Source organism: Aureivirga sp. CE67, from assembly GCF_015767245.1.
Lineage (GTDB): Bacteria > Bacteroidota > Bacteroidia > Flavobacteriales > Flavobacteriaceae > Aureivirga.
The window spans coordinates 1-57214 of the sequence record NZ_JADOTV010000018.1 but is presented as its reverse complement, the minus strand read 5'-3'; the positions used below and the strand labels follow the sequence as shown (position 1 = coordinate 57214).

65 protein-coding genes (1 of these 65 cut by a window edge) are annotated in these 57214 nt (G+C 27.7%); 42 read left to right on the top strand and 23 right to left on the bottom strand.

Annotated elements, in window-relative coordinates; genetic code table 11:
• From I0K12_RS17115 to I0K12_RS17105, 3 genes are all read right to left on the bottom strand, one after another.
• A protein-coding gene (locus tag I0K12_RS17115; protein WP_196889364.1) for a tautomerase family protein crosses the window boundary here: on the bottom strand, positions 1-182 show its 5' portion. Its footprint begins 28 nt before the window's first position; 182 of the gene's 210 nt are visible here — the first part of the coding sequence; the start codon lies at positions 180-182; its stop codon lies beyond the left edge, outside the window.
• 89 nt (positions 183-271) lie between these two features.
• Complete coding sequence (locus I0K12_RS17110; RefSeq protein WP_196889363.1) at positions 272-835, bottom strand: Crp/Fnr family transcriptional regulator; 564 nt, start codon at positions 833-835, stop codon at positions 272-274.
• Between the two features lie 98 nt (positions 836-933).
• Positions 934-1176 (bottom strand): hypothetical protein, encoded by a 243-nt coding sequence (locus I0K12_RS17105; RefSeq protein WP_196889362.1) that lies wholly within the window; start codon positions 1174-1176, stop codon positions 934-936.
• Positions 1177-1284: 108 nt separating this feature from the next.
• Between I0K12_RS17105 and I0K12_RS17100 the strand changes: the two genes are divergently transcribed.
• From I0K12_RS17100 to I0K12_RS17075, 6 genes are all read left to right on the top strand, one after another.
• Entirely contained in the window at positions 1285-1740 is a 456-nt protein-coding gene (locus I0K12_RS17100; protein ID WP_196889361.1) for a hypothetical protein, read from the top strand.
• 117 nt (positions 1741-1857) lie between these two features.
• Entirely contained in the window at positions 1858-2424 is a 567-nt protein-coding gene (locus I0K12_RS17095; RefSeq protein ID WP_196889360.1) for a hypothetical protein, read from the top strand.
• Between the two features lie 24 nt (positions 2425-2448).
• Complete coding sequence (locus I0K12_RS17090) at positions 2449-2829, top strand: NTF2 fold immunity protein (RefSeq protein WP_196889359.1); 381 nt, start codon at positions 2449-2451, stop codon at positions 2827-2829.
• A gap of 78 nt (positions 2830-2907) precedes the next feature.
• Positions 2908-3657: a helix-turn-helix domain-containing protein gene (locus I0K12_RS17085; protein ID WP_196889358.1), complete on the top strand. Its 750-nt coding sequence runs from the start codon at positions 2908-2910 to the stop codon at positions 3655-3657.
• A gap of 77 nt (positions 3658-3734) precedes the next feature.
• Positions 3735-4274: a dihydrofolate reductase family protein gene (locus I0K12_RS17080; RefSeq protein WP_196889357.1), complete on the top strand. Its 540-nt coding sequence runs from the start codon at positions 3735-3737 to the stop codon at positions 4272-4274.
• Between the two features lie 143 nt (positions 4275-4417).
• Positions 4418-5461, top strand: a complete 1044-nt coding sequence (locus tag I0K12_RS17075; protein ID WP_196889356.1) for a hypothetical protein — start codon at positions 4418-4420, stop codon at positions 5459-5461.
• Between the two features lie 91 nt (positions 5462-5552).
• Here I0K12_RS17075 and I0K12_RS17070 read toward each other — a convergent pair whose 3' ends face one another.
• From I0K12_RS17070 to I0K12_RS17045, 6 genes are read right to left on the bottom strand one after another with little or no spacing between them, the layout of a single operon-like run.
• Positions 5553-6047, bottom strand: coding sequence for a MepB family protein (locus I0K12_RS17070; protein WP_196889355.1), 495 nt, complete (start codon positions 6045-6047; stop codon positions 5553-5555).
• A 51-nt stretch (positions 6048-6098) separates the two neighbouring features.
• Positions 6099-6659 carry a hypothetical protein gene (locus tag I0K12_RS17065; protein ID WP_196889354.1) on the bottom strand — a complete coding sequence of 187 codons (561 nt, stop codon included), beginning with the start codon at positions 6657-6659 and terminating at the stop codon, positions 6099-6101.
• A gap of 19 nt (positions 6660-6678) precedes the next feature.
• Positions 6679-7065, bottom strand: a complete 387-nt coding sequence (locus tag I0K12_RS17060; protein WP_196889353.1) for a VOC family protein — start codon at positions 7063-7065, stop codon at positions 6679-6681.
• A gap of 27 nt (positions 7066-7092) precedes the next feature.
• Positions 7093-7500 carry a hypothetical protein gene (locus I0K12_RS17055; protein ID WP_196889352.1) on the bottom strand — a complete coding sequence of 136 codons (408 nt, stop codon included), beginning with the start codon at positions 7498-7500 and terminating at the stop codon, positions 7093-7095.
• Positions 7493-7936: a hypothetical protein gene (locus I0K12_RS17050; RefSeq protein WP_196889351.1), complete on the bottom strand. Its 444-nt coding sequence runs from the start codon at positions 7934-7936 to the stop codon at positions 7493-7495. The genes I0K12_RS17055 and I0K12_RS17050 overlap by 8 nt, the downstream gene beginning before the upstream one ends.
• A 4-nt stretch (positions 7937-7940) precedes the next feature.
• Entirely contained in the window at positions 7941-8264 is a 324-nt protein-coding gene (locus I0K12_RS17045) for a hypothetical protein (protein ID WP_196889350.1), read from the bottom strand.
• 148 nt (positions 8265-8412) lie between these two features.
• Here I0K12_RS17045 and I0K12_RS17040 point away from each other — a divergent pair, with 148 nt between their 5' ends.
• The 19 genes from I0K12_RS17040 (at position 8413) to I0K12_RS16950 (ending at position 23458) form a co-directional block, all read left to right on the top strand.
• A complete protein-coding gene (locus I0K12_RS17040) occupies positions 8413-8673 on the top strand; it encodes a hypothetical protein (protein WP_196889349.1) in 261 nt (86 codons plus the stop codon).
• A 12-nt stretch (positions 8674-8685) separates the two neighbouring features.
• On the top strand, positions 8686-9084 hold the full coding sequence (locus tag I0K12_RS17035) for a hypothetical protein (protein WP_196889348.1): 399 nt from the start codon (positions 8686-8688) through the stop codon (positions 9082-9084).
• Entirely contained in the window at positions 9085-9546 is a 462-nt protein-coding gene (locus I0K12_RS17030; protein ID WP_196889347.1) for a hypothetical protein, read from the top strand.
• A 50-nt stretch (positions 9547-9596) separates the two neighbouring features.
• On the top strand, positions 9597-10451 hold the full coding sequence (locus tag I0K12_RS17025; protein WP_196889346.1) for a hypothetical protein: 855 nt from the start codon (positions 9597-9599) through the stop codon (positions 10449-10451).
• Between the two features lie 74 nt (positions 10452-10525).
• Entirely contained in the window at positions 10526-11230 is a 705-nt protein-coding gene (locus I0K12_RS17020; protein ID WP_196889345.1) for a hypothetical protein, read from the top strand.
• A 261-nt stretch (positions 11231-11491) separates the two neighbouring features.
• The gene (locus I0K12_RS17015; protein WP_196889344.1) at positions 11492-12109 is read left to right on the top strand and encodes a tetratricopeptide repeat protein; all 618 of its coding nucleotides are present in this window, start codon (positions 11492-11494) and stop codon (positions 12107-12109) included.
• A gap of 168 nt (positions 12110-12277) precedes the next feature.
• Entirely contained in the window at positions 12278-12433 is a 156-nt protein-coding gene (locus I0K12_RS17010) for a hypothetical protein (RefSeq protein ID WP_196889343.1), read from the top strand.
• Positions 12434-12517: 84 nt separating this feature from the next.
• Positions 12518-13444: an alpha/beta hydrolase gene (locus I0K12_RS17005; RefSeq protein WP_196889342.1), complete on the top strand. Its 927-nt coding sequence runs from the start codon at positions 12518-12520 to the stop codon at positions 13442-13444.
• Between the two features lie 456 nt (positions 13445-13900).
• Positions 13901-14752, top strand: coding sequence for a hypothetical protein (locus I0K12_RS17000; protein WP_196889341.1), 852 nt, complete (start codon positions 13901-13903; stop codon positions 14750-14752).
• 3 nt (positions 14753-14755) lie between these two features.
• Positions 14756-15607, top strand: a complete 852-nt coding sequence (locus tag I0K12_RS16995) for a hypothetical protein (RefSeq protein ID WP_196889340.1) — start codon at positions 14756-14758, stop codon at positions 15605-15607.
• A 3-nt stretch (positions 15608-15610) separates the two neighbouring features.
• Positions 15611-16000, top strand: coding sequence for a leucine-rich repeat domain-containing protein (locus I0K12_RS16990; protein WP_196889339.1), 390 nt, complete (start codon positions 15611-15613; stop codon positions 15998-16000).
• A 64-nt stretch (positions 16001-16064) separates the two neighbouring features.
• A complete protein-coding gene (locus I0K12_RS16985) occupies positions 16065-18320 on the top strand; it encodes a hypothetical protein (protein WP_196889338.1) in 2256 nt (751 codons plus the stop codon).
• A 6-nt stretch (positions 18321-18326) separates the two neighbouring features.
• Positions 18327-18677 (top strand): hypothetical protein, encoded by a 351-nt coding sequence (locus I0K12_RS16980; RefSeq protein ID WP_196889337.1) that lies wholly within the window; start codon positions 18327-18329, stop codon positions 18675-18677.
• Between the two features lie 5 nt (positions 18678-18682).
• Complete coding sequence (locus I0K12_RS16975; protein ID WP_196889336.1) at positions 18683-19534, top strand: hypothetical protein; 852 nt, start codon at positions 18683-18685, stop codon at positions 19532-19534.
• Positions 19535-19542: 8 nt separating this feature from the next.
• A complete protein-coding gene (locus I0K12_RS16970) occupies positions 19543-20106 on the top strand; it encodes a hypothetical protein (protein WP_196889335.1) in 564 nt (187 codons plus the stop codon).
• A gap of 165 nt (positions 20107-20271) precedes the next feature.
• The gene (locus I0K12_RS16965) at positions 20272-20976 is read left to right on the top strand and encodes an NADase-type glycan-binding domain-containing protein (protein WP_196889334.1); all 705 of its coding nucleotides are present in this window, start codon (positions 20272-20274) and stop codon (positions 20974-20976) included.
• Positions 20977-21006: 30 nt separating this feature from the next.
• The gene (locus I0K12_RS16960; RefSeq protein WP_196889333.1) at positions 21007-21645 is read left to right on the top strand and encodes a hypothetical protein; all 639 of its coding nucleotides are present in this window, start codon (positions 21007-21009) and stop codon (positions 21643-21645) included.
• A gap of 212 nt (positions 21646-21857) precedes the next feature.
• Positions 21858-22304 carry a GNAT family N-acetyltransferase gene (locus I0K12_RS16955; RefSeq protein WP_196889332.1) on the top strand — a complete coding sequence of 149 codons (447 nt, stop codon included), beginning with the start codon at positions 21858-21860 and terminating at the stop codon, positions 22302-22304.
• Positions 22305-22870: 566 nt separating this feature from the next.
• Positions 22871-23458, top strand: a complete 588-nt coding sequence (locus I0K12_RS16950) for a sigma-70 family RNA polymerase sigma factor (protein WP_196889331.1) — start codon at positions 22871-22873, stop codon at positions 23456-23458.
• Between the two features lie 348 nt (positions 23459-23806).
• Here I0K12_RS16950 and I0K12_RS16945 read toward each other — a convergent pair whose 3' ends face one another.
• On the bottom strand, positions 23807-24439 hold the full coding sequence (locus tag I0K12_RS16945) for an endonuclease III domain-containing protein (RefSeq protein WP_196889330.1): 633 nt from the start codon (positions 24437-24439) through the stop codon (positions 23807-23809).
• 35 nt (positions 24440-24474) lie between these two features.
• On the opposite strand from I0K12_RS16945, the gene bcp reads away from it, so the two are divergent.
• Positions 24475-24924 carry a thioredoxin-dependent thiol peroxidase gene (gene bcp / locus I0K12_RS16940; protein ID WP_196889329.1) on the top strand — a complete coding sequence of 150 codons (450 nt, stop codon included), beginning with the start codon at positions 24475-24477 and terminating at the stop codon, positions 24922-24924.
• 64 nt (positions 24925-24988) lie between these two features.
• Here bcp and I0K12_RS16935 read toward each other — a convergent pair whose 3' ends face one another.
• The 4 genes from I0K12_RS16935 to I0K12_RS16920 all read right to left on the bottom strand — a co-directional run bounded on the left by I0K12_RS16935 (position 24989) and on the right by I0K12_RS16920 (position 27093).
• Entirely contained in the window at positions 24989-25822 is an 834-nt protein-coding gene (locus I0K12_RS16935; RefSeq protein WP_196889328.1) for an MBL fold metallo-hydrolase, read from the bottom strand.
• A gap of 83 nt (positions 25823-25905) precedes the next feature.
• Entirely contained in the window at positions 25906-26424 is a 519-nt protein-coding gene (locus tag I0K12_RS16930) for a GNAT family N-acetyltransferase (protein WP_196889327.1), read from the bottom strand.
• Positions 26400-26612, bottom strand: a complete 213-nt coding sequence (locus tag I0K12_RS16925; protein WP_196889326.1) for a hypothetical protein — start codon at positions 26610-26612, stop codon at positions 26400-26402. The genes I0K12_RS16930 and I0K12_RS16925 overlap by 25 nt, the downstream gene beginning before the upstream one ends.
• 1 nt (position 26613) lies before the next feature.
• The gene (locus tag I0K12_RS16920; RefSeq protein ID WP_196889325.1) at positions 26614-27093 is read right to left on the bottom strand and encodes a MarR family winged helix-turn-helix transcriptional regulator; all 480 of its coding nucleotides are present in this window, start codon (positions 27091-27093) and stop codon (positions 26614-26616) included.
• A gap of 245 nt (positions 27094-27338) precedes the next feature.
• On the opposite strand from I0K12_RS16920, the gene I0K12_RS16915 reads away from it, so the two are divergent.
• The 5 genes from I0K12_RS16915 (at position 27339) to I0K12_RS16895 (ending at position 29879) form a co-directional block, all read left to right on the top strand.
• The gene (locus tag I0K12_RS16915) at positions 27339-27881 is read left to right on the top strand and encodes an RNA polymerase sigma factor (protein WP_196889324.1); all 543 of its coding nucleotides are present in this window, start codon (positions 27339-27341) and stop codon (positions 27879-27881) included.
• Positions 27874-28275 carry an alkaline shock response membrane anchor protein AmaP gene (locus I0K12_RS16910; protein WP_231372791.1) on the top strand — a complete coding sequence of 134 codons (402 nt, stop codon included), beginning with the start codon at positions 27874-27876 and terminating at the stop codon, positions 28273-28275. Before I0K12_RS16915 ends, I0K12_RS16910 begins: the two co-directional genes overlap by 8 nt.
• 16 nt (positions 28276-28291) lie before the next feature.
• Complete coding sequence (locus I0K12_RS16905; RefSeq protein WP_196889322.1) at positions 28292-28507, top strand: hypothetical protein; 216 nt, start codon at positions 28292-28294, stop codon at positions 28505-28507.
• Between the two features lie 60 nt (positions 28508-28567).
• Positions 28568-29149: a hypothetical protein gene (locus tag I0K12_RS16900; RefSeq protein WP_196889321.1), complete on the top strand. Its 582-nt coding sequence runs from the start codon at positions 28568-28570 to the stop codon at positions 29147-29149.
• A 67-nt stretch (positions 29150-29216) separates the two neighbouring features.
• A complete protein-coding gene (locus I0K12_RS16895; RefSeq protein ID WP_196889320.1) occupies positions 29217-29879 on the top strand; it encodes a hypothetical protein in 663 nt (220 codons plus the stop codon).
• A gap of 148 nt (positions 29880-30027) precedes the next feature.
• Here I0K12_RS16895 and I0K12_RS16890 read toward each other — a convergent pair whose 3' ends face one another.
• From I0K12_RS16890 to I0K12_RS16875, 4 genes are all read right to left on the bottom strand, one after another.
• Positions 30028-31137 (bottom strand): serine hydrolase domain-containing protein, encoded by a 1110-nt coding sequence (locus I0K12_RS16890; RefSeq protein WP_196889319.1) that lies wholly within the window; start codon positions 31135-31137, stop codon positions 30028-30030.
• A gap of 495 nt (positions 31138-31632) precedes the next feature.
• The gene (locus I0K12_RS16885; RefSeq protein ID WP_196889318.1) at positions 31633-33153 is read right to left on the bottom strand and encodes a T9SS type A sorting domain-containing protein; all 1521 of its coding nucleotides are present in this window, start codon (positions 33151-33153) and stop codon (positions 31633-31635) included.
• Positions 33154-33669: 516 nt separating this feature from the next.
• Positions 33670-34842, bottom strand: coding sequence for a C10 family peptidase (locus I0K12_RS16880; RefSeq protein WP_196889317.1), 1173 nt, complete (start codon positions 34840-34842; stop codon positions 33670-33672).
• A gap of 692 nt (positions 34843-35534) precedes the next feature.
• Positions 35535-36530 carry an XdhC family protein gene (locus I0K12_RS16875; protein ID WP_196889316.1) on the bottom strand — a complete coding sequence of 332 codons (996 nt, stop codon included), beginning with the start codon at positions 36528-36530 and terminating at the stop codon, positions 35535-35537.
• Positions 36531-36686: 156 nt separating this feature from the next.
• Between I0K12_RS16875 and cas6 the strand changes: the two genes are divergently transcribed.
• The 8 genes from cas6 to I0K12_RS16835 all read left to right on the top strand — a co-directional run bounded on the left by cas6 (position 36687) and on the right by I0K12_RS16835 (position 47051).
• On the top strand, positions 36687-37478 hold the full coding sequence (gene cas6 / locus I0K12_RS16870) for a CRISPR-associated endoribonuclease Cas6 (RefSeq protein WP_196889315.1): 792 nt from the start codon (positions 36687-36689) through the stop codon (positions 37476-37478).
• Positions 37479-37931: 453 nt separating this feature from the next.
• Positions 37932-39527, top strand: a complete 1596-nt coding sequence (locus I0K12_RS16865) for a Cas10/Cmr2 second palm domain-containing protein (RefSeq protein WP_196889314.1) — start codon at positions 37932-37934, stop codon at positions 39525-39527.
• A complete protein-coding gene (csm2, locus tag I0K12_RS16860) occupies positions 39496-39891 on the top strand; it encodes a type III-A CRISPR-associated protein Csm2 (RefSeq protein ID WP_196889313.1) in 396 nt (131 codons plus the stop codon). Before I0K12_RS16865 ends, csm2 begins: the two co-directional genes overlap by 32 nt.
• A gap of 4 nt (positions 39892-39895) precedes the next feature.
• Entirely contained in the window at positions 39896-40651 is a 756-nt protein-coding gene (csm3, locus tag I0K12_RS16855; protein ID WP_196889312.1) for a type III-A CRISPR-associated RAMP protein Csm3, read from the top strand.
• Position 40652: 1 nt separating this feature from the next.
• Positions 40653-41636, top strand: a complete 984-nt coding sequence (csm4, locus tag I0K12_RS16850) for a type III-A CRISPR-associated RAMP protein Csm4 (RefSeq protein ID WP_196889311.1) — start codon at positions 40653-40655, stop codon at positions 41634-41636.
• The gene (gene csm5 / locus I0K12_RS16845) at positions 41623-43179 is read left to right on the top strand and encodes a type III-A CRISPR-associated RAMP protein Csm5 (RefSeq protein ID WP_196889310.1); all 1557 of its coding nucleotides are present in this window, start codon (positions 41623-41625) and stop codon (positions 43177-43179) included. Before csm4 ends, csm5 begins: the two co-directional genes overlap by 14 nt.
• A complete protein-coding gene (locus tag I0K12_RS16840) occupies positions 43176-43973 on the top strand; it encodes a hypothetical protein (RefSeq protein WP_196889309.1) in 798 nt (265 codons plus the stop codon). Before csm5 ends, I0K12_RS16840 begins: the two co-directional genes overlap by 4 nt.
• Before the next feature lie 2421 nt (positions 43974-46394).
• The gene (locus I0K12_RS16835; protein ID WP_196889308.1) at positions 46395-47051 is read left to right on the top strand and encodes a hypothetical protein; all 657 of its coding nucleotides are present in this window, start codon (positions 46395-46397) and stop codon (positions 47049-47051) included.
• A gap of 451 nt (positions 47052-47502) precedes the next feature.
• On the opposite strand, the gene I0K12_RS16830 is transcribed toward I0K12_RS16835, so the two are convergent.
• Complete coding sequence (locus tag I0K12_RS16830; protein WP_196889307.1) at positions 47503-49962, bottom strand: carboxypeptidase-like regulatory domain-containing protein; 2460 nt, start codon at positions 49960-49962, stop codon at positions 47503-47505.
• A gap of 32 nt (positions 49963-49994) precedes the next feature.
• A complete protein-coding gene (locus I0K12_RS16825) occupies positions 49995-51692 on the bottom strand; it encodes a M23 family metallopeptidase (protein WP_196889306.1) in 1698 nt (565 codons plus the stop codon).
• Positions 51693-51973: 281 nt separating this feature from the next.
• Here I0K12_RS16825 and I0K12_RS16820 point away from each other — a divergent pair, with 281 nt between their 5' ends.
• The 3 genes from I0K12_RS16820 to aroQ all read left to right on the top strand — a co-directional run bounded on the left by I0K12_RS16820 (position 51974) and on the right by aroQ (position 53906).
• Complete coding sequence (locus I0K12_RS16820; protein ID WP_196889305.1) at positions 51974-52606, top strand: porin family protein; 633 nt, start codon at positions 51974-51976, stop codon at positions 52604-52606.
• 183 nt (positions 52607-52789) lie between these two features.
• The gene (locus tag I0K12_RS16815) at positions 52790-53419 is read left to right on the top strand and encodes a porin family protein (RefSeq protein ID WP_196889304.1); all 630 of its coding nucleotides are present in this window, start codon (positions 52790-52792) and stop codon (positions 53417-53419) included.
• A 67-nt stretch (positions 53420-53486) separates the two neighbouring features.
• On the top strand, positions 53487-53906 hold the full coding sequence (gene aroQ, locus I0K12_RS16810; RefSeq protein ID WP_196889303.1) for a type II 3-dehydroquinate dehydratase: 420 nt from the start codon (positions 53487-53489) through the stop codon (positions 53904-53906).
• Between the two features lie 50 nt (positions 53907-53956).
• On the opposite strand, the gene I0K12_RS16805 is transcribed toward aroQ, so the two are convergent.
• The 3 genes from I0K12_RS16805 to I0K12_RS16795 all read right to left on the bottom strand — a co-directional run bounded on the left by I0K12_RS16805 (position 53957) and on the right by I0K12_RS16795 (position 56956).
• Positions 53957-54406 carry a hypothetical protein gene (locus I0K12_RS16805; RefSeq protein WP_196889302.1) on the bottom strand — a complete coding sequence of 150 codons (450 nt, stop codon included), beginning with the start codon at positions 54404-54406 and terminating at the stop codon, positions 53957-53959.
• 162 nt (positions 54407-54568) lie between these two features.
• Positions 54569-55684 carry a helix-turn-helix domain-containing protein gene (locus I0K12_RS16800; RefSeq protein WP_196889301.1) on the bottom strand — a complete coding sequence of 372 codons (1116 nt, stop codon included), beginning with the start codon at positions 55682-55684 and terminating at the stop codon, positions 54569-54571.
• Positions 55685-56956, bottom strand: a complete 1272-nt coding sequence (locus I0K12_RS16795) for a mechanosensitive ion channel family protein (protein ID WP_196889300.1) — start codon at positions 56954-56956, stop codon at positions 55685-55687.
• Between the last annotated feature and the right edge of the window lie 258 nt (positions 56957-57214).

The following is a 57214-nucleotide window of genomic DNA, read 5'->3' as shown; positions in this document are numbered from 1 at the left end:
TGTGAATACTGTTTTCCATTAAAGCCCCAATTTGTAATAGGAACTTCATCAATAACGATATGTGTAGTTTCTGGTTTTTTGTGTAGAATCTCTACAAGTAAATTCGTAACACCTTTGATTAATTGTTGTTTTTGGTGATCTGTTACATTTTCATCTGTAACTTTAATGTTTACATATGGCATAATTCTTTTGTTAAATAATTATGCTACAAAGGTGTTTTGAAATGAAGATTTTGAGAAGGAGGAAAATCACTAATTTAAAGTGATGTATGTCACATTTTATTTAATCTACTAAGTGTTTCTCTGGAAACACCAAGATAAGCAGCAATCATTTTTTTAGGAACACGCTGAAAAAGAGTGGGGTATTGTTTTAATAATAAATCATATTTCTCTTGTGTAGAATTTTTTAATAAAGATAAAACTCTAGTTTGTAAAGCAATTCGACCAAATTTACTTTTTTTTGCCCAAAAACGCTCCATTTTATGCATTTCAGAAGTTAGTTTTTCTCGATCGTCATAAGTAATATATAAAAGTTCGCAATCTTCAATACAATCGATAGAAGTTTTAGATTCTGTTTTGTTGATGAACGATTCGTAATCTGTAATCCACCAATTTTCCATACCGAATTGTAGAATGTATTCTTTACCATTTTCATCTAAAAAATAACTTTTTAGACAACCCTTTACAACCCAAAATTCTTTTGTCGCAATTTCTCCTTCTTGTAAAATATATTGATGCTTCTTCCTTTTTAAAGTTTTAAAATGACTTAAAATAAAATCAAATTCTTCATCATTTATAGAAATAATTTCTTCAAGATGTTTTCGTAGTGGATGCATTATTTTTCTTTTTTGCAAAAGTATTGTTTCCTTCATGGGAAATCAAAAATCATAGTAGTTTTTATTATGCTTATAATAATATTTAATTTACAGGAATTCTAATGGATTCTACTTACAGAAACAACAAAAAATGCTATTAAAAATATAGGAATACAAGTAAGTAAAATTCCTACTCCAAATTTTTTGTGTTTTGAATTATAGGTGAAAAATCCGATAAAAGGAATTAAAATAAGACAAAGTAAAATCCAGATTTCAGAGTTAAAAAGTTTAGATAATAAAAGTCCGAATCCAACAAAAAGTAATGTGGATAGAGAACCTATGAATATCTTAAAATTTTGCATTTTATGTTTTTTGTGTAAATATATTTTAATTTTTAAGAAAGGAGATCATAATTTTTATAGTTTGGTAGAGAATTTGTTTTAATAATTTTGGTTTTAAAATAATGATAAATGAAAAAACTTTTTACTTTATTCTATTTCTTGAGTTTACAATTTGCTTTTAGTCAAGAAGAAATTTCAGAAAATAATATTCCTCAAGAATTAATTGGAAAATGGGAAGTTATAATTTTAGAAAAAGGAGCTAAATTATCCGAAGAAACATTAGAAGAATTAGACAATGAGAAAGTTGTTCCAAGAGGTGATCATCAAAGATCTTTGTATATTTTTGGAAAAGATGGAAAGTTTCGTTTGATTTCTATAAACGATTACGGGCAGACTTCTGAAGAAGGAACTTTTCAGTATTTGGGTGAAAAAAATGTTATTAAAAGAAATGTAAAAAGAGCAAATAAATGGGGACCGAAAAAATTGAAGAATTTTAAAATTAAAAAGTCAAAAATCCTTTATTTGAAAGATCGAAAATTAGTTTTGAAAACTAAAAGAAAAGTGATTTATTTGAAGAAAGCTTAAAATTTGAATGAAAAAGGGAATAAGAAAAGAAGAAGCTATTGAGAAAATTTATTACGAAATTAAATGAGAATATCGGGATAGATTTGTGGAAAAAATATAAAATAAAACAATAAAAAAATGGGATTAGATATTTCCGCACAATTAGATAATCAAGAGGAGTTATATGAAAATGAAGAATTTCTTGATATTTTAAGTGAACCAAAGTTGAGTAGAACTTTTTGCAATTTTATACATCGTCAGGGTGTTGTAGAGCATTCGGAGTTGAATCAATTAGGAGAATTGATAAAAATAGATATACAGTTTTTCTACGATATGAGTGAATATGCAAGCGAGGACGAAATGTATGAATCTATTGAACATCTTAAAGATGAGCCAGAAGAGTATGAGGAGAGAAAACAAAATTATTTAGATTTAAATAAAAAAGTTGAAAATAATATTTTTGAAGTACAAGAAAAACTAAAGCAATTTATTGAAAAATTGAGTGAAATTGAAAATCTTCCTTCAAAATTAAAAGAAACCGATTTTGATACTTTGGATAATGCTTTTTACTTTTCAGAATTTAATAAAAACTTAAGCGAAGGTTATATCGGAAATAATTTTGGTCATGATTTAAGAAATCTTCTAGATTTTATTGAGTTTGGGATTAAAAATAATTCAAAGACAGTTTATTTTGAATTTGGATAGAAAATGAAAATAAAATTTATAAAAATGAAAAAAACGATTTTAATGAGCTCTTTTATGTTGATTAGTTTTTTTGCTTTTAGCCAGAGTGCTGAGAGAGTTAATTTAACTAAAAAAGAAGCGGAGGTATTATTAAAAGAGAAATTATCTAATAAAAAGACACACAATTTAATAGGAAAGGAATCTATATTAAAAACAGAAAAGAAAGTAATTGAATTTGCCGAATTTGTTCTTTTTGATATATATGGAGAAGAGAAAATTGTCAAACAAAAACCATACAATACTTTTAAAATAGACGATTATTGGCTTGTAAAAGGAACTTTACCAAAAGGAAAAAGAGGAGGAACATTTCTAATTATTATGGATTCTAGAAATTTTGAAGTGTTATATGTTTCACATGGGAAATAAATTATAATTCGTTATGTAATCACTTTTAAAATCAAAACCAGAAATAAGACTTAATTTTGTAAAAGAATATTTTTAGAAATGATTTTCCAGAAAACATATCGTCCAAAATTTCCTTTAAATCAATTTGTTGATTTTATTTGGGTAGGGAAAGCTTCAAAAATTGATTTGAATGCGAGTCATCATGCACCTTTGTTTACAGAATTGATTTTTAATTATGGTGATGTTTTTCATGTAGAAGGTCAAAATGTAGAAAATATCTTGAATAAAAATGAGCATCAAATTATTTCAGGATTAAAGACAAGTCCTTTTCAAACGAAAGTTTCAGGCGATTATAGTTCGGTTGGATTAATCTTGAAACCGTATTGCTATGGAATGTTGATAGAGAAATTTGGTTCTAATACCATGGATCGATTGTCGGAAATTCTCTTTGAACATTTATTTTTGACTGAAAATTTTGAATTTGAAAAAGTAGAAAAATACTTGTTAGAATTATTTGATAAGGAACAATTGGATAGCGATTTGCTTAAATTTGAACACTATATTTCTACAAAATTATTAGAAAAAGGAGCTTTGAAAGATTTTAATTTGTCGATTTCTATTTCTCAAAAAAGTTTTATTCAAAAATTTAAAAAACATTATTTACTCACACCAGGTCAATACGTAAAATTGAAAAAAGTAAATACTGCTATTCAATTATTGCAAAATAAAAATTCAAAAAAACTGATAGAAATAGGTCTTGAGGCGGGTTTTTATGATCAATCACATTTTATCAAGATTTTTAAGAAATTTTGTGGAGCTACACCCAAAGATTTTTTAAGAGAAAAATAAAACAAAGGTAAATTTTATACAATTTTAAAATTAGAGCAGCTTGTAATTTTGTAACTTAAAATAAAAGAAAGAAAATTATGAGCGCAACGAATCAAGTTTATATAGCAACTAGTTTAGACGGTTATATTGCAGATAAAAATGGAGGAATCGATTGGTTAAATATGATCCCAAATCCAGATAATTTGGACCTAGGTTTTCATGACTTTACAAGTAAAATGGATGCTTTGGTGATGGGAAGAACAACTTTTGAAACAGTTTGTGGTTTTGATATAGAATGGCCATATCAGATTCCTGTTTTTGTGTTGAGTAATAGTTTGAAAGAAGTTCCTGCAAAATATAAAGGAAAGGTAGAAATTGTAAATGGTGATTTGAATAAAATTGTAGAAGATTTAAACAAAAGAGGTTATTTGAATCTTTATATTGATGGTGGAAGAACCATTCAAAGTTTTCTAGAAAGAGATTTGATTGATGATTTAATTATAACAACAATTCCTTGTTTACTAGGAGAGGGAATTCCGTTGTTTTCAAAGTTGTCACAAAGATTAGATTTTAAATGTGTAGAGTCTAAGATTTTTTTAAATGCATTGGTTCAAAATCATTTTGTACGAACGAGATAATTAATTTAAAAATAAAACTCTTCTTTGTTCTATGAAGAAGAGTTTTATTTTTTGAACTTATTTTAAGAAAATATTAATATTTATAGTCTTATTTGTGTGTTTTTTAAAATAATAATACTTTTCAATTTCAATTAACGAAAACCATGAATACTCAAAAAATCGATCTTTATAATATTTTTCTTGTAATTATTTCTCTAGTTATTGCTGTGATCTTACCTTTCGAATTGTTTTTAATTTCCTACGCTTTTCTTGGTCCACTTCATTATTTGACAGAAATAAACTGGTTGCACGAAAAGAAATATTTTGTTTCAACCAATAAAAAATGGATCAATTTATTTGTGGTGCTTACTGTTTTAATGTCTATTTATCCAGTTGTAAAGTTTTTTGATTTTGGAATTACACCAGAATTAAAACTTAAAATAGGAAAGATTTTTCAGCACGGTGGTTTTTATTTATTGACTGGGTTTTTGTTCGCTATTAGTCTTTTATTTATAAGAAAAACCAAATATTTATTAGTTTCATTATTGGTGATAATTCCGGTTTCTTATTTGGCTTTAACCTATCTTCCAGACCTTTATATTTTTGTTGCCATTTTCCTTCCAACTCTTATTCATGTGTATTTATTTACTTTATTATTTATCATTTATGGAGCGATAAAAAGCAAGAGTAAAAATGGATATTATTTGGCTTTAGTTTTATTTTCGGTACCGTTTATAATCTCTTTTTTGTCTTCAGATTTGATTCATACAAAACCGTCTAGAGAAGTTATGGATAAAGTTATTCAGAGTAATATTTTAAATGTAAGTGGTTTTGTAGCATCAAAATTCAACGAATTGCAAGCAGGAAAGTTTAATGTGTTTTCTGAGTTTGGTTTGAGAATGCAAATTTTTATTTCATTTGCTTACACTTATCATTATTTAAATTGGTTTTCGAAAACTTCTATTATCGGATGGGCGAAAGGATTTTCTAGAAAAAGATTGTTTGCAGTTTTAATAATTTGGCTTTTATCAATAGGTTTATATATCTATGATTTTAAAACAGGATTTACGGCATTATTTTTCTTGAGTATGTTACATGTTTTTTTAGAATTTCCACTAAATATACTTTCAATAAAAGAAATATTTTTACACTTTAAATCTTCTTCAAAACAAGTTTCTACTGAAAATGAAGAAGTAGAAACTGTTTGATATTATTTTTAGATTAAAAAAATCCCCTCTTGAGAGGTGCAAGGGGTGTGTTATAGTTCTAATTAAACATTCTAATTGATTTCAAATGAGATTATTTGTTAGTATATAATTCTTTAACTTTTTCAAAATCAATTTCATTATTGATTTCGTAAAAATATTTTGTTTGCCATTTCTGAGTTGAAATAGCTTGTTTGCTAGTTGGAATATCCCAATTTGGATAAACTCTAAATCCTCTTTTTCCTTCTTTTTTATCTGTAGAAATGATTCCTTTTTTAATTAAAACTGATTTTGGAAAAACGAATTGCCCGAAATTATTTTCAGTTTTTGCATTAATAATTAAAAAATCAAAAGAATTCATTTCATGATGAGGTTCTGTAATGCCTTCTTTATTTCTTCTCCAAAAGGTTACAAATTGTCCTACTTTTTTAGGTGTAATTTTTGAACTTCTAGAAAAAACTTTTGATTGATTTAGCTTAAAATTACAAGCATCATATTCTTTCCCTTCAGGTTCAATTTTTATATCGGAAAGTTTTAAATCACAAGTTTTAAAAACTTTTTGATTGATCAATTCTAAATTTTGGTTCATTTTAATGAGGTTGGTTTATTATTTTTCTGTGAAAGTCTATTATATAAATTCTCATTTACATTTGCTAACTAAATAATAAGCTTTATCATAGTAAATTGACTTTTTAAGTTCATCACAAGGACGTATTTTTTTGTCTTTATATGTAAGAAAATCATGAATTTCTAATTTGTTGAAAGAAATATTTTCAGAAATTCTATAATATTTGTTTGAAATTGGTTTTGTTTTTATTATATGAAATCTTGTAGAATCATTTACTGTATATTTTTGAATAATAATTTCAGATTTGTTATCCTCACTTTTATAAACTAGTAAATCCTGTTTTAATGATTCCGTCTCTTTCCAAAAAGAGAATGAAAAGTTTAAAGTGAAATAAACTAGAATTGAAAATAGAGAAAATAAAGTTATACCTAAAATCCATTTCTTTTTTCTTAAAAATTGAATGCCTAGAAACCAAAGTGTAAAAACGAATAAATTAATTGAAATGAAAAAGGAATAACCATCCATAACAAATTGAGAAAATATATTTAATGGTTCCGAGTTTTCTGGAATAAGAATTATTAAAATAATGTTTATTATAATTAAAATTAGTTCTAATAAAAGTATCTTTTTCATAGAGCTTATTGTTCTATTATTAATAATTCTGAACAAGTTCAATTTCCTCTAAGTCAGGACCTGTAATAAATGCTACGGAACGAATTGTATTTTGTAAATCTTTAGATTTGATATGAAAAGGACCACGTACTGGGAAAATATTTTTGGTAGATAAATAGTCCAAACTTTCTTCCAAAGATTCGATTGCGATAGCAAAATGAGGAATATTACCTCTTCCACCTGCCTTATATTGATCAAAAGGAAATAGTTCTATAAAAGTAAAATTGTCGATTGCAACTTTTACATTTAAATTACTATCATCTTCTCGAATTTGAAATCCTAGAGTTTTAGTATAAAAGTCAATTGATTCTTCAAGAGATTTACAGCTGATTGCTACATGATTTAGTTTAGCAGATTTTAAGCCCATTGAATTGGTTTTAAGTTTATTTTTTTACTATTTATCTTCAAAAGGATTATTTATTTTACCAGATATAAAAGGGAAATACAAATCCCTATCTTCTAAATAATCAAAACTATTGTTAAGGCCACTTTCATAAAAACGTTCCCATTTTCCGTTTTTGAATAAAAAATGAATAATAGATTCTTTTTCCCCTTTATTAAAGCTCAATTTTAATTTATCTTCTTCTTCAGGTTTATAATCAAAATCAAATAAATTTTTAGAGTTTAAATTATCCGTAATTTTCAAAATAGTCTTTTTATTTATATCAAAATCATCTGGGTAATGTATAAGTTGACCAAGAATAAAGCCTTTAGCCCTTCTTTTCAGTTCCCAATAATTTTCCTTAAGATTGATTTTTTCATTACAAGTACAAAACTTTAAATGTTCTGAAATTTTACACATGAGCTTCTCTTTTTAAAATATCAATAAATTGATCTGGATTTTTTAGTTTTAATTCTAAATTAGTATTCACATTCGCTTCAGAAACAAAATATATTGAAATCATTGAGCCATTTGTTCTTTCTACTTTTTTAATTTTAGAAAAAGGAATTTTATGGATTAAATCAAATTTTAGAGAAACAGCAGCTGTAATAATGTTCCCTCTGACCCAAAACTCTTGTGTTGTTAAAATGACTTCAAGAGTCTTCTTAGAGCCTCCTATTTTGGTTAAAAAAGAGTTGTTCGAACGACCTGAAGCATATTTTTCTCTAAAAAGAATCGTAACAGAATCTAAATCTGGGAAAATAGAGAGTGCTTTTTTACTTTTGATAAAAAACATTAAAACTATTAAAACAGAAATAAGTAAATAAATACCTATGAATAATTGTGTAGAAATCATAAAACTATTTAGGATCTAAGGTCATCACATAATCATAACTTTCATTCAATAATTCGATCATTTTTTCATGATTATCCAACATCTCGTTTTTAATTAAAACATATCCGCGCATAACAGCTCCGTGAGATTTAAAAAGACTAGAGTCAAGTTCCTCTATATATTTTTCTTGAATTTCTTTAGAGAAACGAATTCCGAATTCTCCATCTTTATTTAAAAGAGAAAACATGTAACCATTTGCCGAAGTATAAGGCATTGTTTTTCCTTTTCTTTCAAATCGTTCGCATTTGTCTACGATTTCATCATATTTTTTTAAATTTTCTTTCCACATGATTTTTAATTTTTTGATTAATTTTCTCGAAAGTAATGAAAAATAATAATAGATAAATATTTTAATAGAAATTTTGATAGTTTTTGATTTCTATGCGTTATATAATAAATATAATTTTAACTTGTGAAGATTTTAAAACTTAAAGGAAATGTTTCAACCAAAACACCAAATTACTTTATCGGATGGTGATAGTTACACACTTTATGGCGAAGATTATTTTTGTGATAAAAAGGTTTTTTGGGAAGCACATCAATCCATTTTAAAACATTTAGTAGAAGCTTTAGAAATATCAAAATTACCTATAAAAGTTTTAGAAATTTCGGAAAGAAAAGAATTAAAATTTGAAACTATAGTTGCTTTTCAGAATTGGCTAGAAAAGAAGCATCCTTGTAAACATTTTTTCCACTAAAAATTAAATATGATGAAAAATTTATTAAAAATTGTATTCGTATCAAGTCTAGTCTTTACATTAAACTCATGTAATGATGATGACGATGATCAAAGACAACAAGAAATGTTAGAAATTCAGAATTTGTTTTCTGAGATTGAAAATTTATCCAAAAGCGAAACTTGTGAAAACTCAGAAGATTGGTCATTTACAAGTTATGGAGATAAAGCTTGTGGTGGGCCAGAAGGGTTTATTGCTTATTCTAAAAATATAGATGTTTCTGCTTTTTTAGATAAAGTAGCAAAACATAAAGCACTTCAAGAAGCTTTTAATATGAAATGGGATGTTGTGAGTAATTGTATGGCGCCAGAAGAACCAGAAGGAGTAATTTGTGAAGATGGAGTTGCAAAATTTACTTATCGTTTTGATTAGATGAAATGTAGGTTTTTACTTATTGTTTTAAGTTTATTTTTTATTTCTTGTAAAGAAAATAAGAATAGAAAGATAGTTGCAAAATGGAATTTTTATAAGTCGAATGCGAATCATTGTGAAGATGATGAGTCAAATTCACCAACTTCTTGTGTTTTTCATTTTAAAGGAGAAAGGTTTCTTAGAAATGAATCTTATATTTTTGATGATAAAGGGAAAATAGATTCTGTTTATTCTTATAGAGTTCCTTTGGGAGTCAATATTTATAGCATGAATGAATATGGTAAATTGATGCTGAATTTAGATACTTTAGGTTTTAAAAAAATGAGAGAGTTTCAAGTGAGTTGGGATGCGGGAAATAAAACTTTAAAAGAAAAAGATATGACTATACGTTATAATATTTTTGAGGATGATAAAATAATTATTAAAAATGAAAAAGAGTTAATCATTTACGAATTGAAATAATACAAGATTGCATGAATTTTAAAATTATATTGCTATGTTTTTTAATCACAATGAATATAATAGCTCAAGAAAAATTAGGTCAAATTAATGATCCAGATGGATATACAAATGTACGAGAACAAAAAACCTCTAAGTCAAAAATAAAATTTAAAGTATATGAAGAAGAATATTTTTATTTTGAAGAATTAGCAAATGAAAATTGGTTTAAAATAACAAATATGGATGGAGATTCTGGATTTATGCATAAATCTAGAATTAAAGAAATTACGGAGTTTAAATTCAAAGGAAAAACTTACAAAGCTTCTGAGATTAAACTTAAAATCAGAGTGAAAAATATTGGAGAAACTTTCGTTCGTATAATTCAAATAAAAAATGAAAAGACTGTTTGTGACGCTTTTGTTGAAGTTTATAATGAAAAAACAGAAAAATTTGATTATGAATATATCGATCCGTTAGGTGGATCTGCAGGAATTTCTTTTTTAGAAGACGCTGTTCCAAATCATTTGATTTTAACAAAACATGGAAGTTATGATGGTAGAACAATAATTGTAAATAACAAAGGAAAAGTAACTGAAATGACAGGAGGTTCTATTTCAAAAATTATAAATAACAAATATTTATTGAATTTTGAAGAATGTGATTTAGGATACTGTGGAATGTCCGTTTATGATTTGCAAAAAGATGAGATTGTATTAACGTATTCTAATTTCATCGAAGGTTTGTTTTTCTATAAAAATAAAATTTATATTCACCTTCAAAATGTGGAAGGAAACTCAAAAGAATATGTAGGATTAGATTTAAAGAATTTAAAACTCAAAGAAAAAGAAATTTTAGAACTTAGCAGAGAACATTATTTTGAAGATTGGTTGCGTTTTGAATTAAAAGATGGTTGTTTATGTTATTGAGAAAGATTCACTGGTTCCCGTTATAGGATAAATCTTTAATTAATATTATTTTCGAGAGAACTAAAAATATGAATATGAAAACGAAATTTTTTCTTTTTTTCTTAGGACTATTGCTTAATATTCCATTTTGTCAAAGTCAACAAATAAATGACTCTTTTTTTGTGATAAATATAAAAGGAGCAAAGATTTATGAAAAGCCTACTTTTAAATCAAAAACTAATCATAATATTTCTTTAGGAAAGTCAATTTTGGTAGAGAAAATAATTCCTACAAAAGAAGTTTTTGAAATTTCAAAGAATTTCTCTTTAAAAGGAAGTTGGATAAAACCAAAAGGAGTTGATGGTTATGTTTTTAGCTCAGATTTTTCTATGAAGAAACCAAATGTTTTTTTGAAACATGAGCGTCTTAAAAGTATCAATTTTAGAGGGGAATCATTAAGAGAAACCAAAGAAAAAGGTGCGTATATTACTGCTGATTCAGAAAGTATTTCGATTGAGTATGAATATACATTTTATCCAAATGCGAAAGAAACATATTATTCTTTGGATGGTTGTTTTTATGAAATTGTAGAATACCGAAATTTGACTTTAAATGAAGTATATCATCAAATGATAAGTGATACACGAGAAGGCTTAGAAAGTAATAAGTTCTATCTTTTAGATTTTGTTTCAAGGAGTGAGAATGAAATAATTTTTCAAGGGCAACTAGGTGTTGATGAAGTATATTTAAGAATTAAAGAAAATGGTTTATTTGAAGTAGAAATTACAAGTTGTACTTAATGAACTCATTTAAACTTTTTAACTTAAAATTCGTTTCAAGCATGTTCATTACTGGCTTGTGAAAAATTTTAACCATAGCTATGGCTATGCTGAAATTTTTTCCCTTCACCATCAATAAACATCAGATAAAACTCTTAGTTTTAGCAAAAAAGTTTAAGTAAGTTCAATAATTCATTTTACTAAAAAATAAATCAAAAAACCTTTTGTAAATAGAAAAACAAAAGGTTTTTTTGAATTATAAATTATCGGAAATTTAAATCAATGAAAAGAATATTTTATTTCATAGCTGCAATTAGTCTATTTTCTTGTGGTTCAAAAGATAAACCTACTGAAAAAAAGTTGATAGTAGATTCTAAAGCCCAATTTTTAAACGACCATGCTGTTGTTTTGGCAACTACTCATCGTGAAAAAGATAGTATTTTGAAAGCTATAAAAATGTTGCATAAAGCCACAGAAATACAACCAGATTATTTTATTGCTTTTTCTAATAAAATGGCATTTCAAAATCAGGTAGGTTTAAGAGATGAAGCTTTTAAGACCTTGCAAAAGATGATTTCTTTAAGTCCAGAAAACCCAGATTTGTATATGGCTGAGGGATATTATTATGATGAAAAAGGAGAAACTGAAAATGCGATAGAAAAATATCAGAAAGCAGAGGAATTATATATTTCACTTTTGAAAAAGTTAGAAAAAGGAACAGAAAATTACGATATGAATAGAATGAATAGAGCTTTGAATCTGAAATTATTAGGTGAAAATGAAAAATCAAATAAAGTTTTAGATGAAATAATTCAAGATACTTCTAATGAAATTATTAAAGAGGAAGCGATGAAATATAAAAAAATGACAAAAGAAGATATTATTAAAATGGAAAATTAATTTTAGATCATTGATTTTTCTAATTACTAGAATTGTTAAAAATTAAAATTGTTTAAGAATTTTAAATAATTAATTGTTAAAAAAATAACGATATTTATGTTATCGTGTTAAAAAAATATCTTATATTGGTTTAAATTAGAATATTGAATAATAATTAAATTTTTTATCATGAAAAAACTTAAAAAACTTAAGAGTGCTAAAGTTTTGAGTAAATCAGCTCAGAAAACAATTAATGGTGGTAATGGTGCACTTTGTATTTTTCCTGCAATGCGTTGTGATGACGGAAGGTGTTCAGAATTTTGTAAAGAACCATTTTTAGACTAAAAAAAGAAAAGAAAAAGATTCTATCTGAAATACAATATTTCAGTAGAATCTTTTGTTGTTTATAGCAACAAATGAATACCAAAAATGAAAAAGAGAAAATTATTAAAAATAGCGATTACCTTAATTGCTATTTTGGCTTTGTTTATACACTTCTACGTACCAAGATTTATTACTGAAATTCGAAACCCACTCATAGAAATTGTAAGAGGGGGGAATTCTAAAACGATTTCTCCAAAATTTGAAATAGAAAATACTAATGGTAAATATCTCAATTTTGAAACTTTTGATGGATTAAAAATATCTAGTTACATAACTTATTCAGATCATGAAAATCCGAAAGGAACTGTAATTTTACTTCATGGAATTCGTTCCAAAAAAGAACATTTTATTTCCTTAAGTCAAAAATTAGCAAATCAAGGTTATAATTCTGTTGCTATAGATCATCGAGCTCATGGAGAGAGTGAAGGAACGCATTGTACTTTTGGTGTGAAAGAGAAAAAAGATATTTCAAAACTATTAGATGTTTTAGAAAAAGAAGAAAAAATCACTGAAAATATTGGGGTTTGGGGACAATCTTTAGGTGGAGCAATTGGTTTACAAGCTATGGGAAATGATCCAAGAATTAAGTTCGGAATTATAGAAAGTACTTTCACCGATTTTGAAACGATTGTTCATGATTATTTTCAATATCATTTAGGTTTTAAAGATGAATTATTGACTGATTATTTAGTTTCGAGAGCTGGAGATATTGCAGAATTTGATGAGGAAGATGCAAAACCAATGAAATATTGTAAAAATATAAATCAGCCGATTTTATTGATTCATGGGGATGAAGATAAGAGAATAAATATAAAATATGGAAAAGAAAATTTTTCTAATATAATCAGTTCTAAAAAAGAGTTTTTAAAAGTAGATGGTGCAAATCATTTAAATGTTTGGAAAGTTGGAGGAGAAGCATATTTTGAAAAGGTTTTTTCTTTTTTAGAATACAAGAAGTTTAAAGATGAATAAGAACGTGTAGAGAAAATGAGATATATAGTTCAAATTATAAATTACATTGCAATTAGTTTATTAGTTCTTCTAAATTTAACAACCATTTATTTTTATATTAATTTAGTTTATTATGGTTGCCATTATGGATTGAGATGGACTTATCTATGTTTGACTTTATTTGAATTAATACTTCTTGTTATGATGAGTCTGTTAAATCTTACTTTATTTTTTATTTTAAGAAAAAGAAAAATTCCATTAGTTATTAATGTTTCCATTAATTTATTGATAATTATTGGAATCTGTTTTTTTTGTATAAAAGTTTTAAATTAAAGGTGAAAAAATTTTAAACACGAGAATTAAATTAAAATCTAATTTATACTCATTTTCAAAATTAAATAGATTTAGTTTTTATATTTGCTCCGATTGCTATGAATAATCCTAGATTTTAGCAATTAAATAATCAAAATTATAAAAATGAAAAGAATCTACCTTTTATTTGCTTCACTTTTAGTTTTAAGTTGTAATACTTCAGAATCTAAAATTAATAACGAGAAAAAAGAAATTACTCCAAAAGAAATCAAAGATACTTTAATTGATAACAAGGAAAATGAAAAACTTGAAATTGAGAAAGAAAAAGAAAAACCTTCTGAAAATAATAGTATTTCACCAATATCTTTTTCATCTGAAAAAGGAACAGCTGTTTTAATTGGAGAGTCTATTAAACTGTTGAATGAAAATTTAGAAATAATAGATAGTTTAAATTTAAAACAAGGAAGTTTTGTCAATATTATCGCAAAGTCAGATAGTCTGTATAATAAAAAAGAATATTGTGATGCATTTAATTATTTGAAAGTGAATTTTATGTTGAAAAAAGGAGTACTAGATGGAAGATTTGTCTATAAGATTGATGAAAAAATAGTAGATACTATTGATTCAAAAAATAAAAAGCTAAAACTGTTTAGAACTAAATATTATGGAATTGGGTTTGTTGATGATGATGGTCTTACTTTATGTTTTAAATATAGACAACCTGTTGTTTTGAAAGATGAATCAAAAGGTTTTTTTGGTTTGGTTGAGGTTGAAGAAGATATTATTTCTGGAAAAGAATCTGAATTTAAAAGTGCTGGATTTCTTCAATTAAATCAAGATGATGTTGGGCAAGAAAAAGTGGAAAATGTAATTTTTACTGAAGATGGAATTATCTTAAAAATTAAAAGTTCTATGCATGATTCTTATATGTTTTTCGATTTGTTTTTGAGATATGAAAATGGAAAATACATTGCTAAATATTTGAATAAATCTGAATGGAAACGAATAGAATATTAAACTATGAAAAGAATCTACCTTTTATTTGCTTCACTTTTAGTTTTAAGTTGTAATACTTCAGAATCTAAAATTAATAACGAGAAAAAAGAAATTATTCAACAAGAAATCAAAGATACTTTAATTGATAACAAGGGAAATGAAAAACTTGAAATTGAGAAAGAAAAAGTAATAACTTCTGAAAATAATAGTATCTCACCAATATCTTTTTCACCGGAAAAGGGAACTGCTGTGTTAATTGGAGAGTCTATTAAACTGCTGAATGAAAATTTAGAAATAATAGATAGTTTAAATTTAAAACAAGGAAGTTTTGTCAATATTATCGCAAAGTCAGATAGTCTGTATAATAACAAAGAATATTGTGATGCATTTAATTATTTGAAAGTTAGAAATGTTTTTAAGAATGGAATAATGGATGGAAGAGATGTCTATAAAATAAGTGATGCGATGTTGGATACCCTTGACTCAAATCAGAAAAAAATAAAACTTTTTAGAACTGAATTTTATGGAATTGGAGTTTCTGATGAAGAAGGTCTAACTTTTTGTGCAAATTATAATGAACCTGTTGTTTTTAAAGATGAGTCAAAAAGTTTTTTTGGTTTGGTGGAAATTGTAAAAGATAGTGTTTTTGAAAAAGCAACTTGGAATAAAAAAGTTGATTTTCTTGAGTTAATGGCTAATGACGGAGCTTATGACAAAGTAAAAAATATAACTTTTACAGAAAATGGAATTATTTTAAAAATTAATAGAAGCTTTCAAGAAGGGTTTACCAATTTCGATTTGCTTTTAAAATATGAAAATGGAAAGTACAAAGCGAAATATTTGAATTACCCTGAAACGAAATATGAAGAATATTAAACTATGAAAAAAGAAATTTTAGAAAAAATAGCACAAGTAAAACTTAATAAATCAAGTTTGTTGAGTTTGCCAAAATGTGATTTAGAATCAATACCAAAAGAAGTTTTTGAACTGACACATTTGACTAATTTAAACTTAAGTGAAAATAATTTAAAAACAATTCCTTCAAAGATTTCGAAGTTGAAAAATCTTGCTGTTTTGTATTTAAATGGTAATCAAATTGATAATTTTCAGAAAGAATATTTTCAAGATTTTGAAACATATTTTAGAAAAACAAAAATTGGTGTGGTGGATTTAGTTCTAAAAACAATAACTATAGATTCGTTTAAACAAATTCCTTTGGAATTATCTGATAAATATAAATTGAAAAGATCTAAGACACGAAATGTTTAGAGAAAAAATGAAAAATAAAACTTGAAAAAAAGAGTTTTAAAATTGAAAGCTTAAACAAAATACTATGAAAAAAATACTACTTCTCTTTGTTTTATTTAATACTATGTTTTCTGTAGCGCAAGATCGGTTAAACGATTCGATAAATCAGAATCAAAAGAAAAAAAAGTTTTGGGGTGGAGAATATAAAAGAAATAAAAATAAAAATCACACATTACCTGAGTTCTCTTATGGGCATGAGATGTATGAGTTAGATGAGAAAATGAGAAAAGGGGATTTTGAAGCTCTTTATGAAATTTCAAAATATTTGGATAGTGAAAAAGAAATAGCAGAATTTATTTGTATGGTCATTTATTCTACAGAATCACAAATTGCAAAACGATTAATTAAAGAGAATTGTTTTTTTCTGAAGAATGAAATTAATTTAGAGGAGAATTCAATAAGTACAAAATCATTCCGAGCATTTTTGAATGAAAATAAAGATAAAATTGTTTTTTCTGAGGCTATAAATGGATTTGTTTTAACTCCTTTTGAAGAAAGAGAAGTTGTATATGAACTAACGGAATTGACAGATTTTAAATTTCATGAACTTTTAAATAAAAAAAAGGAGTTAATGGAATTAGATTGGGTTAAAGAAAATAATATTGATGTTCTGATTGAAAATAAAAATCCAAAAGCTTTATTAGAAATTGCTTTTATTTATCTTAAAAATAGATATAGAAGGTTTCAAAAACCATTGATTTATGGAAAACATGAGACTAAAGATTTATTTGATGAAAACAATATAAAAAAAGAAGATGTTATAGATTTAATGGAATTATTGACAAGAACAAACCTTGCAGTTATTGGAGATTATGGAAAATTAGAATATAATATTGAAGAAGCTTTTTATGAAGAAGTAAGAATAAATGTCGTTGCTTTTTTCTCTAAATATTATAAAGATAATAAATGGGATGAGAGAAGAAATATTTTTGTAAATCCTAAACTTTCAATAAATAATACAAATCATGTTGATGCTTTATTTGATAAAATGTTTTCTAAAAATGATTCAATTGCCATAAATGCTTTTATTGAATTAACGCAATCAGATTTAGTTTTAGTAAATGAAGGTATTAAAAAACAAAAAAGAACATTTTTAAGCGATTATAATTATGTGATTCCTTCTTTTGCTTATGATTTTTTAGAACAATTGGTACAACTCACAGATTATTGTAAAGAAAATCAAATTGATTTTTTAGGAAATGATGAATTAAGAAAAAATATTGAATTGTTGAAATCTAAATTAACTGTAAAAGAAAGAAGATTTTTAGAAAACGAAATAGTTGAAGAGCTTACCATTGAAAATATCACGGCTTTTGAATATTGGGCAATTATCTACGAGAAAAATTGGGAGTTAACATATTCTGCTGGGAAAATTATTGATAAGTTTTATTCTAAGAATTGGGAAACTTTATTGCAAAATCCAAAGCATTTGAAATGTTATGTAATAAAATCTTATTATTATGATCATTTAGGAATTATTGGGAATTGTAATAATTATTCAAATAAATTTGTGAATAGCTCCTTGGAAACAATATTATTATTGAAAAAACTTAAAAAGTTAAATCCTAAATATGAACTACAATTTAAGGAAGTAATTTCTAAGGCTAAAACTAAATTAAAATTCAAAGAAGAAAAAGAGAAATCATCAGAAGTAAATTATGATAATGTGAGATTTGATTTTTTAGCCGAATTAGAACAATTAGAACAATTAGAAAAGGAAGATACTTATGAATATGAGTCTAAATTTGATAAGATATTTTCAGAAATTTATTATGATCAAATTGAAGAAGCATTAAGTGTAGTAAATAAAACTCCATTTGAGGCTTATGATAAATATAATTTTTTAGAAAGAGATTTTGGTTTTGCAATTTTAGGAGATTTCGATGATGCTAATTTTCGTGAAGAGTTTTTGAAGAACTATCGAAAGTTTAGTAAAAAAGAATTTCATGAATATTATTTAGAAAAAATAGGAATAGATTATAAAAAATCTGATGGAACTTTTGATTTCGATAAAGTTTATGAGATTTTAAAATATGATCTGAAGATTGCATTTGTTGGTGGTGGCGGTGGAGTGGAAGATAATGGTGTTTATTTACTGATAAAATTATTGGAAATTCATTTTAATACAACTCTAGGTTTTCCTGAGAAATTATGTAATTCCCATAATGTGTATGGATGTACTTCTTTAGAAAGAGCAAATGCTTGGATGAATTATTTGCAAGTAAATAAATATGTAAAAGAAGATATAGAACCATTATCTTTTTCAAATTTTAGAAATTAAAATGAAATGAAAAAAATAGCTTTTGGTGAATTTGAAGATTATATAGTTTTTAAATCAATGAAAAAGAATAATGAGTTTATAATACACGAACCAATATTTTTTGAGTTGATGAATAAATTATATGATGTTTATTGGGTTGAAAAGAAAATTAATTATGTTCAGGTTTTGAAAGAATGGAATGAAGATATTGGATTTTATGGTTTGGATGAAAAACCTTCTGTAATTAATGATTTAGAAGAATTTATTGAAGCTTTGAAGTTTGTAGAATTAAAATATACTGAAAAAGAGAATTTAATCAATTTGATTGATTTTTTAAGTAAATATAAAAATGAAGGATTAAAGATTTTTAGAATATGATGAAAATGAAAAAAAACTTCAAACTATTAATTTACTTATTGCCAATTATTGTTTTTTCGCAAACGAAAAATTATTGTGAGAATCAAAATTGTTCATTAGGTAAAGAGGATTCAGCACATTTTGACCCTTATTTTAATGGGCATTTATGCGAAAATTTTAATCCCAACCAAAAAGATTTTAGTAAAGAATATTTAGATATTCAAATTGCCAATTACGAAGAAGATTCGTTTGATGTTACTGATTCTGTAAAAGGATTTAATTTCGATGTGAAATCTTTATTTCTTTCTGGAGAACAAGCTGAGAATGGTGTAATTGGTTTAGATTATAAAAGAATACAATTTTACATTTATAAAGCAAAACAGGATACTGAGAATCCACGGGTTTTTAAAATTTATGGAAAATCGAATGTAAAAGGGAATATTTGTGATTTTAAAGGGGAAATCAGAATTCAAAAAATAATTGAATTTAAAGAAAGTGATTTAGATTTAAAACAAGGAAATATTTTTGCTACTTATGAATTTTTTGAAGATAAAACACAAAATCATGTTGGTGTATTTAAAGGAAGTTTTGAAAGTCAAATTACTTTCGATTTCTCTAAAAAGTTAATTGCTTTGGATGACTCTTTTGATTCTGCAGATAGTTATTTTAACAGAACTTATGTAGGAACTTGGCAAAGTTATAAAACAGGAAAAATCAAAAAATGTATTTGGGGAGATTACCGTTTACCATTCACTTTTGATTTTGATTGTGGAGATGGAGAAATGTTAGTTTGTCCAAAATATGTAAAAAATGGTTGGGAAACTTTTAATGATGGAAGTGAATATCTGAATGAAAATAAATGGTGGAAAAATAAATAAAACAAAAAATGTATAGAAATTCATTTCCAAAATGTGAGAAAGAAGGAGCATATAATTTGGTGCCGTTTTCGTATTTTATCAGCAAAGGAAAAATACCTTCAAAATGTAATTCTTGTGAAAATCTTTTGGAAGGGGAATGCATAAGAGATTTTAAAAAAACAAATTCTTATTTACAGTTAGATTATGGCTTTTGCGGAATTTCTGGAAATACAAATCCAGTTTTGAAAAATAAAGTAAACGATATTGAGATATTTGTTCCAGAAAAATGTTCTAGTTGTGATTATTTAGCTAATTATGCTGAAGGATTTTATTGTAAGAAAAATGAAGAAGAACATGGAGATTTTAAACGTGGGTTGGATTGGGGCGATTGGGAGCCAAAAGGTAGAATTCAGTCTATTGGTAAAGGGTCTGTAAATCATGGAGTTTCTATTTTTACTAATAAAAATATTTTAACCCAAGAAATCATAGAGCTTTTAGAAAATTCAGAGAAAATTAAAGCGATGAAGATTTATAGAAAATTAAATAAAATTGAAACTATAAAAGAAGCAAAAGAGGATATAGAATTATATTGAACTGATTTAAATTTTTAAACTCAAAATTCGTTTCAAGCATGTTCATCACTGATTTGTAAAAATTTTTAATCATAGCTTAGGCTATGTTGAAAATTTTTTACTTCATCATTAATAAACATCAGATGAAACTCCTAGTTTTGGAATAAAATTTTAAATCAGTTCATTATGAAAAATAAATATTTCGGTTTTTTGATATTGTTTCTAAGTTATTCTGCACAATCTCAAAATGTTTTAAAAACAGAAATTTATGCAGAATTAGATTTTAGTTTAAAAGTACAATCGGACTGGGAAAAGATTAATATACTTTTAAAAGATAAAGATTGGTCTGAAATGACAGAAGAAGAATCAGCTTTGATTTCAAAATATGACGCAATGGTTTTTGAAGATATGTGGGATATTGTAGGTGAAGGATGTAGTTGGTATTGTGGAGCAAATTTTACAGTAAAAACTTCTTCCGAGTTGAAAGCTTCAACAAAGTATAATTATAAAGCATCTAATATTTCAGATTCGAGTTATAAAACTGCTTGGGTAGAAGGGAAGGAGGGATCAGGAATTGGCGAAACAATTACTTTTGAATTTGCTGAAAACCATCCGATGATTGAGGAAATTATTTTTGTAAATGGTTATGTGAAAAGTAAAAAATCTTGGAAAGCTAATAATCGTGTAAAGAAAATGAAAATGTTTCTAGATGATGTGTTTTATGGAATTATTGATTTTCAGGATGTTTATGCAGAACAATCTTTAAAAATTACTTTAAAACAAAAAACAAATAAATGGCGATTAAAATTTGAGATTTTGGAAGTTTATCCTGGAGAAAAATACGATGATACAGCAATCACAGAAATTTATTTTGACGGACCTTCACATTAATAGTATCTTTGGAGAAATTAGAATAAATCAATGAAGAAAATATTAATCCCCCTGATAGCAATTTCTCTGATTGCTTGTAAGAATACTTTAAAAGAAAATATAGCGCAAGAAGTTGAACAAAAACAAACTACGCAAACTTCTGATGAAAAAGTGGAATTAAAAACTTCCGAAGCAAAGATAATAGAACCAAAAAAAGTTCTAATACAACAAGATTCTGTAGTTCCACAAACTAAGAAAAAAAGAGCTAGAGGGAAAGTTAGAAAATCTCGTCAGTTAGTAGATTGGGAACTGAATAGATATATTTTGAAATGTCCTAAAGATTATAGAAAAGAATTAGAAGCAGAAATTGAAAATATGCGAAATGAATGGAAAGATATTCCATTGACGCTTTATGTGACTTTTAAAAATGTAGAGCTTGCAGATTATTTACAGATTAATTTTGTAGATGAAAATGGAAAGGAATTCGATTTTGGTTTTGGAAATAATAATTTTGGAGATTTAAAATTGTATGATAAAGGAACATTAGCCGCCAATAAAGATTTAATCGGAAAAGAGTTTAAAATTAATTGGGGACTAAAACGCTCTGAGTTTTCTTGTTGTTCTGGAGAATATAAAAAAGTAGAAGCTTTTATGCCGTCTATTTATAAAATAGAATTGCTTGAAGATTAAAAATTAAAGAATGTAAAAAACGTTTGTCTTACGAAGAGCAGAAGAAATATTTAGAAAATAAATGTAGATACAAAATAATAAATGATTCGTTAATTTTTGAATTTGAAACAGCTAGTAAGCATAAAGTTTATTGTCTAGAAGATTTTTAAAAGCAGGTGTTTTTTCGTATTTTAAATAGAATTTAATTTATTTCTAAAGTCTATAATTTAAATATGAAAAATATTAAAAGGCAAGATATTGGATATTCTGTTTCTACAGATGCTGAAAAGCTAGATATTGAAATGATTCATAATTTTCTTTCTTCAGATTCTTCTTGGGGAAAAGGGATTACTTTTGAGAAAGTACAGAAATCCATTGAGAATTCATTAAATTTTGGTTTGTATAAAAATAATGAGCAGATTGGCTTTGCAAGAGTTATTTCAGATTATTCCACAATTGCTTATGTTGGAGATGTTTTTATTTTAAAAGATCATCGTGGGAAAGGTCTGAGTAATCTTTTGATGAAAGAAATTATGAATCATGAAGAATTGCAAAATTTGAGGCGTTGGATTTTAATGACTACAAGATCACCATGGCTCTATAAAAAATATGGCTTTACTCATGTTGAGAATCCAAAATTATATATGGAAAAATTCAATTCGAGTTCTAATATACATTGAAAAGGATTACAATAACTTTCATTTGTTTTCAAAATAAACTAACTACATAAGTAGAGTACTATTTTATTCTATCTAAAAAATACATTTTATTAATAATTCTGCTATTCATATTTTAAATGTATTCGATTTTAGAAACATATTTTTTTAAAACTTTAGCTATATCAAGAGTTTTGAACTAGAATTCGAATAATAATAATGATAAAATCACCTTCTGTAAACCTTAAATTAACATTAATGTTTCATTATTGCTTCCGATATCTATAATATATTTCGTATATTTATTATAAATATCTCAGTTTTGAGATTTTTAAATAAAATATTTTCAAATTATTGATTTATTTATTATATTTAATTAAATAAAAAATTCATTTTGTATTTTTTTTAACAAAAATTAGTGAATCTATTTGTTTTTAAGAAAAATTTAATTCATATTTGAAACATATTAACCAAACAATATTGCGTATAGCCAAAAATTACTTTTTTTAAAATTATAATAACATATTGATTTTTTATGACGCTTGCTTCATTGCAAGTGGTCCATTGTATAATTAAAAGTAATATTTGGTATGAGCAAATTAAAATTACAGGATAGCCTATTGGTTAGTAGCTACATCAAAGGAGACGAAAGAGCACTTGAAATTCTTATCAACCGACACAAACAAAAAATTTACAGCTTCATCATGTCTAAAGTATTAGACAGAGAAATTGCAGAAGATATTTTCCAAGATACCTTTATTAAAGTTATTCGTACACTTAAAAGAGGTGTTTATAATGAAGAAGGAAAATTCTTACCTTGGGTAATGCGAATTGCACACAACTTAGTAATCGATCATTTCAGAAAATCTAACAGAATGCAGATGTTTAATAACAAAACAGATGATTTTGATATTTTCTCAATCATTAGTGATGATGTATTAAACGTTGAAAAACAAATGATCAAGTCTCAAATCGAAAACGATGTTAGATCATTAATTGCTAAACTTCCAGATGATCAGAAAGAAGTTTTAAAAATGAGAGTTTATAAAGATATGAGCTTTAAAGAAATTTCAGAATCTACAGGTGTAAGTATTAATACTGCTTTAGGTAGAATGCGTTATGCTTTGATAAACTTGAGAAAATTAATTGATAAACACGAAATCGTTTTAGTTAACTAAACTTTTAGAATAAATCGGAACATTCTCTTAAATCGAATGCCTAATAATTAAATTAATCAAAAAACAAATATTAATATAACCAAGTACAATAAAATATTCGTATTTTCGTTTTAGATGTATAAATTAGCAGAAATGCTTAATTAAACAATATGAAATGAATACATACGTTAAAAAATCTTCAAAAGGCAGAGAGAAGGAACCGAAGAAGGAGACTATTCAATTTTTATTGAATTATTCTAAATCTTTAAAAGTTGTTAAAGATAAGAAAGACAGATGCATAGAAATGAACCTAAATTAACTTATACATAAAAAGCTTATATCGACGTGATATAAGCTTTTTTTTATGTTTTACTGTATTGATTTTCTACCTATCGTTTTTGTAATAATATCTTTTTCAATATCCCAACCCCTAGCAGGAGAATATTCTCTCCCATAAAAGATAATCTGTAAATGCAGTTTATTCCAAAGTTCTTTTGGAAAAAGTCGTTTCGCATCCTTTTCAGTAGTTTCTACATTTTTTCCAGTTGTCAGATTCCACCTGTACATCAATCTATGTATATGTGTATCTACAGGAAAAGCAGGAACTCCAAAACCTTGACTCATAACTACACTTGCAGTTTTATGTCCTACTGCAGGAAGTTTTTCTAGTGCCTCAAATGATTGTGGTACTTCTCCGTCATGCTCTTCAATCAAAATTTTAGACAAACCATGAATTCCTTTTGATTTCATCGGAGAAAGTCCAACAGGCTTAATAATTTCTCTGATTTCATCAACAGTCAACTTCACCATATCATACGGATTATCTGCTTTTTCAAACAATAAAGGTGTGATTTGATTAACTCGTTCATCTTTACTTTGGGCAGACATTAATACTGCAATTAGTAATGTATATGGGTCTTTATGATCTAAAGGAATTGGCGTCTCAGGATATAATTCTTCTAAAGTATCAATAACAAATTGTACTCGTTCTTTTTTGTTCATTTTTACTTATTTTTACGATAGTAAAATTAAACATTATGACGACATTACAAAAAGGAGATAAAGCACCTGATTTTAAAGTAAAAAACGAAAACGGAGAAATCGTTTCTTTAAGCGACTTTAAAGGAAAAAAACTTGTTTTATTCTTTTACCCAAAAGCTAGCACGCCAGGATGTACTGCAGAAGCTTGTAATTTGAGAGATAATTATGAAACTTTTAAAGAAAAAGGATATGATGTTTTAGGAGTAAGTGCGGATTCTGAAAAGAGACAAACGAATTTTAAAACTAAAAATGAATTACCTTATTCTTTATTAGCTGATGAAGAAAAAGAAGTAATCAATGCTTATGGAGTTTGGGGACCAAAAAAGTTCATGGGAAGAGAATATGATGGAATTCATAGAACTACTTTCATTATTGATGAAAATGGAATTATTGAAGATGTGATTTCTAAAGTAAAAACAAAAGATCATACTGCACAAATTCTTTAATTCAAAAAGAAAATATAAAAAAGCCAAGATTTTATACAATTTATAAAATCTTGGCTTTTTCAATTTATTCATTTTTTAAATGAAAATCTATACTAGGAGGTAGAAAGAAGTCACCATGTTTCCATTCGGGGTATTTACTTTTCATTTCTTCAAGTATCTTATCTTTATTTTTATATTGAGATATTAAGCTTTGAAAATCTTCCATGTATTTAATATTAATGTCAAAAATTGTATCATCTGTTTCTTCACCATGTCCAGGAAAGACTTGAATTCCTTTCGAATTATATTTTTCTTTAAATGAAATTAAATGATTTTTCCAATTTTTAATTTTATTCAAATCAATCGCTTGCCACATATGTACTTTGTTGTAGCATAAATCTGAAGAAAATAGAATATTTAAATCAGGAGAATAAACTGTAGAAATAAAATCTGCTTCTGATGGACTATAATTTGATGAAATTAAAAATTCACCACCATTTTTAAGTTTTAGAATATTTCCTTCGAATATTTTTATTTCTTTATGATAATCAAAACCATCTTTATTTTTTTCTGATTTCAATTTCATAGGAGATTCATTTTCAAATTGTCCATTCTTTTCCATGAATTTAGCCCAAAATATTATTTCATCTTTTATTCCTTGATTTGAAACAATAATTTTGACTTTTGGAAATTCCTTTTTTAAAATTCCAAGACCGACAAAATGATCTGGATGACCATGTGTTACTAAAATATATTCTAGATTTAAATCTTTATCTTTAATGGTTTTAAGTATATCTTTTGCTTCTGAAGATTTTCTCAAAGCATCTATCAATAAAGCATTTTTATTATTATAAATTAAATAACTTTTTTCACTTTCTGAGGAACCTGTATATTTTTCTATATTTAAATTTTTGCTCATTTTTGATGTGTTTTCTTTCATATCACACGAAATAAAAAAGAGTGATATTGAGAATAATATTCCTATAAATTTCAACCTATTTTTCATTTTAATTCTTTCAGCATTACATAATCTTCAATCACATATTTCTTTATATCTGTGTACTCAATTCCTTGATTTTTAAAACCTCGTTTTAGGTAAAAATCAATTGCTTTTTTGTTTTTGATATAAACTTTTAAGCGAAAGAATTTTTGTCCATTTTTCTTAGCTATTAATTCAAGATTTTCGAATATTTTTTTGCCAATCCCGTTTCCTTGTGCAGAAGGTGATATATAAATTTTATGAATCATCAGTTGATTAAGGTTTTGATAATTCAGTTCGTATGAAACAAATCCCACAGCTTTTTCATTTAAATAAGCCATTTTAAACTGATGCTTTAATTCAGTCATTTGGTTTTCTAAAGATTTGTCATTATAAAACAAGTCTAACATATAATCTATTTGTTCTTTAGACATGGTTTCTCCAAAAGTATTTGGCCAAGTTTCATGTGCAATAGATTGAATTTCGAGGATATCTTCTTTAGTTACTTTGATGATTTTTATAAGGTTTTTCTTAGTTTCCATAAGTGATATAGATGAATTGTCATAAATAATAGAGCTCCAATAATTATTGGAAAAGCAGAAATCATAAATCCGTATAAAACATAAACAATACTAGAAGCCAGATGTATGATTCTATATCTAACAATGTTTGTCATACTAACTGCAATTACGCTAATAATCAATGCTAAAAAGCCTATTATTTCTACCATATTATTTTTTGTTTATAAATTCATTTACTTTTTCTTCAATCGGTGTTTCTTCCAATTTGGATTCCAGTTTTTCTAATGCTTTTAGAAATTCTGAAACGAAATATTCTTTTTGAATTTCTTCGATTAATTTCCACTTTTCTTTATACTCGGGTAAAAGAGAAATCGCTTTTTCTGATAGAGAAAAAAGCTGTTTTCTCTGATCTTTTGGATCTTTCTCTCCAATTAAAAAATCTTTTTCTTGCATTTTTTTTAGAATCTTAATAACTGCCGGATGTGAAAATTTTAATGTGGAAGATATTTCAGTAACAGCCATTTTTTTATTTTGTTCTAATAATAAAAGAATTAAATGCCAATTTGGTTCTATATCTAGATTTAAAGCTTTATAGACATTTCTTCCTGTTGACATTAATCGATCATTCAGTCTTCTAACTCTTGCTGTAACCCCAATTAATCCTTGGCTTTTTATATAATCTTTCTCCATTTTATAGTTGTTTTTATGTAACTAGTTACGCAAATGTATAAAAAAATATGTAACCGGATACGTATATTTACTTGTTTAAGTAATTTTTAACTTAAAAATAGACTTGTTTTAAACGGAATTTTAATGGTTAAATATTTAATTTTATGAGGGTTATAATATTTTTAATAAAAAAATGAAAAAAAATGCAATAGAATCTGAAAGTTGCGTCTTTATAAGTGTAGAATGGTTTAAATAAAAGTTTATAAGTGTCTGTTGAATCTGAAAATAATAAAAAACTAAAAGCTTTTTTTGAGAAAGAATATCATGTTCTCAAATCTTTTATCAGATCAAGAATAAGCGAAAGTGTCCATCGAGATGCAGAAGATATTATTCAAGATGTGGCTTTAAAGTTATTTTCAGGTGTTGATAATTATTCTCCTATAAATAATGTTGGTGGTTTTGTCTATCAATCTGTGAAAAACAAAATTATTGACATTATGAGAAAAAATAAATCAGATCAATATGATATTGATTTGAATGAACAAAAGTTAAATGAGTTTATTGACATTTTTTACGGAAAACCCGATAATATATATCCAGATGAAATAAAAAAAGAATTGAAAAATAGCATTATGAACTTAAAACCAAACTACAGAGATATCATTTTAGCTATCGATTTTGAAGGATATAATTATAACGAAATATCAGAGGAATCAGGAGTTCCAATAGGAACTTTAATGTCAAGAAGACACAGAGCATTGTCTATTTTACACAAAAAAATAAATACAAAATTAAAAAATGATGATTAAGCATTTAAAAAAGAGATTTGAAACTGATTCCGTTGGTGTAATCATCGGAAAAGTAATATTAGGAATTATCGCTATTGCATGTTTTGCAGTTCTATTTGGATTTGTAATCATGTGGTTATGGAATTATTTGATGCCAACAATTTTCGAATTACCAAAAATCGATTATTGGCAAGCAGTAGGATTATTTGTTCTTGCTAGAATTCTTTTTGGTTCTGGTGGAAAAGGACATAAACACAAGCATCATAAGTATAGAAAGAAAAACCGTTTTTCTAAAGAAATTTACAAAAACTGTTGTTCGGGTGATTGGAAAGATTATGAGGATTTCTGGGAAACAGAAGGGAAAGAAGCTTATGAAAACTATAAAAATAGAAAAAGTACTAACGAAGAAAACTAACTTGAAGACTCATAAAATGAAACTATTTATTCTAAAAACAGACATCAAAACAGAGGAAAAAGTAAAAAAAGTAAACGACTTGTTTCAAAATGATTCGGAAATCTTGAAATGGACTTTCGATATGGAAGATATCGATAAGGTTTTGAGAATTGAGGCTAGTGATAATGCTAGTATGAATGCAGTTATAGGAAGAATTAAAACTCTAGGATTTAATTGTTCTGAATTAAATTAAAAACCAAAAGTAAAAATCCGTATAAAATAACGGGTTTTTACTTTAAATATGAAACTGAAAATGACGAACTCTAATTTTCTATATAATGAAAATGCGATTAAACTTTATTCTGAAAAAAAGATCTTGATTTATCATTGGGATAAGTTGAAAAATATCATCTATAAATATTATAAAACTGGCGAACTTAAAAGTATAAAATATATAAAGGAGAACATTTTTACTATTTACACTAAAAACGGAAAATCCATTAATGATAAGATTCATAAAACAAACAAACATGAATTTTTGAAAAATAATTATCTTGACTTAATTTCAGAGAATGATGAGGATATCCAAGAAATGATTTTTGATTGGTTTTGGGATCTGAATCGTAAAGATTTCAAGGTTTCTATGGAGATTTTGAATAATTTAATTGCCTCTGAAAATCATAAGATCAAAGTGAAAGCAATCGAAATTGCTGGAGCAAACTATTTTGAGAAATGTATCAAGCAAATTGAAAAAGAACTTTCTAATTATTCAAAAGTTTATATTGAAAAAGATTTTCATCAAGATGACTTTTCCACTTTTGATTCTTCTTTGACTGTTTCTGATTTGGCTTCTAAAAGTATTTCTAGAATTAGATCTAAAAAAGGAGGGTTTTAATCCCGAAATATTTTACTACGCAAAAACACTTCGCTTTACTTTTTTAGTTTTGCTTAAATTTGAAAAAATGTATGTAATTCCTGAAAATAGTAAAGCGTTTCTTTCTGAAAAATGGAAAGAAGAATATTCTGAAATTTTAAACGAGGAACATTGGAGTTTTTTGATTAAAGAACTTGAATATCTTTTAAAAAATCCAGTTTCAGAAAATCGTTTACCTTATTTTAATGAAGAAACAACTCCTTCGCTTTTAGAAGTGAAAAAATATTTTTTACAAAAAGTTGAAAATGAAAAACCGATTGCAAAAAATTGGGCAAAATGGATTGAGAATTCTCCTTTCTCTTATTTATTGATACTTCTAGGACAAAGATTTACTTCTGCAAGTTCTAAAGATGCTACTGCCATTCCTCCTTTAAAAGAAACTTTAATTCAAAGTTGCTTTGAGCTTTTTAATCCACAAATTTGTGTTGCAACAAGAGCTTGGGAAAAACATGTTGGGAGAACCAATGATGATTTTTGGGGAGAAATAAAAGGAAATCCGCAGCAGAAAAATGAATTTGTCCAAAATAAAATAAAGCAAATGATTGAAAATAAAACTTGGTGGAATATTTTCTTTCATTACAAACATGCGTTGGTTTACGAAATCCGTGTAGAAAGTGGACATGGAATTCGTTGGAACAAAGATGGAACTTCAATTATAGGTTTTCTAGAGCCTTTTATTAATGAGGATTAGTTCAATTATGACTAGTATATAAGTTTCCCTTTTGAGAGAGGTTAGGGGAGTGGCTTTCAATCAAAATCTCTTTATAAACAGAAAAAGCATACTTTAAAAAAAGTATGCTTCATTATCTTTTTAACGCAAAAGAGAAAATCTTTATTTATTATTTTTTCTCAGCTGTTTCAAATAAATGTTTTAAAATCATAAAATTTATCTGATCAACTAAACCAGTTCTTGGAGAAAGTCCTGAAATATTTGTCAGTAAAACCATTGCTTGATTATTTTCAACATCAAGAATCATCGAAGAACTGTATCCTCCAGTAGCTCCATTGTGCCAATACACTTTATGATTATCTTTTCTATTAATGATATGCCAACCTAAACCAACACTCATTCTTTCGCTAACTTTCGCTCTTTCTTCTCTAGTAATCGTTAAATTTTTATCTTTTCCAAGTAAATTTGCTTCCAAAAACTTAGCTAAATCCTCCGTAGAAGAAAGAATTGCTCCAGCTCCAGCTAAAGATTTAAAATCCCAATTAGAAGTTACATTTCCTCTATAATCTAAAGGAGCAACAAATCTGTTTGTAACTTTATCTCTTTGCGTAGTAGAATTCTCCATTTTATATTTCTGGAAAATTTTCTTTTGTAATAAATCTTCATAAGATTTCTTTTCAATTTTCTCAATAGCATAAGCTAAAATTCCTGCTCCAGCATTTGAGTAAGCATATTTTCCTTTGTTATATAGCGATACTGAATTTTTTAAATAATCTTCTAAAAACTCGTTTGTATATGCGGCATAAGGATTACTCATATCTACAGCGATTGTCATTAGATTTGTTGGAAGTCTAGGTAACCCTGAAGTATGTGAAGCTAATTCTTCATAAGTAAAACGAACCGTATCTTTCATTTTGAAAGGAAGTTTTTTATTTACCTCATCTGTTGCCTTAACTTTTTTTCTATTGATCAAATCTGCTAAAAGCGTTGAAGTAAAAACTTTAGATATTGATCCTATTTCAAATATTGCATCTTGATTCTGTACCGCAATTACGCTATCTTTTTCTTTTACAAATCCATAATATTTTACTTCACCATTTTTGATTAAAGCTAAAGAAAACTCTGTTTTATTAGGAAATTCATATGCCTTATCTTCCAAAAGTTTTTGGATATATTCCGGATCCGAATATTCCAGTTTTGCTTTTCGCTCTCCTTTCCTTTCTTGTGCAAAAGAAAAAACGGTTATTAAAAGAAGTAAAAAAGTAGTTATTTTTTTCATATTTTAATTCGAATATTTAACCGGCAAGATATAAAATATCTTAATAATTCTTAACGAAGAAAATTAAACTTTTCCATCATAAAACAAAGAATACTGTAATAATCATAATGAAATTTATTAAAAATATCAATCTTGCTTTCTTTTTGCTTATTGAATTATTAAAGAGTTTATAAACAGATTGAACGAAGTTAGATATAGAATAAACTATCGTTCTAATGATAACCCGATTTCGGCTCCGCTCAATCTCCGAGTTGTAAATCGGTGACTGAGGCACTCGAAGCCACATTTCTTTCGGCACAACTCCAAACCGATGGCTGAGCGAAGCCGAAGCCCCAATGTCTTGCCTTGATTTTCTTCTTCAAATGACAACCCGATTTCGACTCCGCTCAATCTCCGAGTTGTAAATCGGTGACTGAGGCTCTCGAAGCCACATTTCTTTCGGCACAACTCCAAACCGGTGGCTGAGCGGAGCCGAAGCCCACAATGACAATGATTCTAATGTATCAACATCTTATGACGATAAGTTCCCTTAGAAGTTTTTACAGTAATAAAATACATTCCTGGAGTTTTGATTTTCTCCAAATTACACAACATATTACTACTTACTTTTTCTACAGGTATTTCCATATGCATATTTAAACCATTTGAAATTGTAACACTTTCAATCATTTCGTTTCCTGGAAATTCGATGTTCATAAAACGTTTTGCTGGATTTGGATAAATTCGCATTCTATTTTCAATTACCTCTGCATCTGATTCACAAGTAGCTAATAATTCTGAAAAGTTGGAGCAATTCTCTTTATTATTTCCAAGCGTAATATGTCCTTCCATCTGATTATTCATACCGCATAAAATCTGGCAATCATCCAAGTTTTCATTATTTCGAATAATGATATCTCCTCCGATATTACACACATTGATTAAATTTGAAATATCCGAAATAGCAGTATGATCAATGACAAGATTTCCACTAATGGATTTTAGATTTTCAAATCCGTTTAAACTTGTAAGGTGGGAATTATCGTAAATATAAAGCGAACCTTGAATTGTAGTAATCTCTCCTAGATTTTGAATATTCTGGATATTATTTCCTCTCAAAACTACATCTCCTTGGATTATTTTACAATTGGAATTAAAATTACTTACTTGATTTTGTGTTTTAAAAAATAAATTCGTTGGACATTCTTCATTACAACCAGAACGAATCTGATTTAAATTATTACAATCTCTTTTGTTAGAATTAATCATCAATTGAATGTATCCACTAGTGTTTTCCGTAAGTCTACAAAAACCACTACAAACATCTAGTTTTGGATTATTTGTCAGATTAAAAACTTGTAAACCATGAGCATTTTGAAAACCTGTAACTTCTATCAAATTATTATTATGATGTACATGCAAAAACCGAGCATCTGAAAAAGCATTTGGAGAATTAAATTGTGAAATACTTACCAAAGAAGGATTGTAATAAATTCCTATTCCTGAAATTCTTCCAGCACCCAAATAATTTATATTTTCCAGTCCTGTAAGAAATAATAATTTATCATTATTAGCAATTTCTAAAGCACTATTCAAAGTAGTTAGGTTTTGCAAACCGTCCATATCAATTAGATTATCATTATGTGTAATTCGTAATGTTCCTTGAACGGAAGTTAAATTGTTCAAACCTTGCATGTCTTTAATTTTAGACAAATAAGAAATATGCACTTCGCTAAATCCTGTATCATCAGCTACAATTGTAGTCAAATTATTTAAACCTTGTAAAGAAGTAAGATTCGACATATTGGAAATAAAAAGCGTTCCTCGAATTTTTGTCAAAGAAGACAAGCCATTCAAATTTGTAATATTAGGATTATCTCCACGAATACTTCCAATTCTTAAATTATATGTAATTTCTGTACAATTAAAATTATCTACATCGGTCTGTGTTTGTAAAAAAACATTATGACAATCCTGCGAAAAAGCATGTAAACCCAAAAAAAGAAATCCAACAACATAAATAATTTTCCTAACCATAATTCATTTTTTTAAACGATACTATAATTTATCCTATTTAATCTTGTATCAAATTAAACAGATAATCAAACTCCTCTCTTGAGAGGTAGGAGGGGCAGGTTCTCCTAATTTTTTAATTGAAAACCTAGACCTGGCGCACTTTTGTAAAGTGTGCCCATTGTTTCTAGCATTTGTGTGATCACGTTTACAAATTCGCGCCAGCGATCATCAAAAATTAGACATTTGTTATGTTTTTTTCAAAAACTATTAAAACTTTCCAGTCTCCAATCCTAATCATTAAACGGTGACTGAGCGAAGTCGAAGTCAAAACAATCTGCTTGTATTTCATCAACTAAACAAAGCTAAAACCCTAATTAAAGTTACCTCATAAATCCATGATCCTCTCTTAAATAATTGATAATTCTAAAACTTATAAAAACAAAAAAGCTGTATTAAATGAATAATACAGCTTAGAAAAATTAACTTATCTTATGATATTGAAATTAGCGTAAAGTTTTACTTTACAAATAGAAAATATTATGGTCTGATGTTATACACCATTCCTCTCTTATAATTAAAAGTTTTACTTCCAGGGTTAAAATTATTAGAACTATACCATCCATCATAGCTTCCATTCCATCCCCAATTCATTCTTAGTTTTAGAGTATTTCCTTCACAAGGATCAATGGTATTCAAATAACCATCACAAACCCAAGCATGACCTCCAGAGTATACTCCAAAAATCCACCAACCAGTGTTTTTTCCTCCTTTTAAAATCATTGGCTTACTAACGTTTAACTCATTTGTTACTGTAGTAATATTGAAATCTGCAAAAGAAGCCGAACTATAGTTAAAATCTCCAGTAAAAGAAGGCGCAGCTTCACTATTTGTATTCGCAGAAGAACCATCACATCCATAATCCATATTTACAGCCTCTCCAATATCAGCCATTAAAATCGCTGTAGAAGTAGTTCCGTAATTATCTGGCATTCCAGCCCAGTTATAGTTTGAAGGATATTGGTGATATTTCATGATTTGTGCCATTGCTGTAGCTACACATCCTGTATAATAATGATCACATGGTCCACAATCATTAGCAGGTGTCATTGAGTTATAACCACAACTTTGTCCCCAAGTAGTAGAAATATAAGGCCCTCTTTGAACATTATATGGTGTACAATCAGAGCTAGATTTCATTTGTTTTGTAGAAAGCATATCTACATCTTCACTTTCAAATTTCTTCCATAATTTTTCTACCAAAGCACTTGGTCTTTCATCGTTTCTTCTCAGGATTTCAATGTCCGTTTTTGTTTCATAGATCCAACCTACTAAACCTCCTGGATAATACTTTTCTTCCGTATCAAATGTGTTTGTTTCAGAAAAAGCTAATACAGGCTCCATTCTTCGATCTCCAGAAATAATCACGAATCCTCCACCTTCATAATTCACGATATAAAAAGCTGGATTATTTTCCTGATCTGGTACAGTAAAAATAGTTTTTACTTTCTTTTTTCGTGTTACTCTAGCATTCGCGCTTCCTTCTCCAAATAAAATGTGATTTGCTAAGTTTCCTGCAGATACTTCACTAACGATGTTTTTATCTTGCTCACTTTGATTTGTTTCTGGATTATCTTCTTTACTACAAGAAAACATCACGATTCCTACAACTAGAGTTAAAAGTAATTTCTTAATTAGATTAAGTTTCTTCATTTGTTTGATTTTAGTTAATATTTATTTTAAATGTTGTTTTTGTTCTTTATTAAAATCAAACTCTTTCTTTTTTTGCGTAATATTTACACTTTCATAATAGCGGACACGAAATTATAAAAATATTCGTAATTTCAAAACTATTTTGTAATCATAAATAGAAAATAAAGCTCATAACTTTAACTGTATTATCTTATTTTAACAATATCTATAACTATTTTAAAATTAATAAAACTTAAATCAAACCAGTAAAAACAACGGTTTTTATGTAGAAGCTATAAAAAAGCACTAATACTATTTTATCAATAAATATTTTTAAAAAAGTTATTATTTATTTTATTAAAATGCTTTTTAGTTGTTATTTGTTAGTTTTTATTGGTGCTGAGTAGGGTAGAGGACTCTTGAACGGTGTCTGAGGCTCTCGAAGCCACATTACTCTCGGTACAACACCAAACCGGTGGCTGAGCGGAGCCGAAGCCCTAATGTCTTACCTTGATTTTTTCCATCAAAAGAGAACCCGATTTCGACTCCGCTCAATCTGCGAAGTATCAACCGATGGCTGAGGCTCTCGAAGCCACATTACTCTCGGTACAACACCAAACCGGTGGCTGAGCGGAGCCGAAGCCCCAATGTCTTGCCTTGATTTTCTTCTTCAAATGACAACCCGATTTCGACTCCGCTCAATCTCCGAAGTATCAACTGGTGGCTGAAGCTCTCGAAGCCACATTTTTAACCAACTCTCTTTCTCTAGAAAAGGATTTTAAACTCGAAGTATCTTTCTCATTAAAAACAGCTACAATTTCTGTTATTACACTAAGTGCAATATCTTTTACTTTCTTAGCATTAATATCAATTCCGATAGGTGTGTAAAGTTTATCCCAAACATTCTCAGGTAAAGATTGTTCTTCTAAAATAGCATCTTTTAAAAAAGCAACTTTTCGTTTACTTCCTATCATTCCGATGTATTTTGCATCCGAATCTAAGCAAAACTCTAAAGCTTCACGGTCTTCCTGATGGTTTTTATGTACCAAAACAATAGCAGTATTTCGATCTATTTTTTCTTCTTTAACAAAACTTCCAAAATCATTTTCTACATAGAGAATTTCCGTATTTTTTTCTTCCAAATAAGGTCTTCTATCCAAAAGTGTTGTTTCAAAACCTAGCCAATTTCCTAGTTCTGCAATTGCTTTTCCGCAATGCCCATTTCCACAAACAATTAATTTTCTTGGAGTTTCTAACTGGATTTTTAAAAGTGTTTTTTCTTCATTTACTTCTGAAAATAGCATTCCAAAACTTTCAGAGTTCTCCTCACAATCTATATAAAAAGTAGTTTCTTTTCCTTCTTTTTCATTTGCTACAATTTTCGTTATTTCTTCTACTTGTTTCGTCGCTTTGCTTGTAATCAAAACTTCCACACTTCCTCCACAAATTGCTTTCGCATCTTTAGAATACTTCGCATTCATTTCTATTCTCTCCAACACTGCAGTGTTTCTTCCTAAAAGTTTTTTCGCTTTTTCCAAACATGAAAATTCTAAAAAACCTCCGCCAATAGTTCCTACCAAATTTCCATCAGAAGACAACAAAAGCATCGCTCCCGTTTCTTGAGGTACAGAGCCTTGGTGCTGCACTACAAAAAGTAAAACAAAAGATTGTGTAGGGTTTTTCAATATAGATTCGAAACAAGTGATCATGTAAAATTTATTGTTAATTAATACTTTACAACAAGTTCGGGAGAAAGTTTTTTTAAAGCAAGTATTATTTTTTGTGATTTTACGGAAAGCCACATTTTTAAACAAAAAGTTTTCTTTAGCTTTACGCAACTGTTAGTAAAAAGAGAAAAAAATAGAATGAGAATTAAATTACAATTTACTCGTACCTCACGCAACCGAATGTTGCCAATGGATTATCAATATGCACTTTCTTCTTGGGTGTATAAAACAATAGGAACTGCGAATGCAGAGTTTTCAAAATTCTTACACGATGATGGTTATAAAGTTGGACATAAAACATTTAAATTCTTTACGATTTCTGAGCTGAATTTGTATCCTTTTAAAGTTTGGAAAGAACAAAAGCTTTTTGAACTAAAAGGAAATACGTTTTCGGTACAAATTGCTTTTATGATAGATGAAGCTGCACAGGAGTTTATCAAAGGTTTATTTATGAGACAAAAAGGATTTATTGGAAATCGTTTTAATGGGATTGATTTTGAAGTGACTGGAGTTACTGTTTTAACGAAACCAATTTTTCTTGAAACGATGCAATATAAAACGATTAGTCCTGTGTTTTTAACTGCTAAAGATGAAAATGAAAGGATTTTGCATTTAGACCCAGAAAAGAATAAAGATATTTATGCGAAATATGCGCTAAACAATCTGCAACAAAAACAAAAACATCTACAATTTCATGATTTTATGGAAGAAAATATTCAAGAAAATGAAATGTCTTTTAAAGTTGTAAAACGATTAGGTTCTCGTTTGTTTCGTATTAATCCAATGACAGAAAGAGAAACTAGAAACAAAATGTTTTTATACACTTTTGAACTGACTGCTCCTATCGAAATTCATGAAATCCTATATAACGCTGGTTTGGGTGTGGATTCTAGTATGGGTTGTGGAATGGTTGAGGTTTTGAAGGAATGATTCTTCTGAAACCTTAATAATTATTCGTTCTTTGACATTTTTATATTTAAGATTTTAACCACAATATGTTGTAATTGAAACTATATAGGGTTTTGCATGACTGTCATCGTAGCACAAATTTAATTGCAATATATTATAATTAAAATGGTAGTCCTTGAAGTTCTGCTTTCTCTTCCATTTGAGCTTAAACCGAAATATATTATAATTGAAAATGTCAAGTTTTACCTTTAGTCATAATGAATTTACCAGCTCCTTTAAATTGAGGGAACTTTAACTGTAATAAGTTATAATTGAAATTGCTGAAGTACAGGTATGCCTTCGATGAATCCAAACTTTAACCGAAGTATTTTACAATTGAAAAACGTTAGGTAGTACTGTACGACCGTCTGTAGCACCGATTAACCGAAGTATTTTACAATTAAAATAAATTTAATAATCATGAAAACATAAGAAATGTGTATAACTATTATAAAAGGTGATTTTTCTGGAATTCAGGAATACATCTTTAATGTCAAAACAAAAGGAGCTGCAAAAAACTTAAAGCTACGCTCTAGTGAAATTCAAGAATTAGAAAAAAAATACTTGAAGAAATTGAAGGAAACTCTGGGAACAGATGAGAAAACTAAAAATGAGCAATGGAATGATTATCAAGGAGGTGGAGGTTTCTTTGCTATTTGTGAATCTAACGAGATTTTAACAGGTTTAGATTCCATTCTTGAAAAGGTTGAAAAGGAATTTAAAAAAGAAACAAAAGATTTATTGCTACGATTAACTTATGCTTCTGAAGTAAATTATGAAACAGCTTGGAGTTATTTGGTAAAAGAAAACAATAGAAAACGTTACCAGTCTTTAGATGGAATTGATGAAGATGATTTTCAAAGGATGTTTTATCCTTTTCAAACTTTTGATAAAATAATCAAAACAGAATATATTGAGTTAAAAGAAAAGTATTCAAATTATTTACCTAAATGGGATTCTTCTCTTTTAAAGTTGATAGAAGAATTTAAAGCTAACAATCCTGAAAAAGAATTATCTGAGAATTATACAAAAGGTGGAATTATTGAATTTGATGCTTTGGCACATTTTGCTGAAGAGAGAACAGGTTCTGATTTTCTTGGCGTTTTAAAAATGGATATTGATAATTTGGGAACTGTTTTTAAAAATAAGATTGAAGGTGTAAAGCAATTTGAAAAGATAAATCAATTCTTTAATGGTTTCTTTTTGATGGATAGTGAGAAAGAAAAAAGCATTCGAAATATTATTAAAAATAAATGTTTTAAAGAAAAACAACCCGATACTAAAAATATTGAAGATAAATGTGATGATATTGAGTATCAATATAAAAACAATGTCTATACTGTTTTTAGTGGTGGAGATGATTGCTTTTTTATAGGAGCTTGGGACGCTATTTTACCTTTTGCTTTAGAAATTCAAAAGACTTTTAAAGATGCTAAAAAAGGGATTCAAGAATTGAATGATGTAAGTCTATCTGCTGGAATTAGTTTGGTAAATGCGAAAACTCCTGTGGTTCGTATTTCTGAAATAACGGAGGAATATCTTTCTAATGCGAAAAAACATGAAGATAAAGATGGTGATGTTGTAAAAGATGCTGTTTGTATTATGGATGAAGTTTTTTCATGGAATAATTATGAAACAGCTTTAAAGCATTCCGAAACTATTCAAAAAATGCTTGAAAAAGAAATCATTAAGAAAAGCTTTTTGGGAAAAATCAAGCGAAGTGCAAAAGGATTTAATAGTGCGCAAAAAAGAATCGAACGAGGAGAAAAACTTCCATTAGAACAAGTCTGGCGTTTGAAATATTATCTGCGTGATATGAAAACACAAGATGATAAATCAAAACAAGAACTTGTTGATGAAATGATAAAAGACTTTTTTACACCCTATGAAAATGCTTTGATTGAAACGATTACATCTGAAGGGAAATTGAAAACAAATCCAATGCAATTTCCATTAGCTGCAAGAATTACTGAATTAAAAACTAGAAAAAAAGAAAATAATGAGTCAGAAAAATACGCAAAAACAATTTGAACTGGTTAGACCAAAATTTACAGATTTAGCACAAGAAAATATTCCAAATGATTTTTTTGAGAAACTTGAGAAATATGTTAAACATAAATTTGGAAGCAATGGAAAATCAGATATTACTCCAACACAACTTCGTAATATTTATAATTTAATCAAAAAGGAAAATAATGTTTCTGGAATGAAACAATTGCAACCAAAGATGGTTTATACTGCTGCAAGAATAGGAGGAAAAGGAAAAGATTTGGTTATTGATATGAAAAAAGATATTCAAAATATCAATACATACGAAGAAGTAAAAGCTTTTAAACAATATATGGAAGCAATTTTAGCTTATCATAAATTCTATTTCCCAAAAGACAACAAATAAAATCATGACAAAAGAAGAAACAAAAATGGACAAATTAATAGCAAAAATAATTATCAAAGGAAACATTGAAGTTGTAACAGGGTTACATATTGGAGGTTCGAGTGCAACTATAGAAATTGGAGGTGTAGATAATAATATCATCAAAACAGCAAACGGAATTCCATATATTCCAGGAAGCTCTTTAAAAGGAAAGTTGCGAAATATGTTGGCAAAGGCAAAAGGTAGTCCGAATGTTGAAACAGATAGAACTTTAGGAGGGAGAACAGGAAATATTTTTGGAAATGGAGCAAATCAAGTAGGAAAAGATGAGAGAGCGGAAGCTTTATTAAGAGTTCGTGATGCTTATCTGAATACAAAGTCTATTAATGAAGATATGAAAGAAAATATGGATATGGAATTTTCTGAAATTAAATACGAAAATTCAATTAAGAGAATAACAGGTGAAGCAAATCCTAGACCACTGGAACGTGTTCCACAAGGAGCAAGATTTGAATTTGAAATGGTTTATGATCAGTATGAAAATGAAAAATCTAAAAATGATTTAGATGAAATTGCTATGGCAATGAAATTATTAGAAATGGATTATTTAGGAGGAGCAGGAAGTAGAGGTTCTGGACAAATTGCTTTTAAAGAAGTTATTATTGAAGAGCATAAAATAAACAATGAAAGTTTTAAAATTGAGAAATCAATTATTGAGGATAATCCTTTTGTTCAGTTTAATATATCAGAACCAAAGACAGAACCTTTAAACATGAACTAGAATGAAAGCAATTATTCTAAAAGTAAGACCAAACAGTCGTTTTCATTTTGGAAAAACTGCTTTGGATAATGAAGTTGGGTTGTCTGACACTTCCGATTGGATGCATTCCGATAGTTTGTTTGCTGCTTTGGTTCAAAACATTGCAAAATATGCTCCAGAAGAAATAGAGAACTTTATCCAACTTTTTGAGAAGCATAAAATCAAGATTTCTTCTTTGTTTTATTGTTTAAAAAACATAGAAAAAAATGAGATTCATTATTTACTTCCAAAACCAATTCATGCTAGTAATTTGGTGAATGAGAAAAGCGATAGTCATATTATAAAAAAGGTAAAAAGAACAAAATTTGTTTCTCTTAAGTTTTTGCAAAAGAATTTTGACGCTGATACCATTGAAAATAAAGATTTGCCAAAACCTTTTGAAAAAGGAACTACAATTCAAGTAAAACAGCGATTTTTTGATTCTGAAGATGATAAAAAAGATCCTTACTCTATTTCTTTTATTCAGATTCCGAAACATACAGGAAAAAAACACGCAAAATTTGAAACACATTTCTATTTTCTATATGATGAAAACTCATTAACGGAAAAAGAAAAAAACCTTTTCAAGTTTGCTGTTGATTTGATTCGCTTTGAAGGTTTGGGAGGAAGAAAAAGCAGTGGTTTCGGTTTTGTGGAAGAGGTTTGTTTTAATACTGATTTCAACTATTCTTTTAAATCTGATACTTATATGAGTTTAGGATTGAGTATTCCTGAAAGTTTAGATGATTTAAAGAAGTTTAATTACTATGATACAATTAAAAGAGGTGGAAGACAAAGAAAATTTGATTATTTAAAATCTATTCAAATGATTTCAGAAGGTGCTATTTTAAATACTTCTGATTTTAAAGGGCAGGTTGTAGAATTAAGTAAAGATGATAATGCACCTTCTAAACGATTGGGGATTTGTTTAACCTTACCAATTCATGAAAATTATGGAAACTCTTAAAACAGAAGAAAAGCAAAAAATAGAAATCAATACAATAATTCCTTTACAAATTACGACATTGAGTCCAGTTTGTATAAAAAGTCATGAAGCTGCTCTCTCTCCTATTGCAGATTATGTTTGTGATGGTGGGAAGATTAAGATTATTGATTCGAAGAAGTTTCAACAGCTTTTATCTGATGAAGTTTTTATGGAAAGTTATATCGAGGAAGTAATAAACCTACCTCAACAAACTACAGATAAAAACAAGAAGTTTTTAGATTTTTTAAAAAGTCATAATGCTTATGAAGAAAGTTTGTTTTCTAAGGGAATTGATTTTAAAATAGAAGATAATCCTGTTCAGATTGAAAGACATATTCATTCGAAAGGAAAAGCTTTTATCCCTGGTTCTAGTTTGAAAGGTTCTATTAGGAATGCGATGTTTTATGATTTTTATAAAAATAAAAGACAACAAGTAAATTCATTTTTAAAACAACGAGAAGATGAGAATCAAAGGAAAAATCCTGAATATCATAAGAAATCTTTTATTATTAATTCAAAACAATTTATAAAGGAAGCTGAAAAATTCTTTGATACGAAAGAAAAGAACTTTTATGGACACTTTTCTTTATTTGGAATTAGAGATTCAGAATTATTAGAGAATAAAACTGAAGCTATAGAAGTTTATCGTGAAAGGTATAACATTGGTGAAGGAGAATTAGAAATTCCGAGTATTGTAGAAGCTATTTCAGAACAAACTACAATTAAAATAGATTTTTTTATTAAGAATAGTAAACTAGATAAAAAAGTAATCTCAAAAATTGGGCATTATGATAATGTTAAAGATTTTTCAAGTAAAGGAATATTCAAAATCTTAAATCAATTTTCAAAAGATTTTATCAACAAAGCTCTAATAATGATTGAAAATGATAAGCTAAATAGCTATCAAGAACAATTAGAAAGTTATTTGAGTATGATTGAAAGTTTTGAAAAAGAAAATCATACAAAGGCGTTAGTATGTTTAGGTTTTGGGAAATCAATGTATCAAAATTCTATACAATTGGCATTTGATAATATTAAAGGTGATGCTATTGATAAAATCAAAAAAGAAGCTCCAACAACTTTATTTTTGAATCATTTTACAGGAGAAAGCTTAGGTTGGTGTATCATTGAAGAATATTCAGAAAATAATCATACTGATTATCAACAAGAAATTTTAAAAGCTAAAGAACTTTCTAAATCTCAGAAAATAGAAAAAGAAACAATAGCTAAAGAAAAAGCTATTAATGAAGAAAAGGAAAGGCTTATAAAAATTAAAGAAGAACTTAAAGTTAGTGATATTAGTGAGAAACAAAAAGATGATATTATAAGTATTGAAATAGTTGAAATCATTAAAACAAAGCCTAAAAAAATAATTGGAAAAACACTTCAGAACAATGAAGAGTGTAAATTAATTATCAATGGAGTCAAGAAAACTGAAAATTATAACATCGGAGATATTGTTAAAGTTAAACTTGCTATGAAAGAAAAAGGAATATTCAAACAAGCAAAACTGATTATACAATGAAAAAACATTTACTATTTATCTTTTTGATTATTTCTATTGTAAGTTTTGGACAATCTAAAAAAGAGTTTAAAGAATTAGAGGAGAAAGTTGATTCTTTAGAGCTAATTATTAAAGAAATAAGTTTTAGTAAAAAGCTTTATCAAAGAGAATTAAAACTTGTAACAGATTCCATAAAATTGAAAGAGGAAACAAGAAAAGAAATTGTCAAATCAGCAATTACTGAAAGACAAAATATGGAAAACCATTTCAAATATCTTTTTTGGGTATTTTCTACAATAGTTTTATTAATTCTTTTTGTTTTAGGATTTATTGGTTGGAAAAATAAAAAAGATGTTGAAAAGGAAATGAAACATCAAATATTAGAAAGTGTAAGTTTGGAATTATCTAAATTAACTAGTTCACAAATAGAAGAAGCTGAAAATTTAATTCTCGAGAATTCTAGACTATCTAAATTAAAAAAAGAAACTTCAATTATAATTTTAAGCAAAAGTCATAATAATTTTATTGAGTCATTTTTGAATCAACATGGATTTAAAAATACTTTATTTTGCTTAATAGATGAATTTTCCGCTTTTGAAGATTCTATTCATGATTCAATAATATTCTTATATGATAAAGAAAATAATGTAGATGATTTTCAATCTATAAATGAGAAAATCTCTTTTTCTAAAGGAGTTTTTTATTTTGGAAGAGGAAGATATATCAATAATAATATTATCTATTTGAATTATTGTAATTCACTTTCAACTGTTCGTTTACAACTATTAGAATTATTACGAACAGTATATCATTAATTTAAAAGAGTTCGATATCTTTGATGTCGAACTCTTTTGTTCTTTGAAATATTTAATATTTTTTTTCTAAACCGAAGTATTTTACAATCGAAATTTGTAATCCATACAAGACTGGGTTTATTTGTATTTGACTCTAACCGAAGTATTTTACAATTGAAATTAATATCTGTAATCAAATTGCATATTTGAATAACCACTCTAACCGAAGTATTTTACAATTGAAATTATGCTAAAGAATCAAGAAAGTGACTTGTCCAATTACTTTAACCGAAGTATTTTACAATTGAAATACTATATCTTCTATAGTGTTTTTTGTTAGTTCTGTTACTTTAACCGAAGTATTTTACAATTAAAATGTGCGTTTGCACCCACACTCTAACTTGGTTACAACTCACTTTAACCGAAGTATTTTACAATTGAAATAACTGGATTGGAATATAATATATCGGTTGAAGATGTACTTTAACCGAAGTATTTTACAATTGAAATGTTTCATACGTAACCATTTTTTCACTTCCATCTTGACTTTAACCGAAGTATTTTACAATTGAAATAGAGTTACTCCCCCTCCCGAGGAGCGACTAAAACCCACTCTAACCGAAGTATTTTACAATTGAAATTCCATTATAAAATTTATGATAGTGGACTTATCAACAACTCTAACCGAAGTATTTTACAATTGAAATAATCTGTGTTACCCGTCTATGATTTGAAATTTCTCAACTTTAACCGAAGTATTTTACAATTGAAATCGCATCTGCATAACATTATTAAACAACTCCATTCCAACTTTAACCGCAATATGTTATAATTGAAATAAATCTGTAATTCTTTGAAGCATTAATTCAATAGTTACTTTAACCGCAATATGTTATAATTGAAATATATTTCGGCTTGCTCTTCCTCCACATCTAAAAGATACTTTAACCGCAATATGTTATAATTGAAATCGAGGTTTTCGCGCGATATCTACAGATAATAACAGGACTTTAACCGCAATATGTTATAATTGAAATTTATCTAACATTAAACGAATATCATTTACTGCTTTTACTTTAACCGCAATATGTTATAATTGAAATCAGGTTTTTGTAAATGATCTAGATTGTTTTTTTCAAACTTTAACCGCAATATGTTATAATTGAAATAAATATTTCCTTACATAAAGAGCTTTAGATCTGTGAACTTTAACCGCAATATGTTATAATTGAAATAGAATGTAGTATTTTATCTCATCATGGTTGGATTAAACTTTAACCGCAATATGTTATAATTGAAATTTAATTGTTTTTTCCGTCTTTTTGTAATCATATTTGTACTTTAACCGCAATATGTTATAATTGAAATAGGAAAAGGAAAATTGAATATTTCAGATAAAATTTTACTTTAACCGCAATATGTTATAATTGAAATCGATTTCCTACTTCCCATCTAATTTCAGGGTTTTGTACTTTAACCGCAATATGTTATAATTGAAATGAACATTGTTATATAATCTTTCCGGATCAAATAACGACTTTAACCGCAATATGTTATAATTGAAATATAGCTTCTCCATTGTCGATATACACTTCTTCACCACTTTAACCGCAATATGTTATAATTGAAATTGAACCATCCTAAAATAAAGGACTTTCCGGTTCCCCACTTTAACCGCAATATGTTATAATTGAAATAAATCTATTTTAAATTTTTCCGATAACTTACTAAAAACTTTAACCGCAATATGTTATAATTGAAATATAATAAACCGATTAGTTAAAGAAAAGGGGCGAAAAACTTTAACCGCAATATGTTATAATTGAAATACAACTTGAGTGACTGCCGCACCTGTTAAAGCTGCTACTTTAACCGCAATATGTTATAATTGAAATAATTATGAATTCTTTACTGGATTAATCGCTCAGTTTACTTTAACCGCAATATGTTATAATTGAAATGATATAGTTGTTGAAACTGTAACCGAAGTGTTTTACAATTAAATCAATAATTATTATATTCTTTTTTTATAATTGAACCTTATCGGAATTGAAAAGGAAAAAATACATTTGTAAAGTAGAAAAACAGAAATGTAATGGGGAAAAACGCATTTGTAGAGTAGAAAAACGGAAATGTAATGGGGAAAAACGTATTTGTAAAGTAGAAAAACGGAAATGTAAGGGGGAAAAACGCATTTGTAGAGTGGAAAAATGGAAATGTAATGAGGAAAAATACATTTGTAGAGTGGAAAAACGGAAATGCAACGAAGAAAAATGCATTTGTAAAGCATCATGTATAATTAACCAGTTGCTAAATCTTGAAAACTATATGTCAAAAATTATTATTTAAACGTTAAAAAGCTTATATTCAGCTTATAAACTATTTTTAATTAATATAAAATAGAATCTAAAAAAGGATTGTTTAACATTAATCTAAAAATTTATGAGTAAAAAAAAGTTAACAAATGTAGAATTATTAGAGCTATATGCAATGGCACTAAGAAATGTGGAAACACAAAACGAAATCAAAGAAATCATGGCAGATTTAGGTTATGATGAGGTAGTAATTCAGGAAGGAAAAGATATCTTATCAAGAACCAAAGAAGCTTATGACTTCATGAACACAGAGGAAGACGAAACCTCGGAGGCTTACGAAGTATTTTCTAGAAAAAAAGAGCAGCTAAACACCGTTTATACGCTACACAGAAAGAAAGCCAAAGTAATATTTCGAAATGAACCTCTTATTTTAGAAAAATTAGGTCTATCTCATGCAATTGGTAGATCTTATTCAAAATGGATTACACAAGTAAAGGAATTCTACAACAAAGTAGCGCAAGACACAGAATTACAAACAAGACTTGAGCGATTAAAAATCACAGCAGAAGATATCACAAACACAGCAGCGCTTTTAACAGATGTAGAAACTGCCAAATTTGACTACCATCAAGAAAAAGGAGAGTCGCAAAGTGCTACCAAAGCAAAAGACGAAGCCTTTGATACCCTAAACGATTGGATGAGCGAATTCTATGCTGTAGCAAGAATCGGTCTTGAAGAAAATCCACAATTATTAGAATCTATCGGTAAATTCGTTAGAAGCTAACCTTCCTATAAAAGAATCACAACAACTTAATATATTTAAATGAATCCTCCTTTGTGCGCATTGGGGGATTTTTGTTTTTTAATGGATGCTCTCCGGTGGCTGAGCGGAGCCGAAGCCACGTTATTGATTTTCGTTCAAATGATAATCCGATTTCGACTCCGCTCAATCTCCGTGGTGTGGTGTAAACTGGTGGCTGAGGCTCTCGAAGCCACGTTATTGATTTTCGTTCAAATGAAAACCCGATTTCGGCTCCGCTCAATCTCCGTGGTGTAAACCGGTGGCTGAGCGGAGCCGAAGCCATATTTTATTGTTTTGATTTTTAGTGTTTAAGCTGTGTAACACACCCTGATTCTTCTCAAGAGGGGAATTGGTTTTCAGTATAGGGAGAGGAGTAAAAACAAAAAGGCTTCTCAATCGAAAAGCCTTTTTGTTTATATCATAAAATGAGTTTTTAAATCTTCATAGTCATACGAACATTTAATACTCTTCCTGTCATGTAATTTGGAATTCCATAAGAAGTTTTTGAATAGGCATCACGTACCCAAGTATTCGTAATAGAGTTTTTAATATCAAACATATTAAACAATTCTACACCTAAAGTAAGTTCTCTGAAATTCTTTAGCCAACCAGACTCATATCTTCTTTTAGCATCTGTAAAAACATAGATTAATCCGATATCAGCTCTACGATATGCATTCAATCTTGTCTGGTATAAATAAGGATCTGCATAAGAAGGAGAACCACCAGGAACACCAGAATTATATACCATGTTTAAATACATTCTTAAATTTGGAATTGTTGGAACATAATCTTGTAGAACAAAAGCCAATTTAAATCTTTGATCTGTTGGTCTAGGAATATAACCTCTGTTTTCGTAGTTTTCTTCTGTTTTTAATAATCCGATAGTAAGCCAACTTTCCGTACCAGGAATAAATTCTCCATTCAATCGCATATCAAAACCAGCAGCATAAGCTTTAGCATTATTATTTGCAGCATAACGAATTCTTACATTATCAACCGTGTAAATATTTACATCATCTAAGTTTTTATAATACGCTTCCGTAACTAATTTAAACTTTCTATTTCCCCACATTTTAAAACTATATTCATTTCCTAAAATAAAATGATAAGCCTTTTGTGCTTTTACATCTGGATTTACGTTTCCTTCCGCATTTCTCAATTCTCTATAAAAAGGAGGTTGGTAATAAATTCCTGTAGCAAAACGAAATAACATATCTGTGTTTTCCCAATCTGGCTTGATTGCAAATTGTGCTCTTGGACTAAAAACAGTTTGTGTAACATTTGCAGATTTTTCATCATCTACAGTCCAAGTTTGCATTCTTCCTCCAATATTGAAATAAACTTCATGGTCATTTAAATAAGCTTTTCTACTATATTGCGCATAAGCCGAAAGTCTGCTTATTTTCGTATGGTTTCTAGCTCTAATATTTTGGAAAGGAACAATCTCTCCAGTATAAGGCTCATAAGGTTGTTGGTTTGCAGCATGATGAATAGGACGAATAGAAAAACCAGTAGAGTCAATCATTTCCCACTCAATAATTCTATCTTGGATATCTTCTATTTGATATTTTGCTCCAACTTCAATTTCATTATTATCTTTTTTATAGTTTGCTCTTAATTGCACATTATTAATTAAGGCATCTAAATCATTTCTCGCATGCGAAAGTTGTGAACCAATCTGTTGTGCATATAAAGTTTCTCCAAAATTATCCGAACCAAAATCACCATCTACTTGCCCTAAATTATAAAAAGCTTCAATGTCATAATATTCTTCTTCTTGTGTGTTATAAGCAGAAGTAGTCAGTTCTAGTTTTAAATTATCATTTACTTTATAAATTCCTTTTAAAGCACCAAAAACAGTTAAATAATCATCTTCTTCACGACCATTATAATACACAATTAATTCTAAAGGATTATTTACTGTTCCAAAACGAGTTCTTCTAGTTTTAGGAATATAATCGTATTGATTCGAAGCTACATTTCCTAAAAATTCTAAAGTAAATTTGTCTGTAATTTTATAAGATAAAAATGATTGGATATCTAAAAATCTAGGTTTGTAGTTTGTTTCAATGTCTTTACTTCCTACTAATAAACTATTATCTCTATATCTTGCTCCTGCAATAAAATTAAGTTTGTCTTTTAAACCTGTTCCTTCCACAGTCAGTCCACCACCAAGTAAACTTGCGTTCATTGTCACACCAAATTTTCTAGGTTTTTTGTAAGTAATATCCAATACCGAAGAAAGTTTGTCTCCATATTTAGCTTGAAAACCTCCAGCAGAAAAGGCTATATTTTTTACCATATCTGAATTGATAAAACTTAGTCCTTCTTGCTGTCCAGAACGAATTAAAAATGGACGGAAAACTTCAAAACCATTTACATAAACTAGGTTTTCATCAAAGTTTCCTCCACGAACATTATATTGCGTACTTAAAGTGTTATTATTCGAAGCACCAATTAAGGTACTAACTAAAGTTTCAACTCCTCCGTTTCCTGTAGGTACAAATTTGACATCTTCAATATCTACACTTTGTTGACCTTTTACAGCATTTCGTTGTTCTTTAGTTTCAATTTCCACTTCGCCAATTTCTTCAATACGAAGTTTTGGAGAAATAGTTACAGTTCTATTTTTGGATGTTGAGATTCTTTTTTTGTATTCCGCATAAGAAACGTGCATAAAAGTAATCGTTCCTCGTCCAAATTTTGTAGTTGTTAAAGTATAAGTACCATCTTTTGCAGTGGTAGTTCCATCTCCTTCAAAAATTACGGTAACATTTTCAATTGGTTTTCCAAATTGATCTTTTACCGTTCCTTTGATTGTTGCTTTTTGACCAAAAACGATGGATGTTAAAAATAAAAATATTATGGTTAAGTAATAGTTCGTTTTCAATTTAGTTGATTGTTTAATTTTTGATGTTTAAATTATTTTTTTCGATAAAAAGTAGCTTTCAATGTGCTTTTATTTCCAGCATTATCTTCTACGACTACTTTTAGCTCATGTTTTGCTTTTTTAAATTCTTTATCAGACAGACGATAGGTCAAAACTCCAGTTCTTAAATCTCTTTCCATACGTATCCATTCTCCATCAATAGTTGGATAATAAGATTTGATTCCACTTTTTGGATCAGAGATTTTTACTTTCAGAAAATGATACTTTGTAATCCATTGTCCGTCTTTAAAGTTTTTCAACGAAACTTTAGGAGGAATAGTATCTTTTATAAGCTTATATTTTCCTAAATACTTTGTTTTTGCAAAAATTGCAGTATCATTCTGAATGGAATTTTGATAAACCGTATATTTTTTTCCAGTAATTCTTCCAATATAAAGTCCTTTTCTTTCCGATTCTTTTTTATCACGAATATCAAAAGCTACTGTATATTTTTTCTGAAGCGGAATAATATCTTGATGAACATCTACAAAATTATCTTTCTGTGTTACTTTAATATTTGCATTGTCATAAAAAGTTTCTTTTGGAAAAATAACAGTTGCTATTCCTTCCTGAATTGTCGTATTACAAGAAGTTTCAACAAAAGTATGATCGCTAAAGTCTTTAGCTTTTTTCTGAATATTTTTTCTTTCTCCTTTTACAGGAATTGTTAGTGTAGAAGTATTTCCTGCATAATCTTTTGCTACCAATTCTATTTTATAATCCAAGCCATCTAGAATTTCAATCTGTCCAGCATTTTCTAGAAATTTATAAATACTCAAATCATTATTATGTTCGATAAAACATTTCTGAACAAATTCTTTTTTGTTTTTAAAATGATGATAATCTAAGTGAAGATTGATTTTTCGAGTTTTATCAAAAGAAAAAGATTCTACTTCATAATAGTATTTTCTCTTTCCATTTACTTTCATTTCAAGACTGTAAATACCGTTTTTGTTTAAAGAATTATTCAATAAATCAATAACATGAATTCCAACTCCAATCGTGTCAATTGCAGTTATTTTCTGACTTTTCAGTTTTCCAATTCCAGCATTTGTGATTTTTAATTTTTTCTTAGAAGTAAAACCATTGATATGAGAATTTTCAGAAATAGGATAGGCAAAAGCTCCTTTTATAGTTGGCCTGATTGTATCTTTAATTTTATAACCAAACAAAAGTGGATTTATAGGTCTTTCCGATTTTGTATCTCTAATTTCGAAATGTAGGTGAGGAGGGATGAAACCTCCAGTTTTCCCAGAATAAGCTAAAAGTTCTCCTTGTTCAAGATCCAATTCATGGGCTTCCGGATATAACTCGATTTCGTAAGATTTTTGTTCGTATTGTTTTTTCTTAATGTATTCTTCAACCTTTGGACTGAATTTTTGTAAATGCGCATAAACAGTAGTATAACCATTTGGATGATCTACATAAATTACTTTTCCATATCCCCACATAGAAATTTTTATTCTAGAAACATATCCTTTTGCAGCAGCCAATACTTTTAAACCTTCTCTTTGCTTCGTTTTGATATCTAAACCAGCATGAAAATGATTGCTTCGCATTTCTCCAAAAGTACCAGATAGCAATAATGGAACTTCCAGAGGACTTTTAAAATAATTTTGAGGATATTTATGCTGGGCAAAACTTAGCTTAAAGCATAAAAATAGTACTAATAATATAATTCGTTTTTCCAATGTTTTCTAAGATTTTCGCTAAAATAATAAAATCTAATATAACAGAAATATAATCCAAACTTTAAAGTTTCGTGCTCTTCTTTATTTTAGTACTTTTAGGATAAATATTGTTTAGGTTTTAAATCGTAAATGGAAACCTTAAATAGTCTGTAAAAACTTCTTTAATATTTGTTAAAACGTTTAAAATTAGATTTTTATTAGGATTTGTTGTGAAATATTTAAACTTTCCGCTTGGCATTAATAAGTAATTTCGGAAGGAATTAACCTTTAAGAAATTCATTATGAAAAAACTTTTAGTTACAATTTTATTATTGACCGGAGGATTTTTAACCTCCCAAGCTCAAGAAATATCGTTTGGAGTAAAGGGGGGAATCAATTTTGCAAGTTTGACAAATACTGGAACTTATAATGTAAGTTCAATCAAAGACTGGACAGCGGGTATTGTTGTTGAGTTCGAAATTTCAGACAGATTTTCAATCCAGCCAGAGGTGCTTTATTCTGCACAAGGGGGAGATGTAAATTTTGTTCGACCAAATCCAGAATACATGTCACTCATTGATTATTTTGATGCAAAAGTAAATTTAGATTACATTAATGTGCCAATATTGGCAAAGTTTTATGTTGTTGATGGACTAAGTATTGATATAGGTCCGCAGTTTGCTTTTCTTGTTGATAATAATATTGAATTTACAAAAACAGTTCCAACAAACCCACAACCAACGGTTACATACCACAAAACAACTTTACCACAGAAAAAATCATTTGGAATTGATGGAAGTGTTGGACTTGGATACAAGTTTCCTGAAAGAATTTTTATTCAAGGTAGATACAATTTTGGTTTAATTGATATTGAAGATATTGAAAAATCTAAAAACTCAGTTTTCCAGTTAACAATCGGTTACGAATTTTGGTAGAAAATTACATATAAATAGTTTTTTAAAGCGAAGTGTAAACTTCGCTTTTTTTATTAATTATATTTTTTTAGTTTAAAATTATATCTTAATTAATATATAATTAGTAAACATTATAATTTCTTTAAATAATATGCTTTTGTATTATAAGTAATTTCGTAAGTAATTAACCTTAAAGAATTTATTATGAAGAATTTAATTGTTACTATTTTATTGTTAGTAGGTAACGTTGGATTGGTAAGCGCACAGGATATTTCATTCGGTGTTAAAGGAGGAGTGAATTTTTCTAATCTTGTCGGAAGTGATATCTATGGTGGAGATTCTAAAACAGGATGGACAGCTGGTGTTGTGTTGGAATTAGAATTATCAGATAAATTTTCGATTCAGCCCGAATTACTTTATTCTGCACAAGGAGCGAAAAGTAATTTTTCTTTTCCAAATGATAATGATCCAAATATCAGAGATAGATATCATGCGGATATTAAATTAGATTACATCAATTTACCTATTTATGCAAAATATTATTTAGTAGAAGGTTTAAGTATTGACGCAGGGCCACAATTTGCCTTTTTAGTGGATAATAGTATTGAAATTAAAAAAACAGTTCCATTGTTGCCAGATCCGGTAACTACAGTTACAAAAACAGATCTTTCCAATAAAAAAGCATTTGGAATTGACGGTAGTGTAGGTTTTGGATATAAAGCGCCAGAAGGGATTTTTATTCACGGACGATACAACTTTGGATTAATAGAAGTAGAAAGTAATGAGAATGCCAAGAACTCAGTATTCCAAGTTTCCATTGGATATGAATTTTAAAGATTTATTTATTTGTATTTTTGAAAGACGGGAGCAAAACTTCCGTCTTTTTTTGTAAATTATTTATATGAAATTAATAATCATAAACGGTCCGAATTTAAATCTTTTGGGGAAAAGAGAACCAGAAGTTTATGGTAGTCAAACTTTTGAAGATTATCTATATATTTTGATGAAAGAATATCAAACAAAAAAAATAGAATTAGAATATTTCCAGTCAAATGGGGAAGGGGAGTTGATTGATAAAATTCATGAAGTTGGTTTTTCCTATGATGGAATTATTTTAAATGCTGGAGCATATACACATACATCAATTGCGATTGCAGATGCTATCTCAGCAATTACAACTCCGGTGATTGAGGTGCATATCTCAAATGTCCATAAAAGGGAAAGTTTTAGACATCATTCCTATTTATCACCAAATGTGGAAGGAATTATTATAGGTTTTGGATTAAAAGGATATAAATTAGCGATTGAAAGCTTTTTATAAAAAAATAGAAAATACCAATCAATCATGGTATTTTCTATTAAGAGTATAGATTAGTTTAAATTGGGCTTTAAGTCTACCAGACTATTTTCATTCATAATGTACTCTAAAGTACCTTTAAATTCTAATTCATTTTCAAGAAAAGTTCGTAAATATTTCCAGAATAAGATATTTTTATCCAATATCATCATACTTAAATTACGGTCATTAAAACACGATAAAAGAGTATCAATAGTTGCATAAATCTCTGAGAATTCATTATCTCTCTTTTCTAAAATATTTTCTACATAAAAGAATTTTTCAGGGCTAATTTCTTTTAAAAATAAATATAATTCTAATACAGTTTTTTTTAGAAAAATCAAATGTTCTTCTTTTTTAATGTCAAATTTGATTTTTTCTGATGGATCTAAATTTATATTTTCAGTTTTTTTTAAAAGGTGTAAAATTTCAAAGGTTTTAATTTTGAAATATTCATTGAATTGGTGAATATCCCATATCTCCATATTTTTCTTTTGTATAATTTTTTTTGATTTTTTGAAATAAAAAATCGGGGTTATGTAAATCTTTTTTACAAAATTATAAACAAAAGGAATGTTAGAGGTTTCAATTAATTATTTAGGACAAGTACGAGTTTTAATTAAGTAAGACGAACTTTTAATTGTTTGTTAATTAGTAATTTCCAAGTTTTGTTTTCTGAACTCTGAAGGAGTTAATTTTGTGTGATTTTTAAAAGATTGATTAAAAACTGATTTAGAATTAAACCCACAATCCATTCCAATTGAAATTATAGTGCGGTTATTATATTTTGGGTCAAGTAATCTACTTTTTACTTCTTCAATTCTATATTCATTTATAAAAGTATAAAAGTTTTTTTCAAGGAAAATATTTAAAACTTCTGTAAGATGATGCTTACTAATTTCTAAATCTGAAGCTACTTTTTGTAAATTAATTTCTGGATCCAGATAAGGTTTTTTAAGTTCAATGTATTCCATTAATTTTTCTTTGATCAGTAAAGCATTTTCTTCATTTAAAGTGGAGGTTACATATTTATTTTTATCTGTTTTCACTATTTTTTTTGAAATAACATTTTCCTCAATATTTTCAATTACATATTTTTTACCTGCATGAAAAACGGCAGGATTTCTAAATTTTAAAGTATGAAAACATAGAGAAGTAATAATAATTAATGAAGTACTTAAAATCTCAAACCAATCTTTTGAGAAAAATGAATTAAAATGGCTTATGATAAAAAAACTGATACTACTAATAAAAGGAATATATAAACTCATATAGATAAAAGCAGTCCAGAAAAACTTTAAGTTATTTTTATTTTCTAAAACATAATAGTCCCTAATTTTTAGAAAAATTATCAAGAAGTAATAAAAAACATTAAAAACAATTATTGGTACTAGAAAGTATAAAATATATTTCTGCTGGTTGTCAGGATGTACAAAAAGAAAAATAAAAGGTAAAGGAGCTAGCGCAGATAATAAAAAAAATAAATGTTTTCTTAGGTCTCTTGTTGTATTTTTTCTTCTAAATAAATAAAAATCAATGTATAAATATAAAAATATGAATTGAATAATATTTAAAGACTGTATAGTCAGTTTTAAAAAGATATTTTCAAAATTAAAAGGACCAATTTTCACAAGCATATCAATAGAAAACATTAAAAAGAAAAGACCTAATAATAAATTTTCTCTTTGATTTCGAACTTTAGAAAGAAGTAAAGAACCCGTGAAAATCGATAAAACAAGTGCTAAAATATATAAAGATTGCATTTATTTTATTTGTTTTGTAAAATTGATAAAATCCGTTCCTGTTGGGTTTTGGAAAACTTCAAGATCAAATAGTGGAACACAGGCCATGATGTGATCAAAAATATCAGACATGATTCCTTCATAGGCAACCCACTCTTTATTATTACAAAAAGCATAAACTTCGATTGGAATTCCTGTTTCTGTTGGTGGTAATTGCCTTACCATACAGGTCATTTCATGATTAATATTGTGATTTTTTGCTAAATATAATTCTAAGTATTTTCTAAAAAGTCCAATATTAGTTAGAGCACGACCATTTATTGTAAGCGAATTTTTTTTATGCTCCGAATTATATTGCTCAATTTCAACTTTTTTTTCTGTAATATATGCTGAAATTAAATGTACTTGTTCTAATTTTTCTAACAACTCATGCGTACAGAATTTTACACTCGAAACATTGATGTTAATTGCTCTTTTGATTCTTCTTCCGTCTGAATTTTCCATTCCTCTCCAGTTTTTGAAAGAATCTGAAATGAACGAATATGTAGGAATAGTCGTAATGGTTTTATCAAAGTTTTGCACTTTTACGGTTGTAAGATTTATTTCTAGAACATTTCCATCTGCACCATATTTTGGAAGTGTTACCCAATCTCCAACTCGCACCATATCATTTAAACTCAGCTGAATACTACCTACAAAACCAAGAATACTATCTTTAAAAGCTAACATAATCACAGCTGCCATAGCTCCAAGCCCTGTAAGTAAAGCAACTGGACTTTCGTTTATCGTGATTGAAATAATCAGGATAACAGCGATAATGGTAATAAAAGTTCTAGCTAATTGTGAAAGACTGGCAATTGGTTTGTCTTTAAATTTTGGATTCATCTCTAAGTGTTCTCTCAAAGATTTGATAAAACATATAATTATTTCAGCGATAATTACAACAATGAAAATATCAGTAATAACTATGATAAATGGAAGTAATTTTTGATAATGTTGGAAAAATTGTGGAGCAAAAATATCAATCATTATTGCAGGAACAAGATGTGCAATAGAATTGATTACTCTTTTTGTAAAGAATATATCATCCAACATGGTGTTAGTTCGCCTTGCCATTTTTGGAAGAACTTTGTGTAATATTCTTCTAGCAATTCTCCATGCTATAACAGCTATAATAAATAATAAAAAAATTCCAGAAAGCTCTCGTATAAGCGTAGCTGTGTCATGAGGTACATTCATAAAGCTTTCTAAAAAATCATCGACTTTTTGTGTTACAGATTTAGATTGTTTCATTGTTGGAATTTCTTAATAACGTATCAATTATCTAAGAACGCATTAAATTTATTATTCAAATATATTTCAAAATTAGAATTAAAGTAAATTTTATGATGAAAAAAAATTAAAACTTTATTATTAACTAATAAAAAGATACACGGCTTTTTCATAAAAAAAGAGTGATTCCAAAAAAATGATATTTTTGTTTCGCCAAAAATCAAAATACATCATGAAATCACTCAAAAAAACGAAATTAAAAGATACTATGAAGAATTG

What these genes read in the sequence shown, in the direction of transcription:
- aroQ (WP_196889303.1), top strand. Translation starts at nt 53,487, where the DNA reads ATGAAATTAATAATCATAAACGGTCCGAATTTAAATCTTTTGGGGAAA.
- I0K12_RS16805 (WP_196889302.1), bottom strand. Translation starts at nt 54,406, where the DNA reads ATGGAGATATGGGATATTCACCAATTCAATGAATATTTCAAAATTAAA.
- I0K12_RS16820 (WP_196889305.1), top strand. Translation starts at nt 51,974, where the DNA reads ATGAAAAAACTTTTAGTTACAATTTTATTATTGACCGGAGGATTTTTA.
- I0K12_RS17035 (WP_196889348.1), top strand. Translation starts at nt 8,686, where the DNA reads ATGAAAAATTTATTAAAAATTGTATTCGTATCAAGTCTAGTCTTTACA.
- I0K12_RS16935 (WP_196889328.1), bottom strand. Translation starts at nt 25,822, where the DNA reads ATGAGCAAAAATTTAAATATAGAAAAATATACAGGTTCCTCAGAAAGT.
- I0K12_RS17000 (WP_196889341.1), top strand. Translation starts at nt 13,901, where the DNA reads ATGAAAAGAATCTACCTTTTATTTGCTTCACTTTTAGTTTTAAGTTGT.
- I0K12_RS16960 (WP_196889333.1), top strand. Translation starts at nt 21,007, where the DNA reads ATGAAGAAAATATTAATCCCCCTGATAGCAATTTCTCTGATTGCTTGT.
- I0K12_RS17110 (WP_196889363.1), bottom strand. Translation starts at nt 835, where the DNA reads ATGCATCCACTACGAAAACATCTTGAAGAAATTATTTCTATAAATGAT.
- I0K12_RS16865 (WP_196889314.1), top strand. Translation starts at nt 37,932, where the DNA reads ATGTGTATAACTATTATAAAAGGTGATTTTTCTGGAATTCAGGAATAC.
- I0K12_RS16895 (WP_196889320.1), top strand. Translation starts at nt 29,217, where the DNA reads ATGTATGTAATTCCTGAAAATAGTAAAGCGTTTCTTTCTGAAAAATGG.
- csm4 (WP_196889311.1), top strand. Translation starts at nt 40,653, where the DNA reads ATGAAAGCAATTATTCTAAAAGTAAGACCAAACAGTCGTTTTCATTTT.
- I0K12_RS17085 (WP_196889358.1), top strand. Translation starts at nt 2,908, where the DNA reads ATGATTTTCCAGAAAACATATCGTCCAAAATTTCCTTTAAATCAATTT.
- I0K12_RS17065 (WP_196889354.1), bottom strand. Translation starts at nt 6,659, where the DNA reads ATGAAAAAGATACTTTTATTAGAACTAATTTTAATTATAATAAACATT.
- cas6 (WP_196889315.1), top strand. Translation starts at nt 36,687, where the DNA reads ATGAGAATTAAATTACAATTTACTCGTACCTCACGCAACCGAATGTTG.
- I0K12_RS16930 (WP_196889327.1), bottom strand. Translation starts at nt 26,424, where the DNA reads ATGGAAACTAAGAAAAACCTTATAAAAATCATCAAAGTAACTAAAGAA.
- I0K12_RS16795 (WP_196889300.1), bottom strand. Translation starts at nt 56,956, where the DNA reads ATGAAACAATCTAAATCTGTAACACAAAAAGTCGATGATTTTTTAGAA.
- I0K12_RS16900 (WP_196889321.1), top strand. Translation starts at nt 28,568, where the DNA reads ATGACGAACTCTAATTTTCTATATAATGAAAATGCGATTAAACTTTAT.
- I0K12_RS17090 (WP_196889359.1), top strand. Translation starts at nt 2,449, where the DNA reads ATGAAAAAAACGATTTTAATGAGCTCTTTTATGTTGATTAGTTTTTTT.
- I0K12_RS17030 (WP_196889347.1), top strand. Translation starts at nt 9,085, where the DNA reads ATGAAATGTAGGTTTTTACTTATTGTTTTAAGTTTATTTTTTATTTCT.
- I0K12_RS16880 (WP_196889317.1), bottom strand. Translation starts at nt 34,842, where the DNA reads ATGAAGAAACTTAATCTAATTAAGAAATTACTTTTAACTCTAGTTGTA.
- I0K12_RS16995 (WP_196889340.1), top strand. Translation starts at nt 14,756, where the DNA reads ATGAAAAGAATCTACCTTTTATTTGCTTCACTTTTAGTTTTAAGTTGT.
- I0K12_RS17015 (WP_196889344.1), top strand. Translation starts at nt 11,492, where the DNA reads ATGAAAAGAATATTTTATTTCATAGCTGCAATTAGTCTATTTTCTTGT.
- I0K12_RS16990 (WP_196889339.1), top strand. Translation starts at nt 15,611, where the DNA reads ATGAAAAAAGAAATTTTAGAAAAAATAGCACAAGTAAAACTTAATAAA.
- I0K12_RS17075 (WP_196889356.1), top strand. Translation starts at nt 4,418, where the DNA reads ATGAATACTCAAAAAATCGATCTTTATAATATTTTTCTTGTAATTATT.
- I0K12_RS16945 (WP_196889330.1), bottom strand. Translation starts at nt 24,439, where the DNA reads ATGAACAAAAAAGAACGAGTACAATTTGTTATTGATACTTTAGAAGAA.
- csm2 (WP_196889313.1), top strand. Translation starts at nt 39,496, where the DNA reads ATGAGTCAGAAAAATACGCAAAAACAATTTGAACTGGTTAGACCAAAA.
- I0K12_RS16905 (WP_196889322.1), top strand. Translation starts at nt 28,292, where the DNA reads ATGAAACTATTTATTCTAAAAACAGACATCAAAACAGAGGAAAAAGTA.
- I0K12_RS16925 (WP_196889326.1), bottom strand. Translation starts at nt 26,612, where the DNA reads ATGGTAGAAATAATAGGCTTTTTAGCATTGATTATTAGCGTAATTGCA.
- I0K12_RS16910 (WP_231372791.1), top strand. Translation starts at nt 27,874, where the DNA reads ATGATTAAGCATTTAAAAAAGAGATTTGAAACTGATTCCGTTGGTGTA.
- I0K12_RS17070 (WP_196889355.1), bottom strand. Translation starts at nt 6,047, where the DNA reads ATGAACCAAAATTTAGAATTGATCAATCAAAAAGTTTTTAAAACTTGT.
- I0K12_RS17005 (WP_196889342.1), top strand. Translation starts at nt 12,518, where the DNA reads ATGAAAAAGAGAAAATTATTAAAAATAGCGATTACCTTAATTGCTATT.
- I0K12_RS17055 (WP_196889352.1), bottom strand. Translation starts at nt 7,500, where the DNA reads ATGTGTAAAATTTCAGAACATTTAAAGTTTTGTACTTGTAATGAAAAA.
- I0K12_RS17020 (WP_196889345.1), top strand. Translation starts at nt 10,526, where the DNA reads ATGAAAACGAAATTTTTTCTTTTTTTCTTAGGACTATTGCTTAATATT.
- bcp (WP_196889329.1), top strand. Translation starts at nt 24,475, where the DNA reads ATGACGACATTACAAAAAGGAGATAAAGCACCTGATTTTAAAGTAAAA.
- I0K12_RS16835 (WP_196889308.1), top strand. Translation starts at nt 46,395, where the DNA reads ATGAGTAAAAAAAAGTTAACAAATGTAGAATTATTAGAGCTATATGCA.
- I0K12_RS16875 (WP_196889316.1), bottom strand. Translation starts at nt 36,530, where the DNA reads ATGATCACTTGTTTCGAATCTATATTGAAAAACCCTACACAATCTTTT.
- I0K12_RS17045 (WP_196889350.1), bottom strand. Translation starts at nt 8,264, where the DNA reads ATGTGGAAAGAAAATTTAAAAAAATATGATGAAATCGTAGACAAATGC.
- I0K12_RS16840 (WP_196889309.1), top strand. Translation starts at nt 43,176, where the DNA reads ATGAAAAAACATTTACTATTTATCTTTTTGATTATTTCTATTGTAAGT.
- I0K12_RS17010 (WP_196889343.1), top strand. Translation starts at nt 12,278, where the DNA reads ATGAAAAAACTTAAAAAACTTAAGAGTGCTAAAGTTTTGAGTAAATCA.
- I0K12_RS16800 (WP_196889301.1), bottom strand. Translation starts at nt 55,684, where the DNA reads ATGCAATCTTTATATATTTTAGCACTTGTTTTATCGATTTTCACGGGT.
- I0K12_RS16980 (WP_196889337.1), top strand. Translation starts at nt 18,327, where the DNA reads ATGAAAAAAATAGCTTTTGGTGAATTTGAAGATTATATAGTTTTTAAA.
- csm5 (WP_196889310.1), top strand. Translation starts at nt 41,623, where the DNA reads ATGGAAACTCTTAAAACAGAAGAAAAGCAAAAAATAGAAATCAATACA.
- I0K12_RS17100 (WP_196889361.1), top strand. Translation starts at nt 1,285, where the DNA reads ATGAAAAAACTTTTTACTTTATTCTATTTCTTGAGTTTACAATTTGCT.
- I0K12_RS17050 (WP_196889351.1), bottom strand. Translation starts at nt 7,936, where the DNA reads ATGATTTCTACACAATTATTCATAGGTATTTATTTACTTATTTCTGTT.
- I0K12_RS16965 (WP_196889334.1), top strand. Translation starts at nt 20,272, where the DNA reads ATGAAAAATAAATATTTCGGTTTTTTGATATTGTTTCTAAGTTATTCT.
- I0K12_RS17095 (WP_196889360.1), top strand. Translation starts at nt 1,858, where the DNA reads ATGGGATTAGATATTTCCGCACAATTAGATAATCAAGAGGAGTTATAT.
- I0K12_RS16955 (WP_196889332.1), top strand. Translation starts at nt 21,858, where the DNA reads ATGAAAAATATTAAAAGGCAAGATATTGGATATTCTGTTTCTACAGAT.
- I0K12_RS17080 (WP_196889357.1), top strand. Translation starts at nt 3,735, where the DNA reads ATGAGCGCAACGAATCAAGTTTATATAGCAACTAGTTTAGACGGTTAT.
- I0K12_RS16890 (WP_196889319.1), bottom strand. Translation starts at nt 31,137, where the DNA reads ATGAAAAAAATAACTACTTTTTTACTTCTTTTAATAACCGTTTTTTCT.
- csm3 (WP_196889312.1), top strand. Translation starts at nt 39,896, where the DNA reads ATGACAAAAGAAGAAACAAAAATGGACAAATTAATAGCAAAAATAATT.
- I0K12_RS16985 (WP_196889338.1), top strand. Translation starts at nt 16,065, where the DNA reads ATGAAAAAAATACTACTTCTCTTTGTTTTATTTAATACTATGTTTTCT.
- I0K12_RS17025 (WP_196889346.1), top strand. Translation starts at nt 9,597, where the DNA reads ATGAATATAATAGCTCAAGAAAAATTAGGTCAAATTAATGATCCAGAT.
- I0K12_RS16970 (WP_196889335.1), top strand. Translation starts at nt 19,543, where the DNA reads ATGTATAGAAATTCATTTCCAAAATGTGAGAAAGAAGGAGCATATAAT.
- I0K12_RS16975 (WP_196889336.1), top strand. Translation starts at nt 18,683, where the DNA reads ATGAAAAAAAACTTCAAACTATTAATTTACTTATTGCCAATTATTGTT.
- I0K12_RS16920 (WP_196889325.1), bottom strand. Translation starts at nt 27,093, where the DNA reads ATGGAGAAAGATTATATAAAAAGCCAAGGATTAATTGGGGTTACAGCA.
- I0K12_RS16885 (WP_196889318.1), bottom strand. Translation starts at nt 33,153, where the DNA reads ATGGTTAGGAAAATTATTTATGTTGTTGGATTTCTTTTTTTGGGTTTA.
- I0K12_RS17105 (WP_196889362.1), bottom strand. Translation starts at nt 1,176, where the DNA reads ATGCAAAATTTTAAGATATTCATAGGTTCTCTATCCACATTACTTTTT.
- I0K12_RS17040 (WP_196889349.1), top strand. Translation starts at nt 8,413, where the DNA reads ATGTTTCAACCAAAACACCAAATTACTTTATCGGATGGTGATAGTTAC.
- I0K12_RS16950 (WP_196889331.1), top strand. Translation starts at nt 22,871, where the DNA reads ATGAGCAAATTAAAATTACAGGATAGCCTATTGGTTAGTAGCTACATC.
- I0K12_RS16815 (WP_196889304.1), top strand. Translation starts at nt 52,790, where the DNA reads ATGAAGAATTTAATTGTTACTATTTTATTGTTAGTAGGTAACGTTGGA.
- I0K12_RS17060 (WP_196889353.1), bottom strand. Translation starts at nt 7,065, where the DNA reads ATGGGCTTAAAATCTGCTAAACTAAATCATGTAGCAATCAGCTGTAAA.